Consider the following 56,291-nt stretch of genomic DNA (forward strand, 5'->3'; position numbering starts at 1 on the left):
TTGAATAGCGGAACATTTTCCGATGCTACCTATTTCGACTGGTCGGAATACGACTCAGTAAACCAGCGTGAAGCACGCGGTTCTGCTGTTGTTTCTCCGAAGCGTACACGCCGTCGTCGCGGAACACACTCGACGGCGTGTAAGTGTGCTGATCCTAAATATCTTCGACCTGCGAACTTTAACCAGCTCCCGAAAGTACTTCGGGACGGGTATCATCGTGCCCAGAAACGTCGTTTCTCGCGGCATCCGTATTTCGTGCATATGCGCACGAATGCTGGCCGTGAGCGCGATTTCCGACAGGAACGCCAGCATCTCCTCGATGCACTGGCCGTTCTGGTGGTCAGCGGTTGCGACATTGCCACGTTTAACGTTGCCCTCAACAGTTCACAGATATGCAAGGCGTTAAGTCCCAAAGATTCCCGGGGTGAGGTAATACCTGGTGAAGAGGTCACGCCTTCCCGCGTTTGTCGCGCACTCGATCTGTTAGAAAATTACGGCCTTATCGAGCCGTACATGCGTCGCCTGGACCCGTACACAAAAACATACCTCCCGCGTCATGTCACTTTAACAGAGCAGTTTTTCAAGCTCCTCCAGGTCAATCTCGATCTGCTGTACAAAGAGCGGGAAGAACGTCTGCGCGCGCTGGCTGAGGGGATTCTTGCCCCTGGCGAAGTGATGTCCGTAAAAGCGGCCCGACAGCGCTTCTTTGACGAGAAAGTGGCGCAGGCCCTGAAGGTTCGCCGCGAGCGAGCGATAGAACAGAAGCGCCTTTCCAGAATTGCGCGTTCTACCCGGCTCGATGACCGGCAGTTCCAGATTGCAGCCTGGCTGATCAACACGCGGCCGGAAGTCTCAGGCATGACTCCGGATGATTTCGAGTTGCTGGTCTACCATTACCTGCGTCAGATCAAGCTCAATTTTGACGCTGAGCCACCAGGCTAACTTAACTTTCACTCCTTGTTTTTCCTCTACCGCCGCTGGCGGTTTTTGTGCTTCCCCGCGTTTAAAAACTGGCTGAAAAACCATCAATAAAGCCTGCCGTTACGACACGCATTACCGGCGAAAAACCCCCTGATGATGCAACCTGGTCATGTCCCTGTAGTTATGCACAAATATCCGCAAACATAGAGGACTTCTTACCGGCAATGACTGGAAGTGTTACCCGCAAGTTTTTCTTAATCTTCTGGTAGCCCTGGGCTCTTTCTTACCAACGAACGCTTACGCGCCTTTGCCCTTTTAAACATTCAATTAAAAACGGATCTTATTCAGTCCCGCTTTCCTGTGGAAAACGGGGATAATGTCCGCCCTTGCAGCGGACTACGTCCGCGCCGGTTCGGAAACAGCAAATGTACCTCCCGCCACTACGCGGCGGGCATCAGTCAGAAGTAAATAGTTACAACATCCAAAATATTTACGCAAAGACGTGAACCGTGCACACCTGAACCATCACAGCCCCTCCCCACCACTGAAAAGCGAGGCCGCCCCGGCCCAAAGGGCCGGAACAACATCGCTTTTAATGCTGGATGATGTAACTAAACATTTGAGTGGCTGCCAGTAACATCGCGGCAGGTTCTCAATACAGCCCCCGGGCACCGGCCTTGCCGGCGCCACGGCTCCGGAAATCACGCGCTGTACGTCGCAAGCGCCGTACAGCCCGCTCACCGGAGTTAAAAGGGCTTAATGAAACCACATCATAGCTATAAGCGGGTTATGGCTTAGCAGGGCGAAGGGATTGATTGGTGGAACCTATCAACAGCGTAACCGGCTGCGCCGGGCTACGGCGCCATTAACAACCGTGCTCTGGTCAACTTCTGAGGGCGCCTCTATGCGCCTTTGGCGCATTCCCGGAATGCCTGCGCGCTGCTCGGCATTCTTAACCCGAATATTGAAGCAGCATTTCCGGCTACGCCGGGTCTCGGCGCCACTCACCATCAGTATTCTGTTTACCACCTGCTGGCGCCTCCATGCCGCCTGGCGGCATTCGTGACCACAGCTTATGCTCAGCAGTAGAAATACTGACGTTAAGCCTCTGTCGTAGTATATTTTCGCGATTATCCTTAGCTACGCTAAGGCTGGCCGGACGTGATCAGGACTAATATGACCATCAGGGAAAGCATATGAGCGATGAACCGGGAAGAGGTAAATTTGTCGATCAGGCAGCAGAAGCCAGGCCTTCTGTCTGGCGCAGAACAGCTGGCTGGATACGTGACGAGATTCTCCATTCTCTGGGACGGCCCGCCCGCCTGGAGGGTGCGATTGCTTCCGGGCAGCTAATTCCCTGTCCGATCATCGCCCCTGTCGACACGTTCTGGACACGGTCGGTGGTCTACTGGCAGGACTGGCTGTCTTTTTCTCTGTCATCATTTCATTCCCGTCCCTGGACGATCGACTACCGCAAACCGGGCTACCAGCGCCGGCTCGAAAGCCATTCACTTGCTGTTCCTGAGGTTCAGCAACTGATTAGAAAAGAAAATATCCCTCATTTTTCATGCGATATCACAGATATTCGGGGGATTTCGGCCTCGAAATCTATGGATCATGATATCCTGGACATCGATGAGTTTCCTGTACTGAGATGCCGTGAGCTGGCTGAACCTGTGACTGAAGAGCACCTGCGAAAAAATATGCGTCACTGGGAATTACGGCTCGACCGGATGCTGTTTGCTGAATATCCGTGGGCAGAGCGGAGACTCTACTGGCTGAACGACGGTGGCTCACACCATTTTGGCGCTGCCCGTTATCAGGCATGCCGCCTGGGCATTGCGGTTCCGCTTACCGGCAGACTCTGTCGCTACGGTGTAAACTTGCCGATGATCTCCGCTATACGTCAGCAATGGCATCTGTTTGCTATTCCGGCAGATGAACTCTTCGGCAGCTTTTTCGACGCCATGAATGCCTTTGAATGCCCGTTTGGTAATTCCGGTTTGCCGCGTCACATGCATGTTACGGATAAGTCAGGAGTTGCTCTCAAACTGGTCTGGCTTGAACGTGGCCATCCCAGAGCCAGTGCTGTAGCTGATGTACTTTCAGCTGCAGGCTTTCCTGATTTCGGTAAGCAGCTCCAGCAGCTGGCCAAAGAACCTTCACCACGTTAAATAAGCCTGATTTATTTTCTCTGACTTATGTGATTAATGCTAATGTATGCGTACATTAGCATTAATGATGCATTTAATCCCCTGCGCCTTTCTGCCTGTTCTGATTTTTCCGGTAGTCCTGCTTCACTCTCCCGATATTCTTCAGAACTGTCTGCCAGTGGTCGTCTGCCTGCTGCCGGTAGCGTTCGGCAACGGCAGCAATAATGTCAGGATCACTGTCATGGCTGCGGTGCATGCGTCCCTTCTGGCCAAAGATATCAACAATAATATTCTGGCTGCCCTGCCTGTCGAAAAGATGAGCGCACAGGCGCTTTACAACCAGCGGAGTATAGTCCAGCCCGGCTTCATCAGCGATCCGGAAGAAGAAGTACAGCATCTCATACGTTTTGTAGCGCTTGACGGCCGCACTGAGTCTGGCGGCCCGTTGTGGTGCTTCCCAGGTGTCATCCCTGTAGTTACGCAGTTCTGCCTGGTAGTCGGATTCCAGGTCTTCCTCTGTATACCGGTGGTGCCGAAAAAAGTATTCCCTGGCCCGTTCGACGACTGATTCATCCTGCGGCATGTCTGTCTCCGGTTAATGCTAACGTATGCGTACATTAGCATTAATATCAGTACCCGGCAAGGGGAGTGGCGTGCATCGTACCTGTGGTGCATCCCTCCCTGGCTCCGGACATGCTATGCCGGCAATTCTACCGGCGGTGCGCTGTCCTGGTGTCCTTTTCGCTACCCTGTCACATCTTTAATTTGTTTGTTAGTTAGTTTATTTGTTAGTTTGTTTATGTATAATGTGAGCATACCCCTTTATGCGGAGACTGACAGATGCGTCCGGCGACATACGAACCAGAACAAATTATTGAAGCAGGGCTGGCCCTGCAGGCTGAAGGACGGAATATCACCGGGTTCGCACTGCGTAACCAGGTCGGTGGCGGCAATCCGACACGTCTCCGCCAGATATGGGACGAATACCAGGCATCACAGAGCACGGTCGTCACTGAACCCGTTGCCGAGCTGCCTGTGGAAGTGGCTGAAGAAGTGAAGGCCGTCTCCGCCGCGCTGTCCGAACGCATCACCCAGCTGGCGACCGAACTGAATGACAAGGCTGTCCAGGTTGCAGAACGCCGGGTTGCGGAAGTCACGCGTGCTGCCGGTGAACAGACCGCACAGGCAGAGCGGGAGCTGGCCGACGCCGCGCAGACGGTCGACGACCTGGAAGAAAAACTGGATGAACTGCAGGACGGATATGACCGGCTGACGCTGGCGCTGGAATCAGAACGTTCACAGCGTCAGCAGCAGGATGTGGAGATGGCCCAGCTGAAAGAGCGTCTTGCGGCCGCTGAAGAGAATGCCCGACAGCGGGAGGAGCGGTATCAGGAGCAGAAGACAGTGCTGCAGGATGCGCTTAATGCGGAGCAGGCCCAGCACAAAAATACGCGGGAAGACCTGCAGAAACGACTGGAGCAAATTTCTGCCGAAGCGAATGCGCGTACAGAAGAACTGAAGTCTGAACGCGATAAAGTTAATACTCTCCTTACCCGCCTGGAATCGCAGGAAAACGCGCTGGCCTCAGAACGTCAGCAGCATCAGGCCACCCGCGATACGCTGCAGCAGCGCCTCGAGCAGGCCGTCGCCGATGCACAGGCGCGCGCCGGTGAGCTTGCGCTTGAACGTGACAGAGTCAGCAGCCTCACCGCAAGGCTGGAATCGCAGGAAAAGGCCTCCTCGGAGCAACTGGTCCGTATGGGCAGCGAAATAGCCAGTCTGACAGACCGCTGCACGCAGCTGGAAAACCAGCGTGATGATGCCCGTCTGGAGACGATGGGGGAGAAAGAAACGGTCGCGGCACTGCGTGGTGAGGCTGAAGCCCTGAAGCGTCAGAACCAGTCACTGATAGCGGCGCTTTCAGGCAATAAACAGACAGGTGGCCAGAATGCGTGATGATGACAATTCAGCCGCCTGTGATGAAACGTCCCGGGCGGAGGATAAATGCTACACCAAAGGGCGGCTGAGGGATGAATTCAGGATGAAGCCAGCCCCCGGTGCTGAACCGGTCAGAATGTACAAAAGTCCTTACGGCGGGAAATACGGCGTATGGCGGCTGGCTGACTGTGTCCCGATGCGGGCGAAACGCCCTCAGACAGAAAAACAGCGGCTGGCCAGCACACGTCTGGGCCTGCAGGCCCGGATGAAGAGTGAGCGTGGCAGGTTCGCCATGCTGGCACATACCTGGTTAGCGCTGGACCCCGTCTTCCTCGATACCGAAACGACCGGACTTGATGCCGGCGCGCAGGCGCTGGAAATCGGTCTGGTGGATGCCCGCGGTGAGAGGATATTTGATACCCGCCTGAAACCCACTGTCGGCATCGATCCGACAGCAGCTGCAGTACACGGTATCAGTGACGATGATCTGGTCAGTGCGCCATCCTGGCCCGATATTGCGCAGCAGCTGCAGCACCATATCGGCTGGCGCCCGCTGGTTATTTTCAATGCTGATTTTGATACGCGGATTCTGAAGCAGACAGCGGCAGCGCATAACGACCCTGCCAGCTGGCTGGACTCTCTGACGGTGTACTGCGCCATGCGGCTCGCTGCGGGTTATTACGGACCCACCAATCGTTACGGTACCATATCGCTTTCCGGTGCTGTCAGTCAGGCTGGCCTGAGCTGGATCGGGGTGGCTCATTCCGCCGTCACTGACGCCGTTATGACGGCTCGGGTGGTAAACAATATTGCCGGATACTGGCGTGATCTCCAGTGTGAAATGAATGATGACGCAGGAAGTGAGCCAGCATAGTGCTGCTCTCTGGCTGGTCAGACAGCTGCAGGAATTAATTCAGGAGTCTGGAATGGAAAATATGATGAAAACTATGCGTGAGCATTTCCCCGCGCGAACAGTGGTGATCGAACAGTCTCTGGATATGTTTGGTATCAAACGAAATGAGGACGGGACGTTACTCTTCCCCCGTCACTCCGACAAACGTTTTCCCGTTGCACGTATCCGTAAGCGACTGGCGGCTTATGGCTGGCGAGGAGAACGCCTGAATAAGGAGGTGGCGCGCATCGTCGCGGGCCCTGATATCCTCCCTGACCGGAGGGAATACAGCATTATTTTCCCTTACGGATGGGAGAAGAAGCAACTGACGCGTGAGATGCGGAGGATGTTTCCTCGTAAGACTGGCCGACGTGTGCTGATTATGCTCGATGAATTACATCAGTTTATTGACTCACGGGAGAAGCAGTGACGCTGACAGAAAAATCAGGCCATCTGGCATGGTGCGCCCTGGTGGCGCTTGCGCTGGCCAGACAGAACGGCGATGTGCTGTCACCGGCACAGGAAAATCTCTTTCTCACCCGATGGCTGGCGACCGAGCTAAAGCAACGGCGTTTTTCTCGTGATGTGACGCCCGATATTGAGTGGCTTTTGAAACAGGGACGTCAGATGGGCGTCAGTGCGAAGCTGGCCAGCAAGCTGAGTTACCTCTGGCGTTCCTGCACCGGTGAGTTGTCCGAGCAGAACGACCTGTTCCGGCTGACGTATGCTCTGGAAACAGCGAAAGATATGCACTGGAACTACCGTCTGCTGAGCGATCGGGAATGGTTAGGCCGGAATGCTGTGGTGCCCAGTCCGGGCGTGAACGGCATTTATCTCTCACGGGCCAACCTCGATGTCGCTTTTGACGACAGTGGCCAACAGATAAATCCGCTGACAGCACGTCTGACGGGTAACGTAGCGGGGGTGATGAAGGTGTTTAATCGCTGTGGCTGGCAGGCAGAGCCTGACTCTGGTACCTCCCTGCCCCACCAGTATTCGCTGATGGCCGGACAGGGAGTGCCAGGAAAGGGGGATTAGTGGCGGATCTGCGCCAGGTCGTCTTCAGTCAGACCGGTCATTTTCATGACGGTATTACGGTCAATACCGTTCTGCAGCATGGAGCGGGCAACTTCGAGTTTGCCTTCATTGCGGCCTTTTTCAATACCGCGTTGTTCACCTAACTGCAGGCCCTTCTCGATGCCAATCTGTTCAAGCTGTTGTGCGATGGTCATCAGTTCATCCTCGTGTTGCGGCAGACGCTCTGCCAGCGCCCGCATAAATTCAGGTGCAGGCGCTTCGCCTGCATTTACCATATAGTTTATCAGAACGCGCACCTGTTCGGGGGAAATCCATTCCACCATCACCCGGGGTAACCTGTCCAGCAGTTCCATCATGTCCCGCTGGCGAATGTGTTTCATCAGCAGGGTCAGTGCGGCCATTCGTCGGTGGTTCATTATCTCATCATCATCGATGACGGTGACATCAACCAGTGGGAATCCTGTCGAGTATACCTTTCCGGCCTGCTCCGGGTTACTGAAACAATCCAGCCAGTTCGTGGAGAACGGATACGGACTCCGGCTGCCGTGGTAAAACAGTACCGGGATGACCAGCGGGAGTTTTTTATGACCCGCTTCAAGATGACGTTGCATGGCGGCGACAGCGTAGCGGAGCTGGCGAAGGCCTTCACGTACGCCCTGAACCAGTGGCCGGCACTGACGAACTATGCAGAAGACGGCTGGGCCGAAGCCGATAACAACATCGCTGAAAATGCGCTGCGGATGGTCAGTCTGGGTCGTAAAAACTGGTTGTTCTTCGGCTCGGACCACGGTGGTGAGTGTGGAGCGTTGCTATACAGTCTGATCGGTACATGCAAACTGAATGGAGTGGATCCAGAAAGCTACCTCCGTCACGTGCTGGACGTCATAGCTGACTGGCCGATCAATCGGGTGAATGAACTGCTCCCCTGGCGCGTAGCACTGCCAACTGAATAACACATCCCCGTCAATACGGTTCTCGCTGGACGCTTACGCTCGTCAGATAGGGTGATGGTTTTCTCTCGTAGGTGATTACGGTCGATACCATTCTCCAGCATGGCACGAAATGATATTAAAAAAAACGCTCCCTATCGGGAGCGTAAGCCAGTGACTTCGGCGTCAAATGAGGGTCTGACAAGTGGAGCTGCGGGTTAATTCTGGGTGATCTGACTGCGATGCTTATCAGCCTGCTGCTGGTGAACAACGGAAGACTGACCATTATTCGCCTTCTCATGCACAACAGCGGCTTTTTCATGTTCGTTCATTTCAGAAAATGACTTTGCTGTTTCGTTGGTGGCTCCTGATTTTCCTTTCATCATTTTTTTATGCATTTCCGCCATGCCCTGGTGGGCAGAAGCGTTGCCGTTTTGCATCATTTCATGGGACATTGCAGCCTGATCGTGCCCGCTCATATCCATCATCGTCATACTGTCTCCCTGAATAGCGCTTTTTTCAGCGGTTGACTGCATCTGATGAGCAGGCGCCTGGGCATTATTTACCTGGTCATGCATGTTCATTGTCTCTGCAGCCATGGCGGTTGAAGTGACAGCCATAATGGCAACAAATGATACAAGGATCTTTTTCATGGTTGGGTCTCCGGTGTTTTCATACCCAAACAATCAACGGCTTATGACAGAGAAAGCATTTGATCTCAGGGCGGGTTATTCATCACTCCAGGAACCAGGTGATTGCGTTATCACCCTGCTCCTGATTTATGAATGATTATAAAAAACCGCATCTGTTTATCGCGTGACTGGATGATGACAATTTTGTCACCTTCCAGGTTTCTCCTGAATAACGGGATTAATCCATTAACAGGCGCACTTTGAACACAATTTCCCGCCCCTGCTGTTCTGCTGACAGCTCGCCGCCGTGAGCATGAATGATTGACCTTGTAATTGATAATCCCAGCCCCGCGCCTTCCGTGTTGTGGAACCTTGATGAGTCTGCGCGATAGAACCGGTCAAACAAACGTTCAAGATTAGCGGGAACCGGGCCAGACATGGTATTCGTAATCATCACGTTCACACAGTCACTGTCACGCTCAAGGCGTATCGCTGTACAGGTGTTATCGGGAGAATACTTGATTGCATTGGAAAGCAGGTTACTGAAAGCACGGCGCAGCATATCGCTGTCTCCGGCAACAACGCCCTCTCCTTCAACCGTGATTGTCTTTCCTGTCTCGTCTGCCAGGGGCTCGAATAACTCACGTAATTCATTCAGTTCGGCGGCCAGATCCACATCATGTTTATCCAGCTGCAGCAGACCATGCTCTGAACGTGCCAGAAAAAGCATGTCACTGGTCATTCGGGACAGCCTTTTCAGTTCTTCCAGGTTAGCGAATAAAATTTCGCGGTAATGCGAAACATCCCTTTCCTTAGCCAGTGCAAACTGCGTCTGCATCATCAGATTACTGACCGGTGTGCGCAGCTCATGCGCGATGTCAGACGAGAAATCTGACAGTTTCCGGAATGAACCCTCCAGGCGATCGAACATGTTATTGAATTCCTGCATGGTCTCAGAGATTTCCGGCGGAGCCAGATCGGGATTAAGACGCTGATCCAGGCTGTGTACGGTCATGGAGGAAGCCAGACTGGTCATTTCCCGTAACGGTTTCAGACCAATACGTGTGGTCAGCCAGCCCAGAAAAACAGAAATAAAGACCAGACCGATATTGAACCAGAACAGCCAGGTACTGAGCTTATCCATGAACAGGGTGTGATACCCGGTATCCGTGGCAACCGTAATGATGAAATGTTTGCTTTTACCCTGTTCCGGCGTCACGGCAACCCGCCGCGAGATACTGCGGTACACGGTGTTATTTTCTTCCGTCTGGATCATATAGTCGAGAATATCCCCCGACTTATTAAGCAGGATCGCTGGAACAACATAATTTTTGGCATACAGTTCCACAATTTTTTCATTTTCCATGTTTTTTATAGAAATGAATAAACCGTTGTGCCCCACCATCGCATCGTTTATTTTTTCTGATAATGACTTAATATCCGTTTTGTTCCGGAATGTCTCTGTTTTGAGAAATTCTTCGGTAAGCTGAAGTTTACCTGTCAGAAAATCACGGTCCTGATTATCGAAATAGCCATTAAGGGTGCTAATCAGGATAAAACTTGATAACCACCATACCGTAAGCATCACTGCAGAAAAAATCAGGCTCAGGCGTGTGGTCAGGGAAATTTTGTACCTCACTCTTCTCTGATCTCCAGGACATATCCGGCACCGCGAACGGTATGGATCAGTTTTGGTTCAAAGTCATCATCAATTTTACTTCTCAGACGTCTCACGGCGACATCAATCACATTCGTATCACTGTCAAAGTTCATATTCCAGACCAGGGACGAGATAAGACTCCTGGGTAACACTTCTCCGGTGCGTTGCAGCAGCAACTCAAGCAGAACGTATTCTTTACCGGTGAGATGGATCTTCTTCCCCGAACGGATCACGGTCCGGCGCACCATATCAACGGTCATATCGGCGATGGTGCAAACCGTTGCGGCCTGCGAGCGTGCCCGCCGCAGTAAGGTTCTTACACGTGCAACCAGCTCCGTAAAATCGAAGGGCTTAATCAGGTAGTCATCTGCACCAAGCTCCAGTCCTTTCACTTTGTCCCGCACGTTGTCTTTTGCGGTTAAAAACAGGACCGGTTCTTCGTGCCCGGACTCCCTCAGTGCGCTGATGATTTGCCACCCGTCGAGGAAAGGCAGCATCACGTCCAGTATTATCAAATCATACTGTCCCTTCGACGCGGCCCCGAGACCATCGCGGCCATTATTAAAGAGATCGGCCTGATAGCCTTCCTCAACCAGTCCCTGCTGAAGGTAACGACCTGTTTTTTGTTCGTCTTCAACGATTAGAATACGCTGCATGGTCAACTCGCTGATATGAATGTAAAAATCTCACGCGTGAGCGTTGGTTGTCCCTTAGCTGACCTGAGACGGAGCAAGCATTCCGAGCCACGCTACGGCGCCCAGAATGATAATCGCAACAACGAATTCGGTCAGGATGCTGTTTCGCATCAGGGCAACGCTGCGATCATAATTCCCTTCCCTGACCATAACTTCAAGCCGGGGACCCAGGTGAAACCGGTTTGCTGCAGCCAGAAGAAGCATCAGAACAAACAGAGCCGTCTTAGCAAGCAATATTCCCCCCCAGGAGCTGTTGAATAAAGGGGTTAAGTTACCCTCAGCAATATACAGATAGTTGACCATCGCACTCAGGATCAGGGCTACAACAATCACCGTACCTGCCGTGGCAAATTTTGCCAGGGAGTCAGATATCACAATGACGCTCTGTGCATTATGCGCGTTTCTGCGCATCAGCAGGATAGCAAATGCAACCAGAGCACCTGTCCAGGCACCTGCAGCGCCGAGATGAGTCAGATCGCTCAGTAAATGGAGATAGTAATGCAGACCATCATGCATGACGGCGTGTCCTCCCCAGGCCAGTGTAGCCAGCGCCGCGCCCCCACTCATCGTCATCAGCAGGCAGGACAATAGTCTTTTGTTAGTGTAAAGGAACAAAGCACCGAGTGTGGTAAACAGGGCACAGAGCCTGACAATCCAGCTAATACCTACATCAGTTTCTTCTATAACCATCTCGATGATATGGAGGGATAATTCCCTGAGATCAGTTACTCCGCTCATGGCATTAGATACCAGGAGCATATTAATACCAGTAAGAATGATGCCTGCAATAACAGCAAAGGTTATAAACGACCTGAAATTAGTCAGGTTATACGTTTCATGTCTGACACCGCTTAATCCATATATCTGAAAAAATGGCAATCCAAATATTACCATCAAATCAATATAAAGAAAAAAACGAATAACAATCATAATCAGGTCGTTCATAATATTACTTCACTGTAAAGGTGTAATTACCGGTAATAGGGTGCGTATCTGAAGAAACTGCGCGCCAGTCAACACGATAAGTGCCAGCGGGCAAAGGTTCTCGCGGAATAATGACCATCGATTTAGGGTCAGCGCCTGGTGCCACTTTTGCCGCGACCGGCATTGGAGAATGTGATGACATACCTTTCATACCCGTCATCGTTAATTTTGCACCTGAGAATTTCACGGTCAGATCTTCCGAGAAATTAAGCTGAATCTTATCCGGGGCCGCTACGGCTGAATCAGCCTGTGGCACAGAGCTTTTTAATTCAGGATGGGCCATAGCAGAAAAAGCGACACCCATCACCAGGCCACCTGTAAGAATGGCTTTATGTAAAATCGACATATTATTTACCTGTTTAGTTTAGTGTTTTAAGTCAACGCATTAAAACCAGATTCTGGCACCCGCCAGGAATACTACCTGATGGTCTTTCTCACCCTCTCTTTTCGCCATATCGGACGTTTTCCCGTAAAGCTGATTCCAGGAGACGCCTATATAGGGTGCAAACTCACGGCGTATTTCGTAGCGCAGCCGAAGGCCCAGCTCTGTGTCAGCTAATCCCCTGCCGCGTCCCCGCGATTCATCATCCTGACTGTAGAGATTTACCTCATAGGATGGCTGGAGTATGAGCCGGTTAGTCAGTAAAACATCGTATTCTCCTCCCAGACGGAGGGCTGCTTTTCCGTCATTACTGACAAAAGCCGTAATTTCAGACTCAAAATTATAGAGCGCGAGCCCCTGAAAACCGACAGCAGCCCAGGTCTGGGCTGAAGCAGGTCTGAAATCCTGTCTGACTCCCGCAACCAAATCCCACCAGGGGCCAACCGCATGCCCCCAGAGTAGCTGGGCTTCTGCCGTCTCCGTTTTCCCCCCGCTTCGTTCGCCTTCACTCTTTAGCCAGAGCCGGTCAGTGTCGCCTCCAATCCAGCTGTTAACACTCCAGCTGAAATTGTTGGTGTTATCCGACCGTTGCCATTCCAGTTGATCCAGCAAGACCAGATAATTAATCGGACTGTCGTGAATCGCATGCCCCGGTAAATTGCCGAATGCAGCCTTCCGGTCGGCATCGGTAACAGGCGGAATTGGCGTTCTGCTCTCAGTTACAATGGGCTCCATGGACGTCATCTCAGTGAAATTCTCATCTACCGGCATCTGCATGGAAGACATGTCGTGCCCGGCGTGGGGATCTGCAGAGACGGAGCCCGCCGCAATAGAAAGCTGTGAGGTAAACAAACCAGCGACCAGAACAGGTATGGCCTTAAAACTTATCTTCATTCGCATCATTCCTCCACCCGGACTTCACGAAACATTCCCATTTCCATGTGATAGAGCAAATGGCAGTGATACGCCCAGCGGCCAAGCGCATCTGCTGTCACTCTGTAACTGCGTTTTGTACCAGGGGGAATATCTATTGTGTGTTTACGAACCATGAAATTACCGTTTTCATCTTCCAGATCGCTCCACATACCATGCAGGTGAATGGGGTGAGTCATCATGGTATCGTTGACCAGCGTGATCCTGAGTCGCTCACCGTATTTCAGCAGCACCGGTACGGCATCTGAAAACTTGATTCCGTTAAATGACCAGGCAAACTTTTCCATGTGACCGGTTAAATGCAGTTCTATGGTGCGGCCAGGTTCACGTCCGTCAGGATCCTCAAAGCGGCTTTTCAAATCCGCGTACGTGAGAACCTTTCTTCCGTTATTTCGAAGACCAATACCAGGATCGTTTAATTTCGGAGAGACGTTCATCGCCTGCATATCAACCAGTGGGTTACCCGTTTCTGACGCAGGATGACTTTGCATACCCGGCATTCCGGCCATCTGGGAATGATCCATACCGGTCATGCTGCTGTGATCCATGGGCGCGGAGGATGTCCCGCTATCCGCAAGGTCAGCGCCGTCCATGGACATCATCTCTCCGCTGTTATCCATGCCTCCCATCTGGCTGTGGTCCATTCCTGCCATATCATGTCCCATTCCTCCCATACCCATATCTTCCATGGTCAACAGAGGACGGGGATCGAGGGCGGGAACGGCAGCACTTAACCCCTCTCTCGTGGCCAGGGTCCCCCGAGCGTAGCCGGTCCTGTCCATGGATTGTGCGAAGACGGTATAGGCCTCACCCTGAGGCTCCACAATGACATCATAGGTTTCGGCAACGGCAATCCTGAATTCGTCAACGGTAACCGGGTTTACATACTGGCCATCTGCAGCCACGACCGTCATTTTCAGCCCGGGGATGCGGATATCGAAATAGGTCATTGCCGAGCCGTTGATAAACCGTAAGCGTATCTTTTCACCGGGACGGAACAGCCCGGTCCAGTTTTTCAGCGGGGCCTGCCCGTTCATGAGATAGGTGTAGGTGTAGCCACTGACATCCGCGAGGTCAGTTGGATTCATTTTCATTTCAGCCCACATTTTCCGATCGGCAATAGTGGCTGACAGCCCCCTGGTATTCACGTCGCGGAAAAAAGAGCCAACGGTTGGTTTATTGAAATTGTAGTAATCCGACTGTTTTTTTAATTTTTTCAGCAGGCTGTGAGGATTTTCATCGGTCCAGTCAGACAACATGACCACGTGCTCACGATCGTAAGCAAACGGTTCCGGCTCCCTGGCATCGATGATAATGGCACCGTATACCCCCTCCTGTTCCTGCAGACCAGAATGGCTGTGGTACCAGTAAGTCCCGTTCTGCTTAACCTTAAAGGTGTAAACGTAGGTATCATCAGGCGCTATGCCCCTAAAACTCAGCCCCGGAACACCATCCATATTGGCTGGAAGAATAATGCCGTGCCAGTGAATGGACGTCTGTTCCTTAAGACGGTTTTTGACCTTCAGGGTAATGGTGTCACCTTCTTTCCAGCGAAGAACGGGCCCCGGCAGGCCTCCGTTGATTGTTTTGGCCTGACGCTCACTGCCCGTGATATTGACGGCCGTTTCACCAATGGTCAGGTCAAACTGAGTACCCTGCAGGGATGCGGCAACTGGCAGGCTCAGACTGGAACGCGCATTGAAACTCCATACGCCAAGACTTCCGGCTACGCCAGAGAGGGTTAACCCCTTCAGGAAAGTTCGTCGAGACGTTTTCAACAGCATGCGCGTTCCCTTATTTAAAGTATGGTTAATAACAAAATTCGAGAACCGATTTAAATTAAATTTCTGGTTCATCCTCTTACAATGAAATGAAGCTAGCACACCTTAAGAAACAAATTCATTACAATCGTGTAATGTACGTGGCTGTATTACATTTACGTCATCTTACCCACAGGTTGATTATTTTTATATATGATCGTGATGACATCTTTTATGTATCTCAGAAGGTAATTACACATGAATATATTAATCACAACCACTGCGTTTACAGCTTTATTTTGTGGGGCGGCTTTTGCTAATTCCAGTGGTATTGCCCATGAAGCACATCGATTCGTGAATAATGCCTCAGCCGTCAGTCATGTGAATTCCTCGACGCATGAAAACTTGCCGGGCAGGATTAATAAAAACAGCACGTCATCATTCTCTAAAATGAATGAACATGAAAGGGCCATTGTTGCGCATTCATTTATGAACAACAGCGCGTCCTATGCACATCAAAAAATGATTGAGGAACATAAAAAAATGCTGTCCGGGAGTGATGCAAATTCAGAGACCTCATCTTCTTCTTTTAACGAACTGAATGCCGGAGAGAAAGCCGCCCTCGTGCATGAGCAGGTCAATAATGCCGGTGCGGAAGCTCATCAGACGCAGGCAAGAAAGCTTCGCGGCCTGTATTCGTCCAGGTAACGGCAGGCGGGTTAGTGCTTAGCGTCAGGTGCGCAGCAGGGCTTCACTGACGGGTTACGTCGCAGGACATGAGCCTCATATTGCTCTGCCGTAACCTGTTTCAGACCCGTTAATCATCATCGTCGGGCTGGTCATACAGTTCCCAGAGCTGCAGGAGCAAACGGGAAACAAGATATGTTACAAAAATGACGACCATCAACGGTGCTCCCGATTAACTGACAGATGACACGCCTCCTGAAAACCCCTAGCATACGCCGCAGTGTTCATGCTAACGGCGAATTCCAGTAAATGTATTCTACCGATGTCGTAAAAGAAAATGCTTACCTTTCAGCCACCCGCTCGGGGCTGGAATCGAACGAGATCGCTATCCTTCAGCGCTCTTTGCCCTCCCGGTTTAATCTTCGGCATTTGAAAAAAAATGAATCATTAAAACTCGTACTGCAAAAGAAAGCGGGAAAATCACGTGTAGTGGCCTATAAATTTACGTCCGGTTCATTTAATTACACGGCGTATCGTATATCAGATAAAAAATTCTATAACCTTTCCGATACTTCCGGGAAAGGCAGTCTCGATTATCCGTTACCAGCCACAGCAAGACTCAGCTCGCCTTTTAATCCTGCAAGACTTAACCCGGTATCGGGAAAAGTGAGTCCCCATAATGGAATTGATTATTCCATGCCCATGAACACGAAAATAGTCAGCGTCATCGACGGAAAAATCACCCGGGCCGAATACAACAGTACCATGGGATATTTTGTTGAAGTAACGGGAAAAGCCGGTGTTAAAACTCGCTATCTCCACCTCAATAAAATTCTCGTTACTAAAGGGGCCTGGGTTACCCGGGGAGGCGCTATTGCGTTATCCGGTAACAGCGGACGTTCATCCGGTCCTCATCTGCATTACGAGCTGGTCATCAATAACAATCCTGTTAACTCACTGGCATTCCGGGCTGCGGCACCCGCTGATAACAAACTCGAACAGCATGCCTTTGCGCATGCCAGAGACTACGAACGATACCTGGACTGATAACGGGACCGCGACGCGGCCCCGTCTGCCGGATTAATTTTTTTTATCGTTTTCACTTCCGTGATGTTGATGATCTCCATGCCCTCCGTGGCCGTGGAAAAGATGCATTAGCGGGCAGACCAGCAATAACAGATATGGCCAGTAACCTGCCACATGTGACCAGTGTTCGCGCAGGAGGGCAAATGCCGCGATCGCGGCGACAGCAATAAGCGCATAGGTGGTACTTTTCATACTGGACTCCTTCTGTTCATAACAGACCCTTCACTCAGTGTTATTTCCCGAGCCTGACACTTTTCAGACGCAACGCATTCACAATGACGCTGACGGAAGAAAGAGCCATGGCCGCCGCCGCAATAACTGGTGACAGCAGTATTCCATACACAGGATAAAGCAGACCTGCAGCCACAGGCACACCAAATGCGTTGTAGATAAATGCAAAAAACAGATTCTGTCGGATATTTTTCATGGTGATCTCTGACAGATGACGGGCCCTGTTCAGTATCATCAGGTCGCCTTTGAGAAGGGTGACTCCGGCACTTTCAATTGCCACATCTGTACCCGTTCCCATGGCTATACCCACGTCAGCCTCTGCCAGCGCCGGGGCATCATTCACACCGTCTCCGGCCATCGCAACCACATGGCCAGACTCTTTCAGTCGGGTTATCACTGCTTTTTTGCCATCCGGCAGAATCCCGGCTTCAACCTCATCTATTCCCAGTTTCCGTGCGACTGCTTCAGCAGTAAGCCGGTTATCCCCGGTGAGCATAACAATGCGGATCCCCGCCTGACGCAAAGCTTTAAGCGCATCCGGCGTGGATGCTTTCACGGGATCCGAGATAGCTATCAGGCCTGCAAGGTCCCCGTCCGTGGCCACATAGATAACGGTAGCGCCTTCCATCCGCAGCGTATCCGCAACGGCCTTTTGATTATCAATAACGATACTGTTTTCCTGCATAGCCAGTTCATTACCAATAACAACCCGTTGACCTTCGACATCGCCTGAGACACCTTTACCCGACGGCGCATCGAAATGAGTGACTGCGGGTATTGCGATCCCCTTTTCCTGTGCTGCTTTAACTACTGCCATACCCAGCGGATGCTGCGAACCTTTTTCCACTGCGGCCGTTACACGCAAAAGAGATGTTTCCCCACCCGGACTGAGACTGATAATCCCTGTCACCGTAGGCGAACCTTCCGTGAGCGTGCCTGTTTTGTCAACAACCAGCGTGTCCACTTTTTCAAGACGCTCAAGGGCTTCAGCATTCTTGATTAACACCCCGGCCTGGGCTCCTTTGCCCACCCCCACCATTATCGACATCGGCGTGGCCAGCCCCAGCGCGCAGGGACAGGCAATAATCAGGACCGATACAGCCGCAATGAGACCGTGCGCCATCCTGGGCTCGGGGCCCCAGACAGACCAGATCACGAAAGCAACAACCGCGATAAGTATCACCAGAGGAACAAACCAGCCTGAAACGCTGTCAGCCATTCTCTGGATGGGGGCACGCGAACGCTGTGCATCAGCGACCATCTGAACAATTCGTGAGAGCATCGTTTCATCACCGACTTTCTCTGCACGGATGATAAGACTACCTGTCTGATTAATCGTCCCCCCAATGACAGGGTCACCCTCCGTTTTGGTAACCGGCATAGACTCCCCGGTCACCATCGACTCATCAACGGTTGTTTTGCCTTCGACCACGATACCGTCGACCGGAATACTCTCCCCGGGTCTGATGCGGAGCTTATCGCCAGGCAGGACATCTTCCGCATTAATATCCGTTTCATGACCGTCATGGTCCAGCCGCTTGGCGGTTTTGGGGGCAAGGTTCAGAAGCGCAGTAATGGCACCTGAGGTTTGTTCCCGTGCCCGCAGCTCAAGAACCTGTCCCAGCAGTACAAGCACCGTAATTACTGCCGCGGCTTCAAAATAAACGGCCACCAGGCCATCCATGTTTCTGAACGATGCAGGAAACCAGGAGGGGAAGACAGTTGCAATGACGCTGTAAACCCAGGCTACGCCGGTCCCCATAGCAACAAGGGTAAACATATTCAGGGAGCGGTTACGTAACGACATTCCGGCCCGGGCGAAAAATGGCCAGCCACACCACAACACGACAGGGGAGGCCAGAAGCAGCTGCAGCCATGTGTTGTACTGTGGCGATACTGTATTCCTCAAGGCGGGAAACAGATGAGATCCCATTTCGAGTATCAGAACCGGAAACGCCAGCAACAACCCCAGCCAGAAGCGTCTTGTCATGTCGCAAAGTTCATCACTCGGCCCCGTGGATGCCGTGGCTACGAGCGGTTCCAGTGCCATTCCACAGACAGGACAGCTTCCGGGACCACTGCGGCGTATCTCCGGGTGCATCGGACATGTCCACACACCTTCAGAAATATCGTTCTCCGCCTGATGGTGAGGCTGTTTTATCTGGTCTGGGCTGACTTCGTGGTGATGGTGATGGTAGGAATGTTCACTGGCCTCTTCGGTAAGATAGCGGTCGGGATGGGCTGTAAATTTACTCTCACAGCTGGCAGAGCAGAAATAAAGCTGATGGTCCTGGTATCGAATGCTGCTGTGCGCTTTGTCGGGCAGGAATGCCATCCCGCACACGGGATCTCTCACCTTATGCAATACGTGGCTCTCGTCCGGGGATAATGTCTGTTCAGAAGCAGTCTGGTTGTTGTGTTGCACTGCATTGTCATTTTTCACAGTAACTCTCCTTATGCATGCCTGAAGCATTTTCTGTCTTCAGGGTATGTCATGGATGCGATTACCACGAATGTCGCCGGCACAGGAGTGCCTGCTGCCGGCGTCCCGATATCAGCCGTTCCGCTGACTATTCAATTCGCTGGAAGACTTTTTTACTGCCCTCCGGAGAGAATGCAATAACATCGTAAGCCTCTTTACGGGCCCCCATCTCCATTCCCGGGCTCCCCGCAGGCATGCCCGGGGTGGCAAGACCATAAATCCCAGAATCAGACTGCATTGCCTTATGTATCGTGGCTGCAGGCACATGACCTTCAATGATCAAATTACCAGTAACTGCGGTATGACAGCTTCTCAGCTCAGCAGGAACAGCATATTTTTCTTTCAGGGCTGACAGGGCCTGATCATTCATGACGTGGGTCCGCACCTCAAACCCGTCCTTTTCCATCGCCTTGCCCCACAGGGAACAGCAACCACAGTTTTCAGACTTGTACATGTCTATTATTTTTTCACCTGCCATTGCCGGCAGTGAAAGGCCAAAAGCCAGGGTCATTAAAATTATTTTTTTCATACTCACCTCTGTATGCTATCGATATAAACCCTGACGTCAGGGTGAATTTATGCGAAAGGACACCCGCAGGGGTGCCCTTTCAGGGTTATGACACGCTCTTTTTATGTCTGCGCAGCCAGATGAGTTTATAGGCGGCAGGAATAATGAACAGGGACAGCAGCGGAGCTGTGATCATCCCGCCAATCATGGGGGCCGCGATACGGCTCATTACTTCTGAACCTGCGCCGGTACCCCAGAGTATCGGCAGCAGACCCGCGATGATCACCGCCACGGTCATGGCTTTCGGCCGGACACGCAGCACGGCACCATGATAAAGGGCTTCATCAAGACCTTCCGGTGTGAACGTTTCTTTGTTTGACAGTTCCGGATGCGCTTCAATGGCATGACGCAGATACATCAGCATGACCACGCCAAACTCTGCTGCCACACCGGCCAGGGCGATAAACCCGGTTCCGGTTGCGACTGACATATGGAAGCCCTGCCAGTACAGGAACCATATCCCGCCAACCAGGGCGAACGGCAGACTCATCAGGATCAGCAACGCTTCATCAACCCGGCGGAACGCCAGATACAACAGGATGAAAATGATCATCACCGTCATCGGCACCATCAGTTTAAGTTTCTTGTTGGCGTGCTCAAGCAGTTCAAACTGTCCGGAGAATGACACGCTGGTACCCGGTCTCAGCTTCACTTTCTGACTGATAGCCGTTTTAATATCATTAACCACCGACACCATATCCCTGCCGCGCGCGTCAATGTAAATCCAGCTGGCTGGACGGGCATTTTCCGTTTTCAGCATAGTCGGCCCTGAAACGACCTTAATATCCGCGACATCGCCCAGCGTGATCTGCTGCTTCATCGGGGTCAGGATCGGCATCTGTTTCAATGCATTTGGACTGTTCCGGTAATCCTGCGGATAGCGAATATTAATCGGGTAGCGGGCCACGCCTTCAACCGTTTCCCCTACCGTTGCGCCGCCGATGGCTGATGAGACAAACAGCTGTACATCACCGACAGTCATACCGTAACGGGACGCTTTTTCCCGGTTGATATCGATATCGATGTAACGCCCGCCTTCAAGTCGCTCAGCCAGGGCAGACACCACGCCCGGCACGGTTTTGGCTACCGCCTCGATACTCTGCGCCGTCGCATCAATATCGGCCAGGACAGTCCCTGAGACCTTGATACCTATCGGGCTTTTGATCCCGGTTGAGAGCATATCAATACGGTTACGGATTGGCGGAACCCACAGGTTTGCCAGACCCGGTAAACGGACGGTCTTGTCGAGTTCTTCAATAATCTTGTCAATCGTCATACCCGGACGCCACTGATCCTCAGGTTTGAGCTGGATCGTGGTTTCCACCATTTCAAGCGGTGCGGAATCCGTTGCGGTCTCTGCTTTACCGGTCTTGCCAAATACTGAGGCCACTTCAGGAACGCTTTTGATTAACTTGTCCGTCGTCTGCAGGAGTGCTGCAGCTTCTGCCGGAGAGACGCCAGGCAGTGTTGATGGCATATACAGCAGGTCGCCCTCATTGATCTTCGGCAGAAACTCCCCCCCCACCTGACTCAATGGCCATATAACGGTGAAAATGGACAAGGCCGCAACCAGCAGGGTTGTTTTTGGCCAGTGGAGGACTCGCAGCAGCAATGGATGATACGCTTTGATCAGCACCCGGTTCAGGGGGTTACTGGTCTCGGCAGGAATTTTTCCCCGGATCCAGAATCCCATCAGGATCGGAATGACAATGATGGCCAGCGCGGCCGCTCCCGCCATGGAGTACGTTTTCGTGAATGCCAGCGGGCCAAACAGACGTCCTTCCTGACCTTCCAGGGTAAAGATAGGAATAAAGGATAGGGTGATGATCAGCAGGCTGATAAACAGTGCGGGTCCCACTTCCACGGAGGCGTCGGTAATCACCTTCCAGCGGGTGGCGTTGTCAATCTGCTCACCCGGATGCTGATGATCCCACTCCTCAAGCCGTTTATGCGCATTCTCAATCATCACAATGGCGGCATCCACCATCGCACCGACGGCAATAGCTATCCCTCCCAGCGACATGATATTGGCGTTCAGTCCCTGGAAGTGCATGACGATAAAGGCGATACACAGGCCAAGCGGCAGAGAGATAATCGCCACCAGGGCAGAACGTACGTGCCACAGGAACAGGGCACAGACGATGGCCACCACGATAAACTCTTCCAGAAGTTTGGAACTGAGGTTATCAATCGCCCGGTCGATTAACTGGCTGCGATCGTAGGTGGTCACGATTTCAACGCCTTCCGGCAGACTGGCCTTCAGTGTCTCCAGTTTATCCCTCACTGCCGTGATTACATCACGCGCGTTTTTACCCGACCGCAGGATCACCACGCCGCCAGCGACTTCCCCCTGGCCGTTCAGTTCGGCAATACCACGCCGCATTTCAGGCCCGGTCTGCACGCGGGCAACATCCCGCAAATATACCGGCACGCCGTTCTCGCCTGTTTTCAGGACGATATTATTAAAATCATCAATGCTCTGCAGATAGCCGCTGGCGCGGACCATATATTCCGCTTCGGCTATTTCAACGGATGAACCACCGGCTTCCTGGTTAGATGATTCAAGAGCCTGTTTCACTTCGGGCAGGCTGATCCCATACTGGGACAGTTTTACCGGATTGACCTGAATCTGGTACTGCTTCACCACGCCACCGACCGAGGCTACCTCTGCCACGTTCGGGATGGTCTTCAGTTCAAATTTCAGAAACCAGTCCTGCAAAGAACGCAGTTCTGAAAGGTCGTGTTTTCCGCTGCGATCGACCAGGGCATATTCAAATATCCAGCCCACTCCCGTGGCGTCCGGGCCGATTTCAGAACTCACACCCGCAGGCAGTTTGCCCTGAACCTGATTCAGGTATTCCAGCACGCGCGAACGGGCCCAGTACAGATCGGTCCCGTCTTCAAAAATGACATACACATACGAATCACCGAACTGTGAAAAGCCACGCACGGTTTTTGCGCCAGGTACGGACAGCATGGTGGTGGTAAGCGGATAGGTGACCTGGTTTTCTACAATCTGCGGAGCCTGTCCGGGATAGCTGGTTTTAATAATGACCTGCACATCTGACAGGTCAGGCAGCGCATCGACCGGCGTGTTAATTATCGTCCATGTGCCCCAGATGCTGAGAAACAGTGCGCCCATCATGACTAGGAAACGGTTGGCGACAGAGCGCCGGATAATCCATTCAATCATCGTCGTCTCCTCAGTGCCCTGAATGCATATTTACAGGCTGCTCAGACATTGCTGGCATACTGCTTTCTGTTTTTTCAGGGTGGCGCATACGTTCCAGCGCGCCCGTAATATTGGCTTCGGAGTCAATAAGGAACAGGCCACTGACCACCACGGTATCGCCTTCATTCAGGCCGGTGCCAATGCCGGACTGTTGCTGTGATTCATGCAGAACGTGGATCTGTTTCGGCACAAACTTGCCTTCATCATCAACAGTAATCACGCGCTGTTCTTTGCCGGTATCGATAACGGCCTGGCTTGGTATCAGCAGCATCTCCTGGCTTTGGGTATTCAGTTTGAGATAGGCATTCATGCCCGGCTTGAGAAACTCATCCTTATTAGAAACCTGGAGACGGACCTGAAGCGTGCGGGTTGTCTGATCCACGCTGGGAAGAATGTTCCATTTTTCAACATGGAATGTTTTATCCGGATAAGCCGGTACCGAAATTTCAAACTGCGACGTATCTTTCAGCAGATAGGCGATAGATTCTGGCACTGCAGCGCTGATCCAGACCGGATCCATCCCCTGAATCTGAGCCACCACCTTATCTTTCGAAATATTCATGCCGGTGCGCAGGTCAAATGCAGTAATGACACCATCAATAGGTGCTTTAATGGTAAAACGGGTCTGGATTGTGCGGGTTGAACGCAGCCTTTGTATATCCTCTTCCGGCATACCAGCCAGACGAAGTCGCTCCAGAACCCCTTTTATCTGGGTTGGCGTACCGCCTGTACCGGATAACAGCAGGAACTCACTTTGTGCCTCAACCCATTCAGGAATGGTGATATCGATAAGCGGAGTGCCTTTCTTCACATGATCGCCAATCGTCAGGGGATACACTTTTTCGACGAAACCGTCAGAACGCGCCTGCACAATGACAAACTGATACTCGTTATAACTGACATTAGCCGGGATTGTCTGAGAATAATTCAGCATTCCTCGCGTGACTTTTTGCGTTTTTAATCCCAGATTCTGAACCTGGGTTGGATCGATACGGATCCCGCCACTGCTTTTATCGCCACTTTCATCAGCATATTTCGGCACCAGGTCCATATCCATAAAGGGAGATTTTCCGGGTTTATCAAATTTGGTATCCGGTTTCATCGGGTCATACCAGAAAAGTACCTTTTTCTCCGGTGCCTTTTGTTCTGCTGGTACTGTTTTTTGTGATGAGTTTACATACTGCCAGGCAGTAACCGATATCAGCCCTCCTGCTATGAGGCTGCTGATAATTATTGCAGCATATTTTATCTTTAAAGAAGCCATACAATTTCTCACTGAAAAATCAAAACACCTGGCATATGCGCCCGAACATTCACAGTAATCCCTTAATGAATGTTCAGGCGCACTGGATGTATTCGCTCCGGACTGTTAATCAGGATTGCGTAACGTTAATGCTTTTGAGTAAGGAGATATTGCCCTGCTGAATAAACGAGAAATCGACATGATTGCCGGTTTTCAGGGCATTGATAGCGTCGTCTGCATTAACAAAAGTGAAGCGCATGGTCATTGCAGGCCAGCCCACCGCCGGGATTGCTTCGTGCGAAATGGTAATCTTTTTACTATTCATATCAATGTCTTTAACGATACCGGTGCCCTTGATAACCTGCTGTACCGAAGCATCACTGGCAGCATTCATATCGCCATGCTGATGTGTTTCAGCATGAAGACCGGCAGAAAACATGACAGAGAAGGCACCAAATAAAACGGCTTTAAGTGAATTACGCATTTTTAATTTCCTGATTAATTGACTAAATTTACTCTACCCAACCGCCACCCAGCGCGGTAAACAGATTAATTTCGTTAACCTGTCGGGAATAGGTAAGATCGAGAATGGTTTGCTGCGTCGCGAAGAGGGAACGTTCTGCATCCAGCACTTCGATGTAACTGACAGCACCACTTGCATACAATCCTCTGGCACGCTGTAGAGTTATCTGAAGTGAATCAAGATAACGCTGCTGTGACTCAAGTTGCTGGCTAAGGCTGTCGCGCAGCGCAAGCGTGTCGGAAACATCCTTAAAGGCTGACTGAATTTTTTGTTCGTAATTAACCACCGACTGTTGCTGGCGAATTTCAGCCAGCTTCAGATTGGCTTTGTTCCTGCCAGCATTAAAAATAGGAATTTCAATTTTAGGAATAAAATTCCACATGCCACTTCCTGACGTGAAGAGGCTGGACAGCTCCGTACTGCTTGCGGAGAGACCACTGGTCAGGGTAATGGACGGGAAAAAGGCCGCTCGTGCTGCGCCAATATTGGCATCAGCTGCTTTCAGCTGATACTCCGCTTCCATAATATCCGGGCGCTGCAGCAAAATGTGTGACGACAGATTTGGTGGCAATTTTACTGGTGCGATCTCCCCACCTTTCATCCCTTTTTCTGACGGAACTGCGCGGTACGTTCCCAGCACCAGTTGCAGGGCATTGTTTGCCTGAGCCAGATCGCCTTCTCGTTTGGCTATTTCGGCGCGGGTACTTTCGATTTGCCCCCTGGCCTGTTCAAGCGCCAGAACGTTCGTACTCCCGGTCACCAGTTGTTGCTCAACGAATGCATAAGATTGTTCATAATTTTTCAGCGTTTCCCGCGCAATACGGAGTTGTTCGTACGCCAGTTGCTGGCTGAAATAGCTCTGTGAAACGTTGGAGACCAGCAGGATGTGTACGGCACGACGGGCTTCTTCGCTGGCAAAGTAGTTCTGGCGATCAGCCTCACTCATGTTCTTAAGTTTGCCAAAAAAATCGAGCTCATAGCTGAGCTCCAGACCCGCGTCGTACTCCTGTGTGGTCGGTTTGTCACCTTTCAGACCACCGCTGTATGTGATCCCGGATGAGGCATTCAGTTGGGGATAACGATCTGCATCCGTGACGTTGAACTGGGCCCGGGCCTCTTCAACCTTCAGGGCAGCCATTCTCAAATCACGGTTATTATTCAGAGCTTCAGTAATCAGCCTTGTAACCTGGGGATCGACAAAAAAGTTACGCCAGCCTGTATCCTGATAACTATTCACTGCGGGTGTCAGGCTGTTACGGGACAGTGAAAACTGCTGGGGTACCGGTGCTGCGGGCTGCTGATATTCAGGCGCAAGCGACACACAGCCTGCCAGGATGAATATCGTGCTAATACTGAGTAATTTTAATTTGAACATAACGCTTCTCGTCCAGGCAGACCTGGTAAATGGTTCAAATGAAGTCCAGATTATTGATAGGGGTACTTTACCGGACGCACTCTGTTTGTCGGGTGACAGGATAATGACAATGTTGTCATTTTTGCTGTAATCCGTTGATAACGATCGTGGGAACAATAGAATGACATTAGCAGCCAGCCGGGGAGCAAGATGAAAATATTGATCGTCGAAGACGAAATTAAAACTGGTGAATATCTCAGCAAGGGGCTTACAGAGGCAGGGTTCGTCGTGGATCATGCTGATAATGGTCTGACCGGATATCATCTTGCCATGTCAGCCGAGTATGATTTAGTCATTCTGGATATCATGCTGCCTGATGTGAACGGCTGGGATATCATCCGCATGTTGCGCACAGCCGGAAAGGGAATGCCGGTCTTACTGCTGACGGCCCTTGGCACGATCGAACACAGGGTCAAAGGACTTGAGCTGGGAGCGGACGATTATCTGGTAAAACCCTTTGCGTTTGCTGAACTGCTCGCCCGGGTAAGGACCCTCCTCAGGCGGGGAAACACGATGATCACGGAAAGCCAGCTTAAAGTGGCTGACCTCTCGGTTGATCTCGTATCCAGAAAAGTCAGCCGCGCCGGGAACCGCATTGTACTCACCAGTAAAGAGTTCAGCCTGCTGGAATTCTTCATTCGCCATCAGGGAGAAGTTCTTCCCCGCTCCCTGATTGCCTCTCAGGTCTGGGACATGAATTTTGACAGCGACACTAACGCGATTGATGTCGCAGTAAAGCGTCTCCGCGCTAAAATAGACAACGATTACGCGACAAAGCTGATCCAGACAGTGCGGGGCGTGGGCTACATGCTGGAGATCCCGGATGCATAGCAAACCGTCCAGACGACCTTTCTCACTCGCTCTGCGGCTGACCTTTTTTATCAGCCTGTCCACAATACTGGCGTTTATCGCCTTTACCTGGTTTATGCTGCATTCTGTTGAAAAGCATTTTGCTGAGCAGGATGTCAGCGATCTGCAACAAATCAGCACCACACTAAACCGTATACTGCAGTCTCCGGTTGATCCGGATGAAAAAAAAATAAGCAAAATAAAGGAATCGATTGCCAGCTACCGTAACGTTGCTCTTTTGCTACTTAATCCCCGGGGAGAGGTGCTGTACAGCTCTGTGCAGGGCGCAGCTTTACGCTCTGCCGTGAATTCAGCCGATTTTAGCGAGCATAGCCGTGCACGGGATGTCTTTCTCTGGACGGTGGAGGATCCTGCGAGACCGATGGATACCGGGTCCGGAATGAAGATGGAAACATACAGGATTATCGCCTCCTCTGGTCAGGCGATATTTCAGGGTAAACAGCAGAATTATGTCATGCTGACTGGCCTCTCCATTAATTTCCATCTCCATTACCTCGATGCACTGAAAAAAAATCTGATTGCGATTGCCGTCGTGATAAGCCTGCTGATTGTTCTTATTATTCGAATAGCTGTCCGTCAGGGGCACCTGCCCCTTCGTAATGTCAGCAATGCCATTAAAAACATCACCTCCGAGAATCTTGATGCACGGCTGGAACCGACACGCGTACCCATTGAGCTGGAGCAGCTGGTTATCTCGTTCAATCATATGATTGGAAAGATTGAGGATGTCTTTACCCGCCAGGCCAATTTCTCTGCCGATATCGCGCACGAGATCAGAACGCCCATCACCAACCTTGTTACGCAAACTGAAATCGCACTGAGTCAGGATCGAACGCAGAAGGAACTCGAAGATGTCCTCTACTCCAGCCTTGAAGAGTATAACCGGATGACCAAAATGGTCAGCGATATGCTGTTCCTGGCACAGGCGGACAATAATCAGCTGATACCTGACAGGGTTCGGTTTGATCTCAGAGCGGAAGTCATGAAAGTCTTCGAGTTTTTCGAAGCCTGGGCCGAAGAACGTAATATTATGCTCAAATTTAACGGTATGCCCTGTCTGGTTGAGGGAGATCCACAAATGTTCAGAAGAGCTATTAATAACCTGTTATCCAATGCTCTGCGTTATACCCCAGAGGGACAGGCAATCACCGTCTCAATAAGAGAGCAGGAGAGTTTTTTTAATCTTGTGATTGAAAATCCGGGGAAACCAATCCCTGAAGAGCATTTATCAAAGCTGTTTGATCGTTTTTATCGGGTGGATCCGTCCAGACAACGAAAAGGAGAAGGCAGCGGCATCGGCCTTGCGATTGTGAAGTCAATCGTGGAAGCACATCACGGAAGAGTGCAGGTGGAATCGGACGTACGCTCAACTCGTTTTATCTTATCCGTGCCCAGACTTGAGAAAATGATTCCGGAAACCCAATACTGAGAATAAAGATTTAAATGACAAAGATGTCATTAGCCTGTCATGCAGCAAACAGAAGCCATTCGATATAATTAGTGCAACTTATCAGGAAGTCTGGATTGCTTCATCAATACCCGGCGTCAGAGTACGCCAGGGAATGAATATCCAGTCCCCTCCCGGAGAAATAAACACTGCCGAACCTGTTTCAGTTATGGAACTGAAAACACCGGTTGTACTTCCCCGGACATTACTAATTCAGAAATGGAGATTTATCATGAAAAATATCGTATTAGCATCCTTGCTGGGCTTTGGTTTAATTTCTTCGGCCTGGGCCACTGCAACCGTGAATATTCATGAACGCGTCAACAATGCACAGGCTCCTGCTCACCAGATGCAGTCTGCTGCGGCTCCTGTCGGGATCCAGGGGACTGCTCCTCGTATGGCCGGTATGGACCAGCATGAACAGGCCATTATTGCTCATGAAACCATGACGAACGGATCGGCGGATGCGCACCAGAAAATGGTGGAAAGTCATCAGAAAATGATGGGAAATAACACTGTATCCACGCCCGTTTCGTCAACGTCTTACGCTGCGATGGATGAGCATGAAAGAGCAGCGGTTGCCCACGAATTCATGAATAACGGTCAGTCCGGCCCACATCAGGCCATGGCCGAAGCGCACCGCCGTATGAGCAATGCAGGCTGAATGCGACTGTAGTATCCGTGCTTTTACCCTTTCCTTGATAGATTATTCCTTAACCGGATATGTTGTGACATTTTTGCCCCCATCTGGGGGCTTTTTTATCTGACTCAGCTACAATTAACCGGTACCTACCTGAAAAGGACTTATTTTATGAAAATCAAAAACACCTTTTTTGTAATATTAATGTTATCCCTGCCAGCCATTTCCGCTGAGCATTCGGACATGAAAATGTCAGATATGCACTCATCGGCATCGTCACAGGAATATATGGCTGGCATGAAAGACATGCATGACAAAATGATGGCCGCCGTTAATGAGCCCGACCCCGACAAGGCCTTTGCAAAAGGTATGATCGCACACCATGAAGGAGCAATCGCAATGGCGGAAACTGAGCTCAAATACGGAAAAGATCCGGAAATGAGAAAGCTCGCGCAGGACATCATTAAAGCTCAAAAAGGTGAAATTGAGCAGATGAATAAATGGCTTGGTAATCAAAAATAATGGTTGCGGAAATATGATGTTGCGCGTACAGTCAGAGTGTTCCCGGGCACGGGAGCCTGTTAATCGTTAATTAATCAAAACCCGATTCATTTCGGGTTTTTCCTTTTAAATCCTCCAACGTTTGTACTGCACCGAGTGAAATTCACCTGAGCCAATTCTGCTTGCCGATTATTTCGACGGGAATTGCTAATTTTAATTAAGCCTCTGTTTTAAAATTGTTTCTTATGCCTGGGTTCGACAGGGGGGCTCGTCCTGTTCTCTGGTCATGCGCAATGGCAATTCGCAGTCAGGGCTCAAGACTGCTTTTACCTATTTTTTAACAGAAAATTCCTGAACCAGATACTTGCCGGAAACATCATCTGCTGTTCATCTCGACCAATAAAATGAAGGTATCACTCTCCTTTGAAACTCACTTACTTTCCATTTTGTAATAAATAATCAAGTTTTCCAGTGATATATCTATATCTACTTTTTTTAATAATTCTTTTCTCTCATTATATATTTTCTCCAGCATATCTTCATATCCCTGACCAAGGTGAATTTGTTTATGGCAATTGCAACACAGTGATATTATATTTTCTTCGACGTCAAGAGAAGTATCAAAAGCATCTTGCCTGGACATAGGTACAATGTGATGAGGTTCAGTGTAGTGCAAGGGTGAATTTCGCCTTCTGAATGTTGGATGATCGCTATCGACTTCACATCTGTATCCTGCTTTGTTCAATGCATTTTTTGATACGACTTTATTTCTTGGGTATGATAGGCCATTTTTTACTTCTATTGCTTTTTTCTTTGGTTTAGCTTTTCCGGTATATTCAAATGTTCGATCTTCATCAAAGTTATTATTTTTCTCCATGGCATTGACCAACTCATCGTCAGAGTAAAATTCATTACTGGTGTTTTCTGTTGTACCAAAAAAATCCAGCTCCTTAATTGCTTGGACAAGTTCTTCACGAATTGTCCATAAGTTTCTTTTTGGTTTTCCGCCGATTTCTTTACTCTTCATGACTGTAATGAATTTTGTGCCGGATGCTATATTTCCGATCCCTTTAACTTCGAATCTACCAAGTTCTTTTTGAACCCTTCCACCCAGTCCATTAATAACACCATTAGCACTCATACTGTGCAGATCGTACTTTTTACCTATATCGAAACACGTGCAAGAATGACTTGGTTCAATGAACCATTTCTTTAATGCTGCAATACTTTTAGAATCAAAAACTTTTTCATTCATTAATAATGTTTTCCATTCCTCAACACTGATATCAATGTCGCAGACGTACTCCCCATCAATTACCTGACAAATTTTTTTGATCACGGTCATTCCCCCATAATAAAAACATACAGTTCGATATCCGGTATGGGTGCGAACTTGCAATTATCTGCATAATCCCATATTTTCAGCCCCGGAAAATATGTTTGCTATTTTGCCTAAAAATAAATTGTTACTGGGATAACTTGATTACATCATCCTCAACTTGAGCATACCATATCACCAGACTGAGTCTCAATGTAATAGCCAATTAGCTATGGTCATTATCCGCGACGAAGAGGTAGTCTCAGCTCAACACAATCGTACAATGCTTTCAATGATCTACGCTTTTTACTGGACGAACGTGAGAACATTTATTGCTTAAAATTTTAACAATATTTACTTGCTGGCGCGTACGCTACACTATCAACATATTGTGAATAAAAATAATTGACATAATTGTATTTAATGAAAATGTTACGCACGTGATCATTCGGGATATGAACAAGCCAGAACCGCACTTTTCTAGCCTGTATCTCCATCGATGACTCATCGCTTTTTTACTGGATTGTGCCCGACTGAGAAGCTGCTCACTGGGGGCCGGTCGGAATGCTGTGGCGCTCAGTGCGGGTGTGAACGGCATTTATCTCTTACGAGCCAATCTCTATGTCGCTTTACAGATAAATCCGTTGACAGCGTGTCTGACGGGGGAATGTGGCGAGGTGATGAAGCTGTTTAATCGCTGTGGCTGGCTGAACTTGAGTCTGGTGACTCCCTGCCCCACCAGTATTCGCTGATGACCAGACAGGGAGTGCCAGGAAAGGGTGATTAGTGGCGGATCTGCGCCAGGTCGTCTTCAGTCAGACCGGTCATTTTCATGACGGTATTGCGGTCAATGCCGTTCTGGAGCATGGTTCGTGCAATTTTAAGGGTGGCTTCGCGCTCGCCTTTTTCAATGCCGCGTTGTTCACCGAGCTGAATCCCCTTCTCGATGCCCTTCTGTTCAAGCTGTTGTGCGATGGTCATAAGTGCGTCTCCGTGTTGCGGCACACGCTGTGCCAGTTCGCGTACAAAGGCTTCGGCGTCGGATGTTTCGCCTGCCTGCACTATATAGTGTACCAGCGATATCACCTGCGATGAAGACAAGTATCCCGCCAGCAAGATGGGTGCCAGCCGGTCGACCAGTTCTGCCAGGTCCCGCTGGTGAATATGCTTTTGCAGTAAAGTCAGGGCGGCCATGCTGCGATGGCCAGTGATTTCATCATCCGGAATGACCGTAACGTCTACCAGCGGGAAAGCGTTGCTGTAGAGTTTGCCTGCCAGCTCGGGAGCGTCAAATTCATCCAGCCAACGAGTAGAGTACGGATACGGGCTGCGCTTACCCGTATAGAACAGCACCGGTATCACCAGTGGCAGTTTTTTATGCCCTGCCTCCAGGTGGCGCTGCATGGCGGCTACCGCATAGCGTATGAGGCGGAAAGCCATATGTTTGTCCGGCGTTGACTGGTGCTCGACCAGAACATGAATATAGCCGTCGCCGGCTGTAGTTTTCAGGCTATAGAGGACGTCGCTGAAATACTGGCGGAGATCATCCTCAACGAACGAGCCTGATTCCAGTTTCAGCGTGCTGAGATCGCAGACTGCTCGCAGCTCTGCAGGCAGGTGGATTTCCATGAAATCCCGGGCAATATCCGGTTGCGTCAGGAACTGCCTGAACGTGGCATCGTGAGGAGTGGGTGTGCTGTTTTTCTTCTTCATCTGCCCTGGCTCTGAAAAATGACCCGGAGATGTTATCACAGCCCGGAAAAAGCTAATATTGGCGGTGAACGGAATTGCCATTCCTTCAGGGGGCCGTTCCGGGGTGGTTCGGTCCCCTTCCTAAACCATCTTTACTCATCATCAATTACTGCCTTAGCAACTTTCTTCCCTCTCTCAGATATTCTAAAACCTCTTCTCTCCGTCCTTCTGCGGCAGCTGTATATAATGTCGCGATACCGCTGACAGCCTGATGGCGGGTTATACTGCCTTTACTGAAATCATACAGAACAGTACAAAGGAATTCCTCCAACAACTCCCGTTCTCTTTGAGATATTCTTTCAGCCATATTCGCTCCATAAGTTTAATTGTTTGTTCTGAACCTAACGTGAATAAGTATCATCAATCAGTATCCTGTTTATGATTGCCGTTACAGACTCTGATTACTGTCATCTTTGATACGCCAGCTAGCCGGGCTGTTTCACGCAGTGATTTTCCGTGGGCCAGACGCAGAGTGCGTATCAATTCATGTTTCTGCGCGTCGGCCACCCTGCCTCGGTATTTTCCTTCAGCTTTCGCCTTACTGATGCCCTCTGACTGACGGCGTCGACGGTCTTCGTAATCTTTTCGGGCAATAGCGGCGAGCATATCCAGCATCATGCCATTTACGGCCTTCAGCATGCTTCGGGTAAAGTCATCACTTACTGTGCTGGAGAGCGCCAGATGGCTGGTCGGTAGATCAAGACTGACGATGGCCAGCTGCTTATCGGTAATTTGCTTTCTGAGTGTCTCCCAGCCTGCATCATCCAGGCGGGTAAGCCTGTCGACCTGTTCTATGAGAATCACATCACCAGGTTCCGCATCACCAAGAAGCCTGATCAGTTCAGGACGGTTCATTGTCGTACCGGAGACATTATCGATATACCAGCCAGCAATACGGTGGCCATTTTGGTTTGCAAATGCCTTCAGCGCATTTTTTGCGCGGCTGGCATCCTGCTCTGAAGTGGATGCCCGGAGGTAACCAAAAACGAACATATTTTGTCCTTCTGGTAACTTTTAAGTGGTCTTGCTTATGATGGTATCACTTATGTGGTAACAATAACATTCGCCAGTATTTTTTCGGGTGGTATATATAGAGTATACCCAAATGTGACAGGCTGACGCGCCCATCGGGCTTGTCCAACCCTTCGCCTGCTCAGATGCAAGCTCTGAACAGACTCACGGTTTGCGTAGTGGGTCAACAAAATCAATTACGATCACCAGAAATAATCAAAATGTGATTTCGCATGCGAAATCTATTGCGTATCATTATTGATACTCTAATGTTTATCTGTATACTGTTTATGTCGTCATGAAAGCTCGACAACAAACGCCTGACTCACAGGAGTGTGTATGAAATCCCGCAATGAATTCATTTCATTATTGAAATACTCTTTCAAGCCGTGCCGCCCCTTCTCAAACATTTCGCATGCGAAATCTTAAGGACTGTTACATGACACTGAAAATTGGACCTATCGGAAAACTGATCGTTGTATGTAGTCAGAAGGGCGGAATCGTTAAATCGCAGTCATCCAGTGAAATTGCACATGATCTTCGTAAAGCTGGTTTCCGCGTGCTTGAAATTGATATGGACTGGACAACTGGTCTGACGGAGAGGGCATTCCCTGACGGCTTACCTTATGAGATAGAACGCGAACCTTTAAGTAACAGTTTTACACCCGGTGAAGCGAATACATATCAGCTTTTCTTTTCTGAAACAGAGATTCGACCGATTGAGCTTCCTGGCGGGCGCTTTTTTATCGGTGCTACCAGTGAACTTAATGAAATTAACTACCGAAACAGCGACTGCATGTTCGACTTCAGGGAACGTATTGAAGAACTGAAGAAACAGTTTGATTTTATTATTGCTGATTCAGCGCCATCTTATTCAAATGTTATGATCGCAGCGCATATGTCAGCTGATTATCTTCTGATCCCTACCCTGCTGGAGAAGCAGGCCCGTAATGCAGTTGGTAAACAGCTTACTTATATGCAGAAAATTAAGCGGAACTACAATCCTTCGCTGCAGTTCATGGGGACTTACGTGACCCAGACGCAGGTGAAAAATTATAAAAAACCACTTAAAGAAGGATATCTGGGGCCTATTGATACACTGAATCTGAATCTCCTCATCGAGATCCTTCAGGGAAAAGGCTACTCTGAAGAATACATTCTCGCCTATATATCATTTGTACCTGCTGCTGCAAAAGAAGCGATCGAACTTGGTCTCTCCTTTGATGAATACGACCCAAAATGTCTTCCTGCAATTCAGTATAAAGAACTTACCCAGAAAATTATTATGCTCGCAGGAGGTAAGTAATGGCCAAGAAACCTTTTATGAAGCGACTACAGGCGCAGCAGGAAATGAAAAAAAATTCTGCTGTTGTTTCTGATATTGAAAAAGTCATTGCAAATAAACAGCCAGATGAGCAGAGCCATGATATAGCTGCACACCAGATTATGGCGGATATTGCACGCCCGGATATCGAACCTGATGGTCAGATAATACGCGTCGATATAAATCTGGTTTATGCTGAAGATCAAGTGCGACCTGAAGAAGACTTCGAGGAAGATATCATCGATGGTATGTCTGATACCTTCGAAACGATAGGGATGCTTACCCCACCTCGTTGTTATCCTCGTGACAGACGTGGCTACCAGATATGGTTAGGCGAAACGCGTGTTCGCACTGCCCGCAAGCGTGGTGATACCCACATTGATATTTATGTTGGTAAACCACCACGGGAAAGAAAAGAACGCATCATCGGTCAGCTCATTGAAAACCTGCAGCAGTCTGGTTTGAAACCATTAGCGACTGCAAAATCGTTCTATGAGCTCAAGCATGAGTTCAATATGACGGGTGAGCAAATCGCAAAAACAATGGGTAAGCCTACCTCATTTGTCAGTAAACACCTTCGTCTCATTGATGCACCAGAAAATGTTACCGCCCTTCTCCGGGATAAAGTCACATCTGATGTCGATCTGGCATACACACTGATACAGGTAAATGAAAAGTCTCCCGAAGAGGCCGAGAAGCTTGTCGCAGCTGCGCGAGAGTCTGGTATTTCACGTTCGCAGGTTAAAGCTGTTCTTGATGCAGTAAAAAACAAAAACAAAGGTGAGATTTCGCATGCGAAATCTAAGGCTCAGAACAAAAAACCAACCAAGCCTTTGGGCAGCAATTCAGATGTAAAAACCTGGCAGGTTGTTGTCGAGATAGACGATCAGCAAGGGGTAATAATGACTGACCGTGCGCCAGACAAAGCTGGGTATGTGTGGGTGAAAATGGACATTGGTGAGATTTCAGTTGAGGCTTCTGAACTACGCGTCAAAGGAATGCGCTCTCAGTGATGAAATCAACCCCGTTCACCGAAATGGCCACGGCATTCCGTGGCCAAATTGTCCGCCACTGGGCGCTTCGTTATCCCGGAACGCAATCCGAAGCAGCTGCCGCATTAACAGAAGCGGCTATCAATCTAGGATACGTTACAAGAAGCAGGCCCGTACCCGGCGCGGCATTACTTTCATGGGCCTCTAACCCGGCTGAAACTCCGTTGTGGGCAGCTCAGACGGCGTTAACATTGATGCTCAGCATCGGCTGGAAGCCCGAAAGTAACCAGGACTGGTGTGGTATGTCGGCGCTGATATTCAGAGCCAATCGTACACTTCCACTTGAGCAGTTAGTGGCTTCCTTGCCTGATAGCATAGACAGGCAAACTGCTACCGGATGGTTCGTGGCTGCAATTGAAGAGGATTCCAGCTACCGTAACAACAGGAAATCCAGATGACTTTTCAAGAGCTTGATGCTTGTATCGCAGGCTCTGGCAGACGTTCTATCGCTTCTGCATTAATCGCTTTTATTCTTGATGCGCTTGATGACGGACAGGACGGAGTTGATCTTGATATCTTCCAGAGCCACACGCGTTTCGTTCGTAATAATGTAACCACTGTAGCCAGTTATCTGCAGCTACACGGGATTATCCATATACTGTATTACCGTGATGGTGCTGCAGAACGTCAGTATGAGTCCGTTAATAATTACGGGCGGTGGGCAAAGCAGCACTATCGTCCTTCTGAGGCTCTTATACAGCTGCATCGACGAGATTAAACCGAAAGATTTCGCATGCGAAATCTATCTAACCTAAGGATTAAACAGAGTGCCGGGTTCAAAGAGAATTTGCAGGCAGTGTCTGAACGATGACCGTTATCTGAACAACATCATCGCAAGCGATCCTGATGCCTCAGAATCATGCGATTATTGTGACTCCGAAGAGATGACGATGTCGATGGAAACACTGGCTGAAAAGGTCGACTGGTTGATTGAAAATTATTATAGGGGCGGAGAATATAACCATTATCAGGAAGAGTATGAAGGTGAACCTCTCTTCTCAGTTCTGGAGCAAGAGGTCACAGCCAATGATAATATCATTGATGACTTATCGGAACTGCTCGAGGAGTTATGGTTTGACTGGAGCTCACATGATAGAAAATATGGTGATGAGCCTCATTTTGTTGAAGCTGTAACCATCTCAGGAAACCTGTCCAGAAAATGGAATTCAATGGAAAGGAAACTTCGGGAGAGTAATCGATTCTTTAATATGGACGCGATGGCAACTTTCGAAGAGGTTTTTACTTACCTTCACGAAAATCATCCCTCAGCATTCATCGATTTTGAGCCTAACAAACCAATTTTCCGTGGTCGTATTTTTCAGTCAGAGGATGCACTTGAAATCGCATTACGTATGCCCGAGTCGAGTTTCGGACCTCCTCCTCCTGAGCTGACACCTTCCGGCAGAATGAATGCTAGAGGTATCTCTGTCTTCTATGGCGCTACGTCCAGAAAAAATGCCATATCTGAAGTGCGGCCACCTGTCGGTAGTTATGTTGCTGTTGCTGAGTTCACTTTGTTGCGGACAGTCAGGTTACTCGACCTCTCCAGTCTCAAAGGGCTGGCTGTTAACGGATTTAGCCGCTTTGATCCTGAGTATCTTCTTCGATATGAACGCAGTAGTTTTATTCAGAATCTCTCCAGAAAACTTGTTATGCCGGTTGTTCCTGAGCTTGAAGAAACAAATTACCTGCTGACGCAAGCTATCGCTGATTATCTCTCAACATTTGAGCATTGCGAACTCGATGGGATACTGTTCGCTTCCGCGCAAAAGCCAAAGGAAAGCACTGACCCTTCTGTCATGAATATTATCCTGTTTCATAAATCATCTGGGGTACTGAATGCAGACCGAAGGTTCCGGGAAGCTGAAGTAAATATGTATCAGCACGATGAGGATATTTCGTACTTTGACCCAGAGATAAGGACGACTCCCGATGATTTCCGTCGTGAATTTAAAGTGCTATCACGTAAGAAAAATAGGGAAGATATACTTGAGTTAAAACTCGATGGCATAGAAGTTCATAAAGTAGAGGGTGTTGATTACTCCACATCAGAAACAACAGTCACGCACTATTTAACGGAAGGCCGCACAAAAGGAGTGATTTCGCATGCGAAATCTGGCTATTCGGATGACGAATTCTGACGGGTAGATATAACCCATATTTCGCATGCGAAATCTTTTGGTGGCAGATCATCTTATCATTGCCACCGGGAGATCATTCCAGCGCGTTGTGTACGCAGGGGAAAGCATTTCTCGTTTCATTTGCCACTCAGGAGCAATGCCTCGTCCCGCAAACCACACTTTTCCCAGTCCTGAATGGTTAATGCCGTCCACGACTTTCATCAGCTGGTTACTGTTGCTCCGGGGCTGAGTATCATCGAAGAGGTTCAGCTGCGAAACCCCGGTAGGAGTGAAATCATTGAGCATGCAACCTGCTTTTGCATATCGATGGCCATTCACCCAGATCCGATCCAGTGCTTTCACCGCTGCGGCTATGATGTCCCTGGTATCCTGCGAGGGAGTCATCAGCTTTTCACTGGCCACATTCCCGTAATACGGTTCGTTCACAGCGAACGGTGACGTCTTCACAAAAACGGCAATATGCCTGCAGAACTGACGCTCGCCGCGCAGCTTTTCAGCTGCACGCTCAGCGTACTGACAAACTGCCTGGCGCATGGCTTCATACGTCATGACACGCTCCCCAAAGGACCGGCTACAGACAATCTGCTGTTTTGGCGGAGGCGCTTCTTCAAGCGAAATACAGCTTTCTCCGTTGAGTTCCCGAACGGTTCTCTCCAGCACAACGCTGAAATTTTTCCTGATAAATACAGGGTTCGCGCGCGCCAGCTGTAGTGCAGTTGTTATCCCCATTGTGCTCAGTTTCTTTGAGATCCTTCGGCCAACCCCCCAGATTTCGTCTACTGGCTGCAGTGACAACAGTTTCTCCGTTCGTTTTGGATTGCCAGAAGTCAGAGCAAGCACGCCACCAAACTGCCGCCATTCCTTAGACGCCCATTGTGCGCTTTTAGCCAGCGTTTTGGTCGGCCCCATCCCGACGCCGATTGTCAGCCCCGTACCGGAGCGTACGTGCTCGCGCAGCTGCCGGCCGAAGTCCTCAAAATTAATGCAGCGGTCTATGCCGCGAATGTCCAGAAACATCTCGTCGATGCTGTACTGCTCCACGCGCGGCGCCAGCTCCTCAAGATGAGACATAACCCTGTTCGACATAGACGCATAGAGCTCGTAATTGCTCGAGAACGTGATGACCGGCTCCGGGAATTGTGCCGTCTTCAGCTGGAACCAGGGGACGCCCATTTTAATACCCAGCCGTTTCGCTTCGGCACTGCGCGCGATGACGCAACCATCATTGTTACTGAGCACCACAACGGGCCTGTTACGCAGGTCCGGACGAAATACTTTCTCACAGCTGGCGTAGAAGCTGTTGACGTCAGCCAAAGCGAACATCAATTCGTACCCCGCGTCTTATGTATGAATGCCATCACCACGCCGAATATCTGCAGTTCTTCCGGATAAAGAGTGGGGTACCGTGGGTGTCGGCGCAACTGCCAGCATGAGCGCCGGCGATATCGGCCAGGCAGGGCTCGGCGGTGGTGTCAGTTCTGCCGCCAAAACACTCTCCGATTACTACATCAAACGCGCCGAACAGTACCACCCGGTCATTCCAATCGGCGCGGGCAATGAAGTCACGCTTGTTTTCCAGGACGGCTTCCAGCTCGAAACACTGGAGGAAGCGCGCGCGAAAGCTGCTGCACGTAAGAAACAAAATCAACCTTCTGCCTCATCAACGCCTGCTGCCATGCCGGGTAATACGCCGGACATGCTGAAGCAGCTGCAGGACTTCAGGGTAGGGGACACCGTCGATCCGACGACCGGACAGGTCGTCACACAGTAAACGGGCCGGGAAACCGGCCGCAACAACACAATCCGGAATAGTTAGTGCCCTGGAAGACGAGAAAGGGATGGGCGGTAGCGTGTCCGGGCAGCATACACAGGAAAGAGCGATGGCAGACGTACTGGACCAGTTACAGGAGCAGGAAGACCTGATTAACAGGCTGCACATTCAGGCGGTCAGGCAACAGTTGAGCGTTAAAGGTGAAAGCCTTACCCGGTGTGAATGTTGTGGAAACCGTATTCAGGAACGGCGTCAGAAAGCGATACCCGGCGTGCGTACCTGCACTGAGTGTCAGCGGGTGCCTGACAACGCCCTGCGTGCGGCTGAAACCTTTGCTGAGTACACCGGCGCCGTGGCCATGATGAACGAGCGCTACTGGACTGTGGCGGAGGTGGATATGCAGGACGCCGTGGTCACGCTGCGTAATGCTGACGGGGAGTCGGTGCTGATCTCTCCTCAGCAGAACACTGCACAGGATATTTCCCTCTTCACACCCCGCGATCTGACGATCAGTCAGGGGGACAGGGTGCGCTTTACCCGCTCGGACACCGACCGCGGCTATGTGGCCAACAGCCTGTGGGAGGTGGCCGGGTTCACTGACGACGGGGCCATCCGCTTTCGCCAGGGAGATCAGGAGAAAATTGTCGACCCGCAGGCCATGACGGAGGACCGTCATATTGACCTCGCCTATGCCCTGACGGTGTATGGCGTGCAGGGGGCCAGTGAACGCTTTGCCATTGCCCTGACCGGTACCGAAGGTGGCAGGAAAAGAATGGCGTCTCTGGAGTCCACCTACGTGACGCTGTCACGCGCAAAAGAGCATGTGCAGGTCTATACCGACGATCTGGCTGGCTGGAGTGGCGATGCCCGGCACTCAAATGCCGGACAGACCGCCCACGACCTGCTGCACCAGAAAAGTGACCATGAATCCGACACCGGCAACCGACTGCTGGCCACCGCCTCACGGCTGGATAAAACCGCGCTGGGACGCAGGGTTCTGGCGGAAAACGGCCTTGAGGGTGAAACAATGGCGCGCTTCATTGCTGCCGGCAGGAAATACCCGACACCTTATGTAGCCCTGCCGGCGTGGACCCGTCACGGAAAAGAAGCCGGGGCACTGCTGACCGAAATCCGGATTGAGGATGACGGGATGCGCGTGGTGCTCAGTGATGAGTCCCGGCTGCGTGGTGGGGAGGATGCGCAGTTTGCCGGCCTGCAGGCCAGCCGTAACGGACAGACACTCATTGCTGATGATGCACAGACGGCGCTGCGCCTGGCACAGGAGAACCCGGAGAGCGGGGTGGTGATACGCCTGCACGGCGAAGAACGGTTGCTCAATGCAGCCCGCCTGACCGGGGGACGGATCTCGGAGCCTGATGAGGTGGCACGGACAGTGCGCAGCGTGGCGGAGGCTGAATCAGCGGCGAAAGCGGAAGACCCCATTACGCTGCCTCCGGATGAGCAGCAGAAACTGGCAGAGGCACAGGAAAAAGCGGCCCGGGAGCTGGCGGAGCAGGCCCGGCAGGAACTGCTGCCGGCAGTGTCGGGTGAGGAGAGCACCAGACCCGACCCCCTGTTGAACACTCTGGAGCGGGCAGCGCCAGTCCCTGTCAGCCTTTGGCGTGGCTCGGTGCCCTGTCCACCGAGCCGGCAGCAACGCAAGTGCTGCGGGTAGCGTTGGGAGCATTACTCCAGCAAGGCAACCGACTTCACCTGCACCCACACATCGCGGCCTTTGCTGATATCCAGTGCAGCCATTGCCCGCTTGGTAAGCCGCGCCAACATTACAGAATTACCAACTCGGACACGCACGAGCGCCAAACCAGGGTGCTCATCGTCGCCGACGGCATCGATCTGCCCGCGCAGTAGGTTCTGGATGCTGCTGGTGCCTGGTTCGCTGGCCAGGCTCACATCGCGTGCCAGCACACGAACTCGAACGCGGCGGCCCACAGACAATCCCTGGTCGCGTGCCCACAGGCTGCCGCCGTCAAAGTCCACCCGCGCCAAATGCCACTCGCTATCGACCTCACCGACGGTGCCGTCGAGGATCGCACCAGCGTCCTCACCTAGCCGGATCGGCAAGTCGAGGCGGGCCAGAGTCTCAGCCAGCAGCCCGCTGGCCAGCACCCGGCCGCCCTCCATCGCCACCAGGTAATCGGCCAGCCTGGCGACCTCATCAGGCGAGTGGCTGACGTAGAGCACCGGAATATCCAGCTCGTCGTGCAGCCGTTCCAGGTAGGGCAAGATTTCCTGTTTGCGCTTCAAGTCGAGCGCGGCCAGCGGCTCATCCATCAGCAACAGGCGCGGGCTGACCGCCAGGGCGCGGGCGATACCCACTCGCTGACGTTCGCCACCGGAGAGGCGATCCGGCTTGCGGTCGAGCAGATGCCCGATGCCCAGCAGCGCGATGGCGTGGTCGAGGCTAACCCGCTGTGCCTCGCCGTTGCGCTTCATGCCGTAGCGCAGATTGCCCATCACCGTGAGATGCGCGAACAGGCTGGCCTCCTGGAACACGTAGCCGATGGGCCGCTGGTGGGTTGGCACCCAGCGCCCGGCGTCCTGCCACAACTCGCCATCGACGGCGAGCCGCCCGTGCGGTGCGCGTTCCAGACCGGCAATGCAGCGCAGCAGTGTGGTCTTGCCGGAACCGGAATGGCCGAACAGGGCGGTGACGCCCCGGCCGGGCAGCTTGAGATCCACGTCAAGGGAGAAACCCGGCCAGTCGAGCCGGAAGCAAGCATCGATGCCCGCCATCTCAGCCTCCCTTCTTCGGGTTGGGCCGCCAGGCATACAGGGCCAGCAGCACCAAGAAGGAGAAGATCAGCATGACCGCCGCGAGGCGGTGCGCCTGCATGTATTCCAGCGCTTCCACATGGTCGTAAATCTGTACCGAGGCAACCCGTGTGACGCCCGGCAGGTTGCCACCGATCATCAGCACGACGCCGAACTCACCGACCGTGTGGGCGAAGGTCAGGATCGAGGCCGTCAGGAAACCCGGCGCGGCCAGCGGCACCGCCACGGTGAAGAAAGCATCCAGTGGCGAAGCACGCAGCGTGGCGGCCACTTCCAGCGGTCGGTCGCCCACGGCCTCGAAGGCTGTTTGCAGCGGTTGCACCATGAAGGGCAACGAGTAGAAGACGGAGGCGATGACCAGACCCCAGAAGGTGAAAGGCAACGGCCCCAGGCCCAGCGCCTGCGTGAGCTGGCCGACCGGGCCGTTCGGCCCCATCGCCAGCAGCAGGTAAAAGCCCAGCACCGAGGGAGGCAACACGAGCGGCAGCGCGACCACCGCGCCAATTGGCCCCTTCCACCACGCCTTGGTGCGGGCGAGCCACCAGGCGATGGGGGTGCCGACCAGCAGCAGGATCAGGGTGACGATTCCTGCCAAGCGCACGGTCAGCCAGAGGGCTTGCAGATCACTATCGGTCAGCATGTTCCCTCCCGTTCAATGTGCGTGCTGGAAGGTCTTGATGGCCGAGACCATCAGGACAACACCGAGCAACCCCATCAGCCAGCCGGTCGGCACCAGGCCAAGCAGCAGCCCGCCGATGGCCGCGCCAAGGATTGAGCCACCCACCATCCAGCCCATCAGCGGCCTTTCCTCGCGCAGCACCTGGAAAGCGTCGGCGCGGGTGTAACGGGCGAAGCCGACGATCATGGTCGGCAGGCTGACCATCAGCGACAGGCTGCCGGCGAGCTTGATGTCCAGACCGTAGAGCAGCACGATGGCGGGAATCAGCAATTCGCCACCGGCCACACCCAGCAGCGCGGCGACCATGCCGATACCCAGGCCAGCAATCAATCCGGCCACAAAGCGCAGCGGCCCGGCTTCGATGAGCGGCGTGCTGCCCTCATGCACACCGGCCCAGGCTTCCGAGAGCATGACCAGGGACAAGGCGACCAGCAGAACCAGGATGATGCGGTTGAGCCACTGGCGTGACAGGGTGATGGCATGGCCTGCCGCCCACCAGGCCCCGACAAGACTGCCCGCAAGTAGGTTCAGCACCACGTCGAGGTGATCGGCCAGCGTGCCCGGCGCAATCGTGCCGCCCCGGAACAGCAGCGCGGCGGCGACCACGACCAGGCTCATGGCCTTGTTGAGGATGACGGCCTCCAAGGTGCCAAGGCGGAATACGCCGACCAGCACCGGCAGGCGGAATTCAGCCCCGCCGAGGCCGATCAGGCCGCCGAGCGTGCCGATCATGGAACCGGCGACGAAGCCTTGCCCGTTGCGGGCAGGTACGCTCATGGCCGCATCCTACTTGCTGACGGCTTCGCCCGGCAGGACGAAACCGTATTTGGTCATCACGGCACGAGCCGGTTTGCTGCCCATGTAATCAGCGAACCGTTTGGCCAAGGCACTGCCTTCGGCACGCTTGGTGATGATGAAACCCTGTTCCAGCGGCTCATGCAGGTTGTCGGGGATGAGCCAGTAGCCGCCGCGCTTGGCCAGCTCGGGATTGACCGCCAGGGCCAGGGCGATGATGCCGACCTGAGCATTGCCGGTCTGCACGAATTGCGCGGTGTGGGCGATGTTCTCGCCATAGACCAGTTTGGGTTCTACCTTCTCCCACAGTCCTGCGGCGCGCAAGGATTCCTCGGCCCGTTTGCCGTAGGGGGCGTGCTTGGGGTTAGCGATGGCGATGCGGGCGATCTTGGGGTCGGTCAGGCTGGCCAGCGTCATCTTGCTGGCGTCCATGCCCGCGCTCCACAGCACGATGCGGCCGAAGGCATAGGGCTTGACATCGGAGGCAGCGAAGCCCGCCTTGGCCAGCTCACGCGGGAAACCGATGTCGGCCGAGAAATACAGGTCATAGGGCGCACCCTGCTGAATCTGCGTGTGGAACTTGCCAGACGAGCCGTAGATGACCTCCACTTCGTCGGCCGGGTTGGCCTTCTTGAAGGTGGCGACGATCTCGTCCATCGCGAACTTGAGGTCGGCCGCCGCCGCGACGGTGACTTTCTCGGCGTGGGCCGTCGCCGCGAACAGCAGTGAGCAAGCGAGCAATAAGGGGCGCAGGAGTTTCATGGGCGGGTTCCTTTTCATCGGGTCATGGCACAAGAACCCGCTGAACGGCATTTGTCGGGTTCACCACATCGTTAGGTCAAAAAAGACATAACGATAAGCATACAGCAGCATCCATGCCAAGCCATAACCGAAATCAAGAATGGATCAGTTCGCCAGGTCGCGCAGGGCTTGCAGTTCCTTGCCTGCACTGGCGTTGAGACTGGTTTCCAGGGCGTCGTAACGCTCGATGAGCTGTTGCCCGAGTGGTGTCAGGGATGCGCCACCACCGCCTTTGCCGCCAGTCGCGGTTTCGACAACCGGGCGGCCAAACCCTTCATTGAGGGAGTCGATCAGCAACCAGGCACGCTTGTAGGGCAAGCCGAGCGAACGGGCCGCTGCCGCAATGGAGCGGGTTTCGCCAACGGCCCGCAGCAGGTCGATCTTGCCGGGACCGATGGCGATCCCGTCGCCGATGTAGATGCGTGGTCGCACGAGGACAGCGCACGGCTTGTTTTTCTTGGAAGTCATATATCAGAGGCGATTCAAATTTTGGCCAGCAGTCTCTGCCCATCTGGGCGCAACTCACCCTTTGGAGAGATATGTCGGTACAAAGTCTGTCGCGTGATGCCGAGTTCCTGGCACAGGTCACCGACCTTGGTTTCCGGCTGCCCCATCGCTGCCATCGCCAGCCGCAGCTTGGCCGCCGTCATCTTGAAAGGGCGTCCGCCTTTGCGGCCCCGTGCCCGCGCCGAGGCCAGCCCCGCTACCGTGCGCTCGGCGATCAGCTCGCGCTCGAACTCGGCCAGCGCCGCGAAGATGCCGAAGACCAGCTTGCCGGCGGCGGTCGTGGTGTCGATAGCCGCGCCGTGGCCAGTCAGCACCTTGAGGCCGACGCCGCGCCCGGTCAGGTCGTGCACGGTGTTGATGAGATGCCGCAGGTCGCGCCCTAGCCGGTCGAGCTTCCACACCATCAGCGTATCCCCCGACCGCAGCGCCTTCAGACAGCTCGCCAAGCCGGGGCGATCCTCGCGCTTGCCCGATGCCTGATCCTCATACAGATGCGCCGCATCGACGCCGGCCGCGATCAGCGCGTCACGCTGCAAGTCGGTCGCCTGGGAGCCGTCCGCCTTCGATACCCGCATGTAGCCGATCAACATCTCGCACCTGTCACATATACGTTCGATTATGTGACAGTGTGAGCCAGAACGTGCCTGGCGTCAAAATTTGTCACTTAACCCGTCATTCTGACTACGGTACGCAAAGGGTGTGCACGGCTCGTAATGTGACAGAAATTCCAGAGGAATCCCCTCGTTGGCGAAGGTGAGCCGCAGACGTTCCAGCGATTCGGGGTCGCGTCGCCCATAGGACGCCAGCGTGAACAGTGAGCGGGCCGTCTCCGGGTTGTGCCGTGCCTCAATGATTGCCTCACCAATGGCCTGGGCCGCCCGTTGCCAATGGTTGACGGGTTCGGGTTTCGGTTTCTTCTCGGGCAGGCCATTGGTGAAGCCCGTCTGCGGTTCGGCCAGGAACAGCGGGGCGTGTTCCCCGCGCGGGAACAGCGCCCTCGACTCGATCAGCGCGATGGCGGTGGCTGCGGCTTCCAGCATCTGCACCTGCACGGCCGGGGCCAGCACCTCGAAGGGCCGCCACAGGCTTTGCCCCGCACGCAGCGGATGGCCGCAATGCTCCCAGACCTGGCGGATGCAGCCCGCGCTGCCGCCACAGTGCGACAGCGGGGTGTTCAGTTCATCGAGCAGGGTGCGCAGCAGCCGGAACCACAGACCGGCATGGATGCGCCGACGCGGCAGTTCCACGAAACCGGTCGTCAGGGCCTGCCAGGTGCGTCGGTCCATGCCAGCAATCGCCGCATTGGCAGGACACGGAGCCGCCTCCGCGTTGTCCCACTGAAGATGCCGACCGGGCAGACCCCAATAGGACGCCAGCCAGCAGCCATGCTGCGGGCAGCTCAGCATGAGCGGGAGTTGCCAGACAAGCAGCACGGCCTGGTTCACCGGATCGTTCAGGCACAGCGGGCAGGCCCGGCGCATCGGCTGGCTTGGCAGCCAGGCACGCCAGCGCGTGATGGATCGCGCCTTGCGCTTGGGCAGCAGCACCGAGCATTGGAACGCATAGGTTTCCAGGGCCGCAGGCAGCGAATCCTCAAGGCTGTCCAAGAGCCACGGCACCCAGCCGGCCAAGCTCATCTCACGCAAGCGCTCCAGCTCAACCCCGCTGCGCTGGGCAATCATCGTCAACAAGGACAAGGGTGGCTCGGTATCCAGGTCATCGAGCTGGTCATGGCCGAGATCGTGTGCCAGCAGCTCATGCACGTCCATCCGGTAGCAGGCAGCGACCCGGTTCAGCCAGGAGGACAGGGCTTCGCCTTCCCTGGGGGCCGGATGCAACGGCCAACGCGGTGCAGGCTTCACATCAGTTCCCGCTCGAATTGCCGTCGCCGTTCGCTGGGGCCGGTGTAGTCGGCCATGCTAAGCGTGCGGTGGTTGATCGCCTCTTCACCGCTTTCCACGGCGGCAATGGCCGCCGCCATCAGCAGATGCGCCAGTTCTCCGATAGTGCCCTCGCTGCGGGTGAGCAGGTAGCGGGCCATGTCCAGCGTGGCAATTGGCGAGGGTCGCCGCAGCGGGAGCGAAGCCGCGAAGCTGGCCAGCAGTGAGCAGCAATCGTCGTTGGCCTCCCACACCGGCAGCATCATCGGCTCGAAGCGGTTTTCCAACTGATCGTCCGAACGGATGGCCAGGTAGGCGTCGCGTGTGCCGACGCCGACCAGCGGGATGCGCAGCTCGTTGCCGAGAAAGCGCAGCAGGTTGAGGAATTCCCGGCGGTTGACGCTGTTGCCGGCCAGGACGTTGTGCAGCTCGTCGATCACCAGCATGCGCACGCCAACCTTGCGCAGCAGGGCCAGCGCCAATTGCTCCATCTCCGGCAGCCGCGGACGTGGGCGCAGTGGGGCACCCATCGCCGCGAGCAGCGCGACGTAGAAGCGGATCACTGAGGGTTCGGACGGCATCTGCACCACCAACACAGGAATGTGCTCTTGGTCGGCATCGGCGCAGGCCGGGTGCGAACGCCGGAACTTCTCGACGATCATCGACTTGCCGTTGTTGGTGGGGCCGATCAGCAGCAGGTTGGGCATGCGTTGCTTGTTCGGCCAGGCGAACAGGGTTTCCAGCCGGTTCAGCGCCTCGACCGCACGCGGGTAGCCGATCCAGCGGTCGGCACGGATGCGCTGGATGCGCTCGTCCGCTGGCAGCCGGGCCAACCCCTGCGCCGCCGGCAGCAAGTGGGACAGGTCAACGATGGGGTATTCGTCCACGGCTACCACTCCTCGATCTGGTCGAACGGTTTGGCCGGTGGCAGGTTGGCTGCCTGCGAGTCCGCCATGCCCGTATCCGGCGGTGTAGGCTTGACGGGCGGAACCGACTGCTTGAGGTGCTGGCGTCGATCCGCATCACGCCGCGCCTTGCGCGTGGCTTTCTGGGCGGTGGTCACGATCTCGCGCATCTGGCCGATCATGCGAAACAGCGCCGACTCATCCACCTGCTCGCGTCCGAGCTGACGCAGTTTCGCCAGCGCCTGGCGCTGCTCCCAGAGGGTGACAGCCGGGTGCGACAAGGTGCGGTACGGGACTTCCAGGTAGTGCTGCCCCTCCGGCTCCAGCACCCAGATGCGGCTGATGTCGCGCGGATCGCGCCGGATCAGGAAGGCCGGCAAGCGGTCACGCCGGGCGATCCACGGCTTGAGGGCATCGGCGTAGTAGTGGATGTGGTCGATGACAAAGCCGGTGCGAGTCAGCGTGCGACGAATGACCGGCAGAAAATCGACCAGGAACGCGGTGGGCCGTGTGACCACGGGCGGCACGCCGATCCGCGCCACGGCCTCGGTCCAGCGCGCGGCCGGTGGCTGGAGCAGGCCGTTGTGCACCGAGGCGTGGTAGGTGCCCACGGCCAGCGTAAGCCAGCGCTCCAGCTCGCGCAGGGTCAGGGCGGCCATCTTGTCGGCGTCGTACTCGCCGCGCTGGCCGGGATTGGAAAAGGTCGTGCCCGGCAGCTCATCATGGATCATTTGCATGGCGGTGCCGATGATCCTTTCCACGATGCCACCGTAGTGCGGCTGGCCGGGCGGCCGGTAGTCCAGACGGATGCCATGCTGCTCGCAGCCCCGACGCAGCGCCTCGCTCTTGAACTCGGCCGCGTTGTCCAGGTAGAGCAGTCTGGGCTTGCCGCTCATCGACCAGTCCATCGCCACATCCAGCCCTTCCAGCCAGGGACGCTTGTCGCAGGCGACATGCGCTAGGCACAGGCCGACCGAGACGGCGGACGGCGCTTCGAGCGTGACCACCATACCGAGCACGCAGCGGGTGAAAACGTCGATGGCCAGCGTGAGATAGGGGCGGCCAATCGGCTGCCGGTCGTGTGCATCCACCACGATCAGGTCGATGACCGTGTGGTCGATTTGCACTTGCTCCAGCGGCTCGGAGACGGCCGGCGGGATGCCGCCCACGCCTTGCAGTTCTCGGGAGGCATCTTGACCTTCCCGGCGGCGCACCGTTTTGAGCGGATCGAGGCCGGCGATACGCAAAGCCACGGTGTTGCGCGTCGGCACCCGCAGCTTCTGCGCTTTGCAGGCTTGCGCGACTTCGCGATGGAAGGCCGCCAGGCTGCGCTTCTGCTTGGTCAAGAACCGCCTTTGCAGCAGCTCACGGATGATGCGCTCGACCGGCTCCGGCAAGCGGCCCTTGCCTTTACCACCACTGGACTGCCCAGGAGCGAAGTCAGTGACCAGCCCCGCGCCTTGCCGGGCGCGGCGGATCAGGGCATAGACCTGCCGCCGGGACAGGCCCAGCGCCTGGGCTGCCGCGTCGGCCGCCGCATGCCCGACCGGCTCAGACTGCGCCAACGGCCCGATGATTTCGGCACGACGGCGCGCACGCTCCCAAGCCTGATCTGGCAGGGTCGCTACGCCTTGCTCGGGAATCCGAGAGGTATCGGTCGCCATGCTCACCTCGCTTTGGTGCACACGAGTATTGAGCATAGACGAGTTTCGTGCAGAGGAGTCCTGATATTGAGCTATCAGGAGCCGACTGCACAGCAGCCTTCAAACCGCGTATTTTGGTGCAGTCGCCTTCTGAAAATGACACATCTGACATCAAGTTAGGGTATGCCTCAATCTGACGGCTGCGAACCGCCAGGGACAGGCGCAATGTCAGATTCTGTCGCGGCCTTGGCGCGTGCCTGGAAGCGTTCATAGCAATCCAGCCCGCAGAAATGTTCGACGTATTCCGCGCCTTCCGGGGTGAAGGCGGCATCGAGCGGAATTTCTTTGCAGCATACGCAGCAGGTGGTGCAACTGGCAGTGTTCGGGGCGTTTGCGTTCATGGTGGTACTCCTCCAGATTGGTAGCGAAGCTCAAAGCTGCCCACTCTCGGCTGGCTGGGAAGCGGTCATGATCTTCCCTTGAAGGCCCGCAGCAGCCGCGTCACAGACAGGACAAACAAGCCGGTCAGCGTGAGGGCTGCAATACCCCAGTGCTCCCCGATGAACGCGCCGGCCGTCGTGCCGGCTAGCACAATGGCGAGAATCGGCAAATGGCAGGGACAGGTGAGCACGGCCAGCGCGCCCCACAAGTAGCCGGTGATCGGTTTGTGCGTCTCAGACGGCAAGTGCTCTGGGCTGTTCATGGCAGACTCTCCGCGTGCTGTGCCGGTTCGGTTGGCATGGCGGCCAGTTGCATTTCGAGGCTGGCCAGGGCCTCGCGCCGACGCTCGACGAGTTGCCGCAACACGGCAAGCTGCGCAGACGCACCGTCACCGTCCGCAGCATCCAGCGCCCGGCACAGCCGCGCCAGTGCGTCCAGGCCGATACCCGCTTCGAAGGCAGCCCGTACAAAGCGCAGCCGTTGCAACGCGGTGTCATCGAACAAGCCGTAGCCGCCCGTGGTGCGCGCGACCGGCCGTAGCAATCCGCGCAGCAGGTAGTCGCGCACGATATGCACGCTCACCCCGGCATCAAGGGCCAGCCGGGACACTGTGTAGGCGCTCATTGAACACCTCCTTTTCCTCATCCGGCGCAGCACGAAAGCTGCTTCACGTCCTTGCTGAAGGTCTGCGCCGCGAGCTTCAGCCCTTCGACCATGGTCAGGTAGGGGAACAATTGGTCGGCCAGTTCCTGCACGGTCATACGGTTGCGAATGGCGAGCACCGCCGTCTGGATCAGTTCACCCGCTTCCGGGGCCACCGCTTGCACGCCGATGAGCCGTCCGCTACCTTCCTCGATGACCAGCTTGATGAAGCCGCGTGTGTCGAAGTTGGCAAGCGCACGCGGCACGTTGTCCAAGGTCAAGGTGCGACTGTCGGTCTCGATCCCGTCGTGATGTGCTTCCGCCTCGCTGTAGCCCACGGTGGCGACCTGCGGGTCGGTGAACACCACGGCCGGCATTGCGGTCAGGTCCAGGGCCGCATCGCCGCCAGTCATGTTGATCGCAGCACGGGTGCCGGCCGCTGCCGCCACATAGACGAACTGAGGCTGGTCGGTGCAGTCGCCAGCCGCATAAATGTGTGGCGTACTGGTGCGCATGCCCTTGTCGATGACGATGGCCCCCTGCGCATTGGCAGCGACTCCCGCCGCTTCCAATGCCAGGCTGCGCGTGTTCGGTGCCCTGCCAGTGGCGACCAGCAGCTGGTCGGCGCGTATTTCACCGTACCCGGTGGTCAGCACGAATTCGCCGTCCACATGCGCGACCTGGCTGGCTTGCGTGTATTCCAATACCTTGATCCCTTCGGCACGGAACGCGGCTGTAACGGCCTCGCCGATGGCCGGGTCTTCGCGGAAGAACAGCGTGCTGCGTGCCAGGATCGTCACTTTGCTGCCCAGCCGGGCAAAGGCTTGCGCCAGTTCCAGCGCCACCACAGACGAGCCGATCACGGCCAGGCGCTCGGGAATGGTGTCGCTGACCAGGGCCTCGGTGGAAGTCCAGTAGGGTGACTCTTTCAGGCCCGGAATCGGCGGCACGGCCGGGCTGGCACCCGTGGCGACCAGGCAGCGGTCGAACGCCACCACACGCTCGCCGCCATCGTTTAAACGGACGGCAAGGCTCTGGTCGTCCTTGAAACGCGCTTCACCATGCAGCACGGTGATGGCCGGGTTGCTGTCCAGGATGCCTTCGTACTTGGCGTGGCGCAGCTCATCGACGCGCGCCTGCTGCTGGGCCAGTAGTTTGCTGCGATCAATCGCAGGCACAGTCGCCGCGATGCCACTGTCGAATGGGCTTTCACGGCGCAAATGGGCGATATGGGCAGCGCGGATCATGATCTTGGACGGCACGCAGCCGACATTGACGCAAGTACCGCCGATGGTGCCGCGCTCGATCAGCGTGACGTTCGCACCTTGCTCGACGGCCTTCAGCGCCGCCGCCATCGCGGCTCCGCCGCTGCCAATAACGGCGACGTGCAGTCCGTCCCCATCACCACCAGCCTTGTCGCCACCGCCCAGCCATCCCAGCGCCTTGCCAAGCAGTCTGCCCCGCGCTGAAGTGGATGGGGCATCGGCGGGTGTGGCCTTGTAGCCGAGGCCGGCCACAGCGGCGGTCAGCGCCTCTGGCGAGGTGCCGGGATCGGTGGCGAGTTGCGCGGAGCCTTTCGGGTAGGACACGAGCGCCGACAGCACGCCCGGCACTTTCTCCAGGGCGTCCTTGACATGTGTCGCGCACGAGTCGCAGGTCATTCCGGTGATATTCAAATACATTGCATCGTTCCTTTTCGTTTCGGCAACTGCCAATGCAGTTAGCCGTGTTTGGGTGGTAGTTCGCAGCGGCGGTTGGCCGGTGAGAGCAGATCCCAGATCGACACCCCGATCATCAAGGCCAGACCGACATAGAGGAGGTTCGCCGTCCACCAATTGCCAAAAAACAAGAGCATGGCCGCCAGCACGATGGCTGGGCCGACCATCCCGAGCAGGCTGCGGTACCATTGCCGATGACTCAGCCAGCCCAGTGCATTCGCCAGCAAAGCCACGACTGCGAACAGCGGCAGCAGCTTGGAGATAAACAACCCTTCGTATTCCTGTAGAAAGCCAAGGCCGATGGCCGCGCCCAGGCTGGCGATAGCCGGGAAACAGGCAGCGCATCCCATCGCGGAAACAACGCTGCCAAGCGCGCCAGCCTTGTCGGCAATGCGTGTAATCAGTCCCATGATCGCCCCAGGTTCGGGTTCAGTGGCTCACTGCTTGACGCTGGACGGATAGCCCGCGTCTCCGGTTGCCTTGGTCAGCTTCTGCACGCTGGTCTTGGCATCATCGAACGTGACAACCGCTTCGCGTGTCTCGAAGGTCACGTCAATTTTGCTGACGCCTTCGACCTTGGAAATCGCCTTCTTGACGGTGATCGGGCAGGTGGAGCAGGTCATGCCCGGTACGGACAGCGTGACGGTCTGGGTGGCGGCCCACACGGGGGCAACAACGGCAGCGAGGGCGAGGGCGGCAAACAGTTTTTTCATGATGAACTCCTGTGATTAATAGAAAAATGGCATGACGTAGGGAAATCCGAGCGCGACCAGGACCAGCGCGGCCACGATCCAGAAAATGAGCTTGTAAGTAGCTCGCACTTGGGGAATCGCGCAGACCTCACCCGGTTTGCAGGCTTGCGCCGGGCGGTAGATGCGCCGCCAGGCGAAAAACAGCGCGACCAGCGCTGCGCCGATGAAGATCGGGCGATAGGGTTCCAGCACCGTCAGGTTGCCGATCCATGCCCCGCTGAACCCCAAGGCGATCAAAACCAGCGGCCCCAGGCAGCAGGCCGACGCAAGAATGGCGGCCAGCCCACCGGCGAAGAGCGCGCCGCGCCCGTTTTGTGGTTCAGACATACGCTTGTCCTTTCAAATTTGGTTTGGATAGCTTAAGCTTACTTCCGTAGTTATGTACGGAGTCAAGCGATATGCAAATTAATTTTGAGAATCTGACCATTGGCGTTTTTGCCAAGGCGGCCGGGGTCAATGTGGAGACCATCCGGTTCTACCAGCGCAAGGGCCTGCTGCCGGAGCCAGACAAGCCCTATGGCAGCATTCGCCGCTATGGCGAGGCGGATGTAACACGAGTGCGGTTCGTGAAATCGGCCCAGCGGCTGGGCTTTAGCCTGGACGAAATCGCCGAGCTACTGCGGCTGGAGGATGGCACCCATTGCGAGGAAGCCAGCGGCCTGGCCGAGCACAAGCTCAAGGATGTGCGCGAGAAGATGGCCGACTTGGCACGCATGGAGGCCGTGCTGTCTGAACTGGTGTGCGCCTGCCATGCGCGGAAAGGGAACGTTTCCTGCCCGCTGATTGCGTCACTGCAAGACGGAACGAAGCTCGCTGCATCGGCGCGGGGGAGTCACGGGGTGACTACGCCTTAGCGTGCTTTATTTTCCGAATTCTGAGACGACCCCATTATGGCCATTTTGCTCGCAGGATTTGTGGTATTGCTCAGGCAGGCCGGTTCAGCCCGGCATCCGCTTTTGCAGATGCTGCGTGAAAAAGGGATTCGGCCGGGCAGATCTGAACTGTTGCTGTGCCGCCGACCGTCGTTCGTCAGTGCCGGTCAGCTGATGACGGCGCGGGAGCAGCGTTTTCTGCGCCGGCTCGACAGGGTGATCGATACCCGGCACTGGCGGCTGTGCCCGCAGGTTCGTGTGGCCGATATCGTCAGAGTGGCGCCCGACCGTAAGTCCGGGAGCCGTGAATGGTGGCAACTGTTCCGCCTGGTATCGCAGTGGCACTGCGATGTGGTTATCACGGACCGCGCCGGGCGAATCATTGTGGCAGTGGAGCTGGACGACCGTTCCTATCAGGCGCCGAAACGTCAGCGGCGTGACCTGCTGCTGGAAGAGGTGCTGAAACAGGCGGGTATCCCGCTGCTGCGTGGCGATGATGAGCAACAGCTGGCGGAGCGCGTCAGAGCACACCTTTGCGCACAACGACAGGAGACTGCGGCATGAGTCCGGGGAAATCTGTTGCCCTGCATCCTTTCAGGCCGGTCCTGAATTTCTCCGCGCTGCAGCGCGATGTCATCCGGATGGTCGCGTTTATGGCAATGGTGGGGGACCACATCGCCACTGCCTTCCAGCTGGATATGCCCTTACTGAACATGGCCGGGCGTTGTGCATTCCCCCTGTTTGCGCTGGTCAGCGGCTGCAACATGGCAGGCAAAACCCTGCGTCAGCACAGCCTCAACCGCCTGTGGCTGATGGCACTCATGGCCCAGCCGGGTTACTGGCTGGCCTTCAGGGAAGCCGGACTCATGTGGTGGCAACTGAATATCCTGTTCGCCTTCGCCGTTGTTATGCAGGTGGCTCGATTCCTGCAGGCTGCGTCCGTGTTTAATGGCGTTGCGGCGTTTTCAGCCCTGGTGGGGTATCTGCCGCTTAGCTCTGCCAGTTACGGTATACCAGGTCTGCTGATGCTCACCGGCGCGGTTCTTATCTGGCAGGTCCGGGACTCACTGCGGCCAGCCCTGTTTGCTGTCTGGCTGTTGCTGGTCGCCCTGCTTAATGCCCGTCACGGTGATGTGATGATGCTCTCTGGCGTACTGCTGACGTTGACTGTGCTGTTTTGCGTGTACGGCCTGGTACCGGCTCCCGGGCGACGCCTGCAGGCCGGACGGTGGTTTGCACCAGCGTATGCCCTCCATCTGCTGTGTATTGGTTTTCTGGTCAGTGTTCTTTGACCTGTCTTTACTGTCGCTTCAATCAAACAAAAGGAATTCACATGAAAAATAAGCAAATCGCTTTATCTGCGGTTATCTCCGGTTGCCTGTCATTAAGCGGGCCGACGTTTGCTTCGTCAAAAGGGCCTGTACTTATCCATTCAGAACTACCTGAACAGATTATGGCAGCGCCTACCGCGGTGCCTGAGCAGGTCACGACTAACGTGCTTCTGCGACAGATTCTGGCGGAGGTGATAAAGGTAAACAGCCTGAAGGAGGATAACCGCTGTAGCGATGGTGAGAAGAAGTATTCTCCGGGTTACATCATCAGCGTTGGCAATAAAACGCTGCGATGCGATATCAGCAAGGACTACCCGCAATG

At 53.8% G+C, this 56,291-nt stretch carries 59 protein-coding genes and 6 pseudogenes (1 of these 65 running past the window's edge); 26 read left to right on the top strand and 39 right to left on the bottom strand.

Going from position 1 to position 56,291, the window contains the following annotated elements; translation table 11 throughout:
• The 3 genes from repA to JM656_RS21875 all read left to right on the top strand — a co-directional run bounded on the left by repA (window position 1) and on the right by JM656_RS21875 (window position 3,095).
• Window positions 1–942 carry a plasmid replication initiator RepA gene (gene repA, locus JM656_RS21865; RefSeq protein ID WP_149289525.1) on the top strand — a complete coding sequence of 314 codons (942 nt, stop codon included), beginning with the start codon at window positions 1–3 and terminating at the stop codon, window positions 940–942.
• Between the two features lie 891 nt (window positions 943–1,833).
• A complete protein-coding gene (locus JM656_RS21870) occupies window positions 1,834–2,010 on the top strand; it encodes a hypothetical protein (protein WP_203361370.1) in 177 nt (58 codons plus the stop codon).
• A 107-nt stretch (window positions 2,011–2,117) separates the two neighbouring features.
• On the top strand, window positions 2,118–3,095 hold the full coding sequence (locus JM656_RS21875) for a DUF6685 family protein (protein WP_203361371.1): 978 nt from the start codon (window positions 2,118–2,120) through the stop codon (window positions 3,093–3,095).
• A 73-nt stretch (window positions 3,096–3,168) separates the two neighbouring features.
• Here JM656_RS21875 and JM656_RS21880 read toward each other — a convergent pair whose 3' ends face one another.
• Window positions 3,169–3,657, bottom strand: coding sequence for a hypothetical protein (locus JM656_RS21880; RefSeq protein WP_058215253.1), 489 nt, complete (start codon window positions 3,655–3,657; stop codon window positions 3,169–3,171).
• 257 nt (window positions 3,658–3,914) lie between these two features.
• On the opposite strand from JM656_RS21880, the gene JM656_RS21885 reads away from it, so the two are divergent.
• A complete protein-coding gene (locus tag JM656_RS21885) occupies window positions 3,915–5,030 on the top strand; it encodes a DNA-binding protein (protein WP_203361372.1) in 1,116 nt (371 codons plus the stop codon).
• Between the two features lie 195 nt (window positions 5,031–5,225).
• Here JM656_RS21885 and JM656_RS22415 read toward each other — a convergent pair.
• Window positions 5,226–5,486: pseudogene (locus tag JM656_RS22415) on the bottom strand (hypothetical protein); the annotation flags it as partial.
• Between JM656_RS22415 and JM656_RS22420 the strand changes: the two are divergent.
• From JM656_RS22420 to JM656_RS21900, 3 genes are read left to right on the top strand one after another with little or no spacing between them, the layout of a single operon-like run.
• Window positions 5,398–5,886, top strand: a complete 489-nt coding sequence (locus JM656_RS22420; protein WP_238929269.1) for a 3'-5' exonuclease — start codon at window positions 5,398–5,400, stop codon at window positions 5,884–5,886. The pseudogene JM656_RS22415 and the gene JM656_RS22420 sit on opposite strands and share 89 nt — an antisense overlap.
• Before the next feature lie 52 nt (window positions 5,887–5,938).
• Window positions 5,939–6,334, top strand: coding sequence for a hypothetical protein (locus JM656_RS21895; protein WP_094249408.1), 396 nt, complete (start codon window positions 5,939–5,941; stop codon window positions 6,332–6,334).
• Window positions 6,331–6,942, top strand: coding sequence for a DUF2913 family protein (locus tag JM656_RS21900; protein ID WP_203361374.1), 612 nt, complete (start codon window positions 6,331–6,333; stop codon window positions 6,940–6,942). The genes JM656_RS21895 and JM656_RS21900 overlap by 4 nt, the downstream gene beginning before the upstream one ends.
• Here JM656_RS21900 and JM656_RS21905 read toward each other — a convergent pair.
• Window positions 6,939–7,580 (bottom strand): annotated as a pseudogene (locus JM656_RS21905) (Rpn family recombination-promoting nuclease/putative transposase); the annotation flags it as partial. The gene JM656_RS21900 and the pseudogene JM656_RS21905 overlap by 4 nt on opposite strands.
• Here JM656_RS21905 and JM656_RS21910 point away from each other — a divergent pair.
• On the top strand, window positions 7,488–7,895 hold the full coding sequence (locus JM656_RS21910) for a transposase (protein WP_238929270.1): 408 nt from the start codon (window positions 7,488–7,490) through the stop codon (window positions 7,893–7,895). The pseudogene JM656_RS21905 and the gene JM656_RS21910 sit on opposite strands and share 93 nt — an antisense overlap.
• A gap of 194 nt (window positions 7,896–8,089) precedes the next feature.
• Here JM656_RS21910 and JM656_RS21915 read toward each other — a convergent pair whose 3' ends face one another.
• The 7 genes from JM656_RS21915 to pcoA all read right to left on the bottom strand — a co-directional run bounded on the left by JM656_RS21915 (window position 8,090) and on the right by pcoA (window position 14,941).
• A complete protein-coding gene (locus tag JM656_RS21915; protein ID WP_203361388.1) occupies window positions 8,090–8,524 on the bottom strand; it encodes a copper-binding protein in 435 nt (144 codons plus the stop codon).
• A 217-nt stretch (window positions 8,525–8,741) separates the two neighbouring features.
• The gene (gene pcoS, locus JM656_RS21920; RefSeq protein ID WP_203361375.1) at window positions 8,742–10,142 is read right to left on the bottom strand and encodes a copper resistance membrane spanning protein PcoS; all 1,401 of its coding nucleotides are present in this window, start codon (window positions 10,140–10,142) and stop codon (window positions 8,742–8,744) included.
• Entirely contained in the window at window positions 10,139–10,819 is a 681-nt protein-coding gene (gene pcoR / locus JM656_RS21925) for a copper response regulator transcription factor PcoR (RefSeq protein ID WP_001188930.1), read from the bottom strand. The genes pcoS and pcoR overlap by 4 nt, the downstream gene beginning before the upstream one ends.
• 54 nt (window positions 10,820–10,873) lie before the next feature.
• Window positions 10,874–11,752 carry a copper resistance inner membrane protein PcoD gene (gene pcoD, locus JM656_RS21930; protein ID WP_370552340.1) on the bottom strand — a complete coding sequence of 293 codons (879 nt, stop codon included), beginning with the start codon at window positions 11,750–11,752 and terminating at the stop codon, window positions 10,874–10,876.
• 55 nt (window positions 11,753–11,807) lie between these two features.
• Window positions 11,808–12,188 (bottom strand): copper resistance system metallochaperone PcoC, encoded by a 381-nt coding sequence (gene pcoC, locus JM656_RS21935; protein WP_032662224.1) that lies wholly within the window; start codon window positions 12,186–12,188, stop codon window positions 11,808–11,810.
• 39 nt (window positions 12,189–12,227) lie between these two features.
• Window positions 12,228–13,118, bottom strand: a complete 891-nt coding sequence (pcoB, locus tag JM656_RS21940; RefSeq protein ID WP_203361377.1) for a copper resistance outer membrane transporter PcoB — start codon at window positions 13,116–13,118, stop codon at window positions 12,228–12,230.
• 5 nt (window positions 13,119–13,123) lie between these two features.
• Entirely contained in the window at window positions 13,124–14,941 is a 1,818-nt protein-coding gene (gene pcoA / locus JM656_RS21945) for a multicopper oxidase PcoA (RefSeq protein ID WP_203361378.1), read from the bottom strand.
• Between the two features lie 234 nt (window positions 14,942–15,175).
• Here pcoA and JM656_RS21950 point away from each other — a divergent pair, with 234 nt between their 5' ends.
• Both JM656_RS21950 and JM656_RS21955 read left to right on the top strand, forming a co-directional pair.
• On the top strand, window positions 15,176–15,625 hold the full coding sequence (locus JM656_RS21950) for a copper resistance protein (protein ID WP_203361379.1): 450 nt from the start codon (window positions 15,176–15,178) through the stop codon (window positions 15,623–15,625).
• Window positions 15,626–15,913: 288 nt separating this feature from the next.
• On the top strand, window positions 15,914–16,651 hold the full coding sequence (locus tag JM656_RS21955; RefSeq protein ID WP_203361380.1) for a peptidoglycan DD-metalloendopeptidase family protein: 738 nt from the start codon (window positions 15,914–15,916) through the stop codon (window positions 16,649–16,651).
• 33 nt (window positions 16,652–16,684) lie between these two features.
• Here the strand turns inward: JM656_RS21955 and JM656_RS21960 are convergent, their stop codons facing one another.
• From JM656_RS21960 to silC, 7 genes are all read right to left on the bottom strand, one after another.
• Entirely contained in the window at window positions 16,685–16,882 is a 198-nt protein-coding gene (locus JM656_RS21960; RefSeq protein WP_000843494.1) for a DUF2933 domain-containing protein, read from the bottom strand.
• Window positions 16,883–16,922: 40 nt separating this feature from the next.
• Complete coding sequence (gene silP, locus JM656_RS21965; protein WP_203361381.1) at window positions 16,923–19,394, bottom strand: Ag(+)-translocating P-type ATPase SilP; 2,472 nt, start codon at window positions 19,392–19,394, stop codon at window positions 16,923–16,925.
• Window positions 19,395–19,491: 97 nt separating this feature from the next.
• Entirely contained in the window at window positions 19,492–19,932 is a 441-nt protein-coding gene (locus JM656_RS21970; RefSeq protein WP_203361382.1) for a DUF411 domain-containing protein, read from the bottom strand.
• An 85-nt stretch (window positions 19,933–20,017) separates the two neighbouring features.
• Entirely contained in the window at window positions 20,018–23,164 is a 3,147-nt protein-coding gene (gene silA / locus JM656_RS21975; RefSeq protein ID WP_203361383.1) for a Cu(+)/Ag(+) efflux RND transporter permease subunit SilA, read from the bottom strand.
• Window positions 23,165–23,174: 10 nt separating this feature from the next.
• Window positions 23,175–24,467 (bottom strand): Cu(+)/Ag(+) efflux RND transporter periplasmic adaptor subunit SilB, encoded by a 1,293-nt coding sequence (gene silB / locus JM656_RS21980; protein ID WP_203361384.1) that lies wholly within the window; start codon window positions 24,465–24,467, stop codon window positions 23,175–23,177.
• A gap of 109 nt (window positions 24,468–24,576) precedes the next feature.
• Window positions 24,577–24,930, bottom strand: coding sequence for a Cu(+)/Ag(+) efflux RND transporter periplasmic metallochaperone SilF (locus JM656_RS21985; protein WP_001246152.1), 354 nt, complete (start codon window positions 24,928–24,930; stop codon window positions 24,577–24,579).
• 28 nt (window positions 24,931–24,958) lie between these two features.
• Window positions 24,959–26,344, bottom strand: coding sequence for a Cu(+)/Ag(+) efflux RND transporter outer membrane channel SilC (gene silC / locus JM656_RS21990; protein WP_203361385.1), 1,386 nt, complete (start codon window positions 26,342–26,344; stop codon window positions 24,959–24,961).
• A gap of 189 nt (window positions 26,345–26,533) precedes the next feature.
• On the opposite strand from silC, the gene silR reads away from it, so the two are divergent.
• From silR to JM656_RS22010, 4 genes are all read left to right on the top strand, one after another.
• Window positions 26,534–27,214, top strand: a complete 681-nt coding sequence (gene silR, locus JM656_RS21995) for a copper/silver response regulator transcription factor SilR (RefSeq protein ID WP_203361386.1) — start codon at window positions 26,534–26,536, stop codon at window positions 27,212–27,214.
• Complete coding sequence (gene silS / locus JM656_RS22000; RefSeq protein ID WP_203361387.1) at window positions 27,207–28,682, top strand: copper/silver sensor histidine kinase SilS; 1,476 nt, start codon at window positions 27,207–27,209, stop codon at window positions 28,680–28,682. Before silR ends, silS begins: the two co-directional genes overlap by 8 nt.
• A 250-nt stretch (window positions 28,683–28,932) precedes the next feature.
• Complete coding sequence (silE, locus tag JM656_RS22005) at window positions 28,933–29,364, top strand: silver-binding protein SilE (protein WP_203361359.1); 432 nt, start codon at window positions 28,933–28,935, stop codon at window positions 29,362–29,364.
• Window positions 29,365–29,511: 147 nt separating this feature from the next.
• A complete protein-coding gene (locus JM656_RS22010; protein ID WP_000694952.1) occupies window positions 29,512–29,862 on the top strand; it encodes a DUF305 domain-containing protein in 351 nt (116 codons plus the stop codon).
• Between the two features lie 409 nt (window positions 29,863–30,271).
• Here the strand turns inward: JM656_RS22010 and JM656_RS22015 are convergent, their stop codons facing one another.
• The gene (locus tag JM656_RS22015; RefSeq protein WP_203361360.1) at window positions 30,272–31,180 is read right to left on the bottom strand and encodes an HNH endonuclease signature motif containing protein; all 909 of its coding nucleotides are present in this window, start codon (window positions 31,178–31,180) and stop codon (window positions 30,272–30,274) included.
• Window positions 31,181–31,713: 533 nt separating this feature from the next.
• Here JM656_RS22015 and JM656_RS22425 point away from each other — a divergent pair.
• A pseudogene (locus JM656_RS22425) lies at window positions 31,714–31,946 on the top strand (hypothetical protein); the annotation flags it as partial.
• Here JM656_RS22425 and JM656_RS22020 read toward each other — a convergent pair.
• From JM656_RS22020 to JM656_RS22030, 3 genes are all read right to left on the bottom strand, one after another.
• Window positions 31,943–32,872 carry an Rpn family recombination-promoting nuclease/putative transposase gene (locus tag JM656_RS22020; RefSeq protein ID WP_203361361.1) on the bottom strand — a complete coding sequence of 310 codons (930 nt, stop codon included), beginning with the start codon at window positions 32,870–32,872 and terminating at the stop codon, window positions 31,943–31,945. The pseudogene JM656_RS22425 and the gene JM656_RS22020 overlap by 4 nt on opposite strands.
• Before the next feature lie 145 nt (window positions 32,873–33,017).
• A complete protein-coding gene (locus tag JM656_RS22025; RefSeq protein ID WP_203361362.1) occupies window positions 33,018–33,218 on the bottom strand; it encodes a hypothetical protein in 201 nt (66 codons plus the stop codon).
• 53 nt (window positions 33,219–33,271) lie between these two features.
• Entirely contained in the window at window positions 33,272–33,904 is a 633-nt protein-coding gene (locus JM656_RS22030) for a recombinase family protein (RefSeq protein ID WP_042005150.1), read from the bottom strand.
• 457 nt (window positions 33,905–34,361) lie between these two features.
• Between JM656_RS22030 and JM656_RS22035 the strand changes: the two genes are divergently transcribed.
• The 5 genes from JM656_RS22035 to JM656_RS22055 are packed head-to-tail and all read left to right on the top strand — an operon-like array spanning window position 34,362 to window position 38,439.
• Window positions 34,362–35,228 carry a ParA family protein gene (locus tag JM656_RS22035; protein WP_061285223.1) on the top strand — a complete coding sequence of 289 codons (867 nt, stop codon included), beginning with the start codon at window positions 34,362–34,364 and terminating at the stop codon, window positions 35,226–35,228.
• Complete coding sequence (locus tag JM656_RS22040; protein WP_061285224.1) at window positions 35,228–36,259, top strand: ParB/RepB/Spo0J family partition protein; 1,032 nt, start codon at window positions 35,228–35,230, stop codon at window positions 36,257–36,259. The genes JM656_RS22035 and JM656_RS22040 overlap by 1 nt, the downstream gene beginning before the upstream one ends.
• Complete coding sequence (locus JM656_RS22045; RefSeq protein ID WP_061285225.1) at window positions 36,259–36,696, top strand: hypothetical protein; 438 nt, start codon at window positions 36,259–36,261, stop codon at window positions 36,694–36,696. The genes JM656_RS22040 and JM656_RS22045 overlap by 1 nt, the downstream gene beginning before the upstream one ends.
• On the top strand, window positions 36,693–37,016 hold the full coding sequence (locus tag JM656_RS22050; protein WP_040118449.1) for a hypothetical protein: 324 nt from the start codon (window positions 36,693–36,695) through the stop codon (window positions 37,014–37,016). Before JM656_RS22045 ends, JM656_RS22050 begins: the two co-directional genes overlap by 4 nt.
• A gap of 49 nt (window positions 37,017–37,065) precedes the next feature.
• Entirely contained in the window at window positions 37,066–38,439 is a 1,374-nt protein-coding gene (locus JM656_RS22055; RefSeq protein WP_203361363.1) for an RES family NAD+ phosphorylase, read from the top strand.
• Window positions 38,440–38,487: 48 nt separating this feature from the next.
• On the opposite strand, the gene JM656_RS22060 is transcribed toward JM656_RS22055, so the two are convergent.
• Together JM656_RS22060 and JM656_RS22065 are read right to left on the bottom strand one after the other, a co-directional pair.
• Window positions 38,488–39,762 (bottom strand): Y-family DNA polymerase, encoded by a 1,275-nt coding sequence (locus JM656_RS22060; protein WP_061285227.1) that lies wholly within the window; start codon window positions 39,760–39,762, stop codon window positions 38,488–38,490.
• Window positions 39,762–39,851, bottom strand: a pseudogene (locus JM656_RS22065) (peptidase); the annotation flags it as partial. The pseudogene JM656_RS22065 and the gene JM656_RS22060, both read right to left, overlap by 1 nt.
• Here JM656_RS22065 and JM656_RS22070 point away from each other — a divergent pair.
• Window positions 39,845–40,210, top strand: a pseudogene (locus tag JM656_RS22070) (conjugal transfer protein TraB); the annotation flags it as partial. The pseudogenes JM656_RS22065 and JM656_RS22070 overlap by 7 nt on opposite strands.
• 223 nt (window positions 40,211–40,433) lie before the next feature.
• A pseudogene (locus JM656_RS22075) lies at window positions 40,434–41,792 on the top strand (conjugative transfer relaxase/helicase TraI domain-containing protein); the annotation flags it as partial.
• A 104-nt stretch (window positions 41,793–41,896) separates the two neighbouring features.
• Here JM656_RS22075 and modC read toward each other — a convergent pair.
• The 16 genes from modC to JM656_RS22155 form a co-directional block, all read right to left on the bottom strand.
• Entirely contained in the window at window positions 41,897–42,964 is a 1,068-nt protein-coding gene (gene modC, locus JM656_RS22080; protein ID WP_151605736.1) for a molybdenum ABC transporter ATP-binding protein, read from the bottom strand.
• 1 nt (window position 42,965) lies between these two features.
• Window positions 42,966–43,643: a molybdate ABC transporter permease subunit gene (modB, locus tag JM656_RS22085; RefSeq protein ID WP_151605735.1), complete on the bottom strand. Its 678-nt coding sequence runs from the start codon at window positions 43,641–43,643 to the stop codon at window positions 42,966–42,968.
• A 12-nt stretch (window positions 43,644–43,655) separates the two neighbouring features.
• Window positions 43,656–44,459 (bottom strand): sulfite exporter TauE/SafE family protein, encoded by an 804-nt coding sequence (locus JM656_RS22090; RefSeq protein ID WP_151605734.1) that lies wholly within the window; start codon window positions 44,457–44,459, stop codon window positions 43,656–43,658.
• Window positions 44,460–44,468: 9 nt separating this feature from the next.
• Complete coding sequence (gene modA / locus JM656_RS22095) at window positions 44,469–45,239, bottom strand: molybdate ABC transporter substrate-binding protein (protein WP_151605733.1); 771 nt, start codon at window positions 45,237–45,239, stop codon at window positions 44,469–44,471.
• A 144-nt stretch (window positions 45,240–45,383) separates the two neighbouring features.
• Window positions 45,384–45,746: a winged helix-turn-helix domain-containing protein gene (locus JM656_RS22100; RefSeq protein WP_151605732.1), complete on the bottom strand. Its 363-nt coding sequence runs from the start codon at window positions 45,744–45,746 to the stop codon at window positions 45,384–45,386.
• Window positions 45,747–45,760: 14 nt separating this feature from the next.
• On the bottom strand, window positions 45,761–46,375 hold the full coding sequence (locus JM656_RS22105; RefSeq protein ID WP_151605731.1) for a recombinase family protein: 615 nt from the start codon (window positions 46,373–46,375) through the stop codon (window positions 45,761–45,763).
• A gap of 60 nt (window positions 46,376–46,435) precedes the next feature.
• On the bottom strand, window positions 46,436–47,647 hold the full coding sequence (locus tag JM656_RS22110; protein WP_151605730.1) for a TniQ family protein: 1,212 nt from the start codon (window positions 47,645–47,647) through the stop codon (window positions 46,436–46,438).
• A complete protein-coding gene (locus JM656_RS22115; RefSeq protein WP_151605729.1) occupies window positions 47,644–48,552 on the bottom strand; it encodes a TniB family NTP-binding protein in 909 nt (302 codons plus the stop codon). Before JM656_RS22115 ends, JM656_RS22110 begins: the two co-directional genes overlap by 4 nt.
• Window positions 48,553–48,554: 2 nt before the next feature.
• Window positions 48,555–50,234: a DDE-type integrase/transposase/recombinase gene (locus JM656_RS22120; RefSeq protein WP_203361365.1), complete on the bottom strand. Its 1,680-nt coding sequence runs from the start codon at window positions 50,232–50,234 to the stop codon at window positions 48,555–48,557.
• Between the two features lie 167 nt (window positions 50,235–50,401).
• Window positions 50,402–50,614, bottom strand: a complete 213-nt coding sequence (locus JM656_RS22125; RefSeq protein WP_000993245.1) for a DUF3330 domain-containing protein — start codon at window positions 50,612–50,614, stop codon at window positions 50,402–50,404.
• A 65-nt stretch (window positions 50,615–50,679) separates the two neighbouring features.
• On the bottom strand, window positions 50,680–50,916 hold the full coding sequence (gene merE, locus JM656_RS22130) for a broad-spectrum mercury transporter MerE (RefSeq protein WP_001087807.1): 237 nt from the start codon (window positions 50,914–50,916) through the stop codon (window positions 50,680–50,682).
• The gene (gene merD / locus JM656_RS22135) at window positions 50,913–51,278 is read right to left on the bottom strand and encodes a mercury resistance co-regulator MerD (RefSeq protein ID WP_203361366.1); all 366 of its coding nucleotides are present in this window, start codon (window positions 51,276–51,278) and stop codon (window positions 50,913–50,915) included. Before merD ends, merE begins: the two co-directional genes overlap by 4 nt.
• 17 nt (window positions 51,279–51,295) lie before the next feature.
• A complete protein-coding gene (gene merA / locus JM656_RS22140; protein ID WP_000281123.1) occupies window positions 51,296–52,978 on the bottom strand; it encodes a mercury(II) reductase in 1,683 nt (560 codons plus the stop codon).
• Window positions 52,979–53,016: 38 nt separating this feature from the next.
• Complete coding sequence (gene merC / locus JM656_RS22145) at window positions 53,017–53,424, bottom strand: organomercurial transporter MerC (protein ID WP_000522993.1); 408 nt, start codon at window positions 53,422–53,424, stop codon at window positions 53,017–53,019.
• A 27-nt stretch (window positions 53,425–53,451) separates the two neighbouring features.
• Entirely contained in the window at window positions 53,452–53,727 is a 276-nt protein-coding gene (gene merP / locus JM656_RS22150) for a mercury resistance system periplasmic binding protein MerP (RefSeq protein ID WP_000732276.1), read from the bottom strand.
• A 15-nt stretch (window positions 53,728–53,742) separates the two neighbouring features.
• Window positions 53,743–54,093 carry a mercuric transport protein MerT gene (locus JM656_RS22155; protein ID WP_001294660.1) on the bottom strand — a complete coding sequence of 117 codons (351 nt, stop codon included), beginning with the start codon at window positions 54,091–54,093 and terminating at the stop codon, window positions 53,743–53,745.
• A gap of 71 nt (window positions 54,094–54,164) precedes the next feature.
• Between JM656_RS22155 and merR the strand changes: the two genes are divergently transcribed.
• The 4 genes in view from merR to JM656_RS22175 are tightly spaced (at most 41 nt apart) and all read left to right on the top strand, a layout consistent with a single transcriptional unit that may run on beyond the window.
• Complete coding sequence (gene merR / locus JM656_RS22160; RefSeq protein WP_001166628.1) at window positions 54,165–54,620, top strand: Hg(II)-responsive transcriptional regulator; 456 nt, start codon at window positions 54,165–54,167, stop codon at window positions 54,618–54,620.
• Between the two features lie 36 nt (window positions 54,621–54,656).
• The gene (locus tag JM656_RS22165; protein WP_203361367.1) at window positions 54,657–55,202 is read left to right on the top strand and encodes a DUF2726 domain-containing protein; all 546 of its coding nucleotides are present in this window, start codon (window positions 54,657–54,659) and stop codon (window positions 55,200–55,202) included.
• A complete protein-coding gene (gene traX / locus JM656_RS22170; protein WP_042005196.1) occupies window positions 55,199–55,930 on the top strand; it encodes a type-F conjugative transfer system pilin acetylase TraX in 732 nt (243 codons plus the stop codon). The genes JM656_RS22165 and traX overlap by 4 nt, the downstream gene beginning before the upstream one ends.
• A gap of 41 nt (window positions 55,931–55,971) precedes the next feature.
• Window positions 55,972–56,291, top strand: partial view of a hypothetical protein gene (locus JM656_RS22175; protein ID WP_203361368.1) — the 5' portion only. Its footprint extends 22 nt past the window's final position; the window shows 320 of its 342 coding nt (coding positions 1–320); the start codon lies at window positions 55,972–55,974; its stop codon lies off the right edge, out of view.

Source organism: Citrobacter sp. R56 (genome assembly GCF_016811995.1).
Lineage (GTDB): Bacteria > Pseudomonadota > Gammaproteobacteria > Enterobacterales > Enterobacteriaceae > Citrobacter_D > Citrobacter_D enshiensis.

Bases quoted from the DNA above. Each gene is read 5' to 3' on its own strand.
- JM656_RS21875 (WP_203361371.1), top strand. From the start codon at position 2,118: ATGAGCGATGAACCGGGAAGAGGTAAATTTGTCGATCAGGCAGCAGAA.
- JM656_RS21880 (WP_058215253.1), bottom strand. From the start codon at position 3,657: ATGCCGCAGGATGAATCAGTCGTCGAACGGGCCAGGGAATACTTTTTT.
- JM656_RS21885 (WP_203361372.1), top strand. From the start codon at position 3,915: ATGCGTCCGGCGACATACGAACCAGAACAAATTATTGAAGCAGGGCTG.
- JM656_RS21895 (WP_094249408.1), top strand. From the start codon at position 5,939: ATGGAAAATATGATGAAAACTATGCGTGAGCATTTCCCCGCGCGAACA.
- JM656_RS21915 (WP_203361388.1), bottom strand. From the start codon at position 8,524: ATGAAAAAGATCCTTGTATCATTTGTTGCCATTATGGCTGTCACTTCA.
- pcoR (WP_001188930.1), bottom strand. From the start codon at position 10,819: ATGCAGCGTATTCTAATCGTTGAAGACGAACAAAAAACAGGTCGTTAC.
- pcoD (WP_370552340.1), bottom strand. From the start codon at position 11,752: ATGGTAATATTTGGATTGCCATTTTTTCAGATATATGGATTAAGCGGT.
- pcoC (WP_032662224.1), bottom strand. From the start codon at position 12,188: ATGTCGATTTTACATAAAGCCATTCTTACAGGTGGCCTGGTGATGGGT.
- pcoB (WP_203361377.1), bottom strand. From the start codon at position 13,118: ATGAAGATAAGTTTTAAGGCCATACCTGTTCTGGTCGCTGGTTTGTTT.
- pcoA (WP_203361378.1), bottom strand. From the start codon at position 14,941: ATGCTGTTGAAAACGTCTCGACGAACTTTCCTGAAGGGGTTAACCCTC.
- JM656_RS21950 (WP_203361379.1), top strand. From the start codon at position 15,176: ATGAATATATTAATCACAACCACTGCGTTTACAGCTTTATTTTGTGGG.
- JM656_RS21955 (WP_203361380.1), top strand. From the start codon at position 15,914: ATGTATTCTACCGATGTCGTAAAAGAAAATGCTTACCTTTCAGCCACC.
- JM656_RS21960 (WP_000843494.1), bottom strand. From the start codon at position 16,882: ATGAAAAGTACCACCTATGCGCTTATTGCTGTCGCCGCGATCGCGGCA.
- silP (WP_203361381.1), bottom strand. From the start codon at position 19,394: ATGCTTCAGGCATGCATAAGGAGAGTTACTGTGAAAAATGACAATGCA.
- JM656_RS21970 (WP_203361382.1), bottom strand. From the start codon at position 19,932: ATGAAAAAAATAATTTTAATGACCCTGGCTTTTGGCCTTTCACTGCCG.
- silA (WP_203361383.1), bottom strand. From the start codon at position 23,164: ATGATTGAATGGATTATCCGGCGCTCTGTCGCCAACCGTTTCCTAGTC.
- silB (WP_203361384.1), bottom strand. From the start codon at position 24,467: ATGGCTTCTTTAAAGATAAAATATGCTGCAATAATTATCAGCAGCCTC.
- JM656_RS21985 (WP_001246152.1), bottom strand. From the start codon at position 24,930: ATGCGTAATTCACTTAAAGCCGTTTTATTTGGTGCCTTCTCTGTCATG.
- silC (WP_203361385.1), bottom strand. From the start codon at position 26,344: ATGTTCAAATTAAAATTACTCAGTATTAGCACGATATTCATCCTGGCA.
- silR (WP_203361386.1), top strand. From the start codon at position 26,534: ATGAAAATATTGATCGTCGAAGACGAAATTAAAACTGGTGAATATCTC.
- silS (WP_203361387.1), top strand. From the start codon at position 27,207: ATGCATAGCAAACCGTCCAGACGACCTTTCTCACTCGCTCTGCGGCTG.
- silE (WP_203361359.1), top strand. From the start codon at position 28,933: ATGAAAAATATCGTATTAGCATCCTTGCTGGGCTTTGGTTTAATTTCT.
- JM656_RS22010 (WP_000694952.1), top strand. From the start codon at position 29,512: ATGAAAATCAAAAACACCTTTTTTGTAATATTAATGTTATCCCTGCCA.
- JM656_RS22020 (WP_203361361.1), bottom strand. From the start codon at position 32,872: ATGAAGAAGAAAAACAGCACACCCACTCCTCACGATGCCACGTTCAGG.
- JM656_RS22025 (WP_203361362.1), bottom strand. From the start codon at position 33,218: ATGGCTGAAAGAATATCTCAAAGAGAACGGGAGTTGTTGGAGGAATTC.
- JM656_RS22030 (WP_042005150.1), bottom strand. From the start codon at position 33,904: ATGTTCGTTTTTGGTTACCTCCGGGCATCCACTTCAGAGCAGGATGCC.
- JM656_RS22035 (WP_061285223.1), top strand. From the start codon at position 34,362: ATGACACTGAAAATTGGACCTATCGGAAAACTGATCGTTGTATGTAGT.
- JM656_RS22040 (WP_061285224.1), top strand. From the start codon at position 35,228: ATGGCCAAGAAACCTTTTATGAAGCGACTACAGGCGCAGCAGGAAATG.
- JM656_RS22045 (WP_061285225.1), top strand. From the start codon at position 36,259: ATGAAATCAACCCCGTTCACCGAAATGGCCACGGCATTCCGTGGCCAA.
- JM656_RS22050 (WP_040118449.1), top strand. From the start codon at position 36,693: ATGACTTTTCAAGAGCTTGATGCTTGTATCGCAGGCTCTGGCAGACGT.
- JM656_RS22060 (WP_061285227.1), bottom strand. From the start codon at position 39,762: ATGTTCGCTTTGGCTGACGTCAACAGCTTCTACGCCAGCTGTGAGAAA.
- modC (WP_151605736.1), bottom strand. From the start codon at position 42,964: ATGGCGGGCATCGATGCTTGCTTCCGGCTCGACTGGCCGGGTTTCTCC.
- modB (WP_151605735.1), bottom strand. From the start codon at position 43,643: ATGCTGACCGATAGTGATCTGCAAGCCCTCTGGCTGACCGTGCGCTTG.
- JM656_RS22090 (WP_151605734.1), bottom strand. From the start codon at position 44,459: ATGAGCGTACCTGCCCGCAACGGGCAAGGCTTCGTCGCCGGTTCCATG.
- modA (WP_151605733.1), bottom strand. From the start codon at position 45,239: ATGAAACTCCTGCGCCCCTTATTGCTCGCTTGCTCACTGCTGTTCGCG.
- JM656_RS22100 (WP_151605732.1), bottom strand. From the start codon at position 45,746: ATGACTTCCAAGAAAAACAAGCCGTGCGCTGTCCTCGTGCGACCACGC.
- JM656_RS22105 (WP_151605731.1), bottom strand. From the start codon at position 46,375: ATGTTGATCGGCTACATGCGGGTATCGAAGGCGGACGGCTCCCAGGCG.
- JM656_RS22120 (WP_203361365.1), bottom strand. From the start codon at position 50,234: ATGGCGACCGATACCTCTCGGATTCCCGAGCAAGGCGTAGCGACCCTG.
- JM656_RS22125 (WP_000993245.1), bottom strand. From the start codon at position 50,614: ATGAACGCAAACGCCCCGAACACTGCCAGTTGCACCACCTGCTGCGTA.
- merE (WP_001087807.1), bottom strand. From the start codon at position 50,916: ATGAACAGCCCAGAGCACTTGCCGTCTGAGACGCACAAACCGATCACC.
- merD (WP_203361366.1), bottom strand. From the start codon at position 51,278: ATGAGCGCCTACACAGTGTCCCGGCTGGCCCTTGATGCCGGGGTGAGC.
- merA (WP_000281123.1), bottom strand. From the start codon at position 52,978: ATGTATTTGAATATCACCGGAATGACCTGCGACTCGTGCGCGACACAT.
- merC (WP_000522993.1), bottom strand. From the start codon at position 53,424: ATGGGACTGATTACACGCATTGCCGACAAGGCTGGCGCGCTTGGCAGC.
- merP (WP_000732276.1), bottom strand. From the start codon at position 53,727: ATGAAAAAACTGTTTGCCGCCCTCGCCCTCGCTGCCGTTGTTGCCCCC.
- JM656_RS22155 (WP_001294660.1), bottom strand. From the start codon at position 54,093: ATGTCTGAACCACAAAACGGGCGCGGCGCGCTCTTCGCCGGTGGGCTG.
- merR (WP_001166628.1), top strand. From the start codon at position 54,165: ATGCAAATTAATTTTGAGAATCTGACCATTGGCGTTTTTGCCAAGGCG.
- JM656_RS22165 (WP_203361367.1), top strand. From the start codon at position 54,657: ATGGCCATTTTGCTCGCAGGATTTGTGGTATTGCTCAGGCAGGCCGGT.
- traX (WP_042005196.1), top strand. From the start codon at position 55,199: ATGAGTCCGGGGAAATCTGTTGCCCTGCATCCTTTCAGGCCGGTCCTG.